General features: G+C 69.2%; 50 protein-coding genes and 4 pseudogenes (1 of these 54 only partly in view). 24 read left to right on the top strand and 30 right to left on the bottom strand.

Annotated features, from left to right (window positions below; all coding sequences use genetic code 11):
* Positions 1–302 precede the first annotated feature (302 nt).
* The 5 genes from AB0L95_RS36230 to AB0L95_RS36250 all read left to right on the top strand — a co-directional run bounded on the left by AB0L95_RS36230 (position 303) and on the right by AB0L95_RS36250 (position 7611).
* On the top strand, positions 303–992 hold the full coding sequence (locus AB0L95_RS36230; RefSeq protein ID WP_365169633.1) for a YoaK family protein: 690 nt from the start codon (positions 303–305) through the stop codon (positions 990–992).
* Positions 993–1091: 99 nt separating this feature from the next.
* Entirely contained in the window at positions 1092–3032 is a 1941-nt protein-coding gene (locus tag AB0L95_RS36235; protein ID WP_365169636.1) for an amidohydrolase, read from the top strand.
* 52 nt (positions 3033–3084) lie between these two features.
* Positions 3085–3579 (top strand): DoxX family protein, encoded by a 495-nt coding sequence (locus tag AB0L95_RS36240; RefSeq protein WP_365169640.1) that lies wholly within the window; start codon positions 3085–3087, stop codon positions 3577–3579.
* A gap of 298 nt (positions 3580–3877) precedes the next feature.
* Positions 3878–4222, top strand: a complete 345-nt coding sequence (locus tag AB0L95_RS36245) for a trypco2 family protein (protein WP_365169642.1) — start codon at positions 3878–3880, stop codon at positions 4220–4222.
* Between the two features lie 14 nt (positions 4223–4236).
* Positions 4237–7611 (top strand): NACHT domain-containing protein, encoded by a 3375-nt coding sequence (locus AB0L95_RS36250; RefSeq protein ID WP_365169645.1) that lies wholly within the window; start codon positions 4237–4239, stop codon positions 7609–7611.
* A 167-nt stretch (positions 7612–7778) separates the two neighbouring features.
* Here AB0L95_RS36250 and AB0L95_RS36255 read toward each other — a convergent pair whose 3' ends face one another.
* Positions 7779–8615 carry an aldo/keto reductase gene (locus tag AB0L95_RS36255; RefSeq protein ID WP_365169647.1) on the bottom strand — a complete coding sequence of 279 codons (837 nt, stop codon included), beginning with the start codon at positions 8613–8615 and terminating at the stop codon, positions 7779–7781.
* A gap of 103 nt (positions 8616–8718) precedes the next feature.
* Positions 8719–9327 carry a TetR/AcrR family transcriptional regulator gene (locus AB0L95_RS36260; RefSeq protein ID WP_365169649.1) on the bottom strand — a complete coding sequence of 203 codons (609 nt, stop codon included), beginning with the start codon at positions 9325–9327 and terminating at the stop codon, positions 8719–8721.
* 46 nt (positions 9328–9373) lie between these two features.
* On the opposite strand from AB0L95_RS36260, the gene AB0L95_RS36265 reads away from it, so the two are divergent.
* On the top strand, positions 9374–9838 hold the full coding sequence (locus AB0L95_RS36265; RefSeq protein ID WP_365169652.1) for an SRPBCC family protein: 465 nt from the start codon (positions 9374–9376) through the stop codon (positions 9836–9838).
* A 700-nt stretch (positions 9839–10538) separates the two neighbouring features.
* Here AB0L95_RS36265 and AB0L95_RS36270 read toward each other — a convergent pair.
* The 6 genes from AB0L95_RS36270 to glyA form a co-directional block, all read right to left on the bottom strand.
* Positions 10539–10694, bottom strand: a complete 156-nt coding sequence (locus AB0L95_RS36270; protein WP_365169655.1) for a DUF6131 family protein — start codon at positions 10692–10694, stop codon at positions 10539–10541.
* Positions 10695–11142: 448 nt separating this feature from the next.
* Positions 11143–11772: a sarcosine oxidase subunit gamma family protein gene (locus tag AB0L95_RS36275; RefSeq protein ID WP_365169658.1), complete on the bottom strand. Its 630-nt coding sequence runs from the start codon at positions 11770–11772 to the stop codon at positions 11143–11145.
* On the bottom strand, positions 11765–14659 hold the full coding sequence (locus tag AB0L95_RS36280; RefSeq protein ID WP_365169661.1) for a sarcosine oxidase subunit alpha family protein: 2895 nt from the start codon (positions 14657–14659) through the stop codon (positions 11765–11767). Before AB0L95_RS36280 ends, AB0L95_RS36275 begins: the two co-directional genes overlap by 8 nt.
* Positions 14656–14952 carry a sarcosine oxidase subunit delta gene (locus tag AB0L95_RS36285; RefSeq protein WP_365169664.1) on the bottom strand — a complete coding sequence of 99 codons (297 nt, stop codon included), beginning with the start codon at positions 14950–14952 and terminating at the stop codon, positions 14656–14658. The genes AB0L95_RS36280 and AB0L95_RS36285 overlap by 4 nt, the downstream gene beginning before the upstream one ends.
* Before the next feature lie 23 nt (positions 14953–14975).
* Positions 14976–16196, bottom strand: a complete 1221-nt coding sequence (locus AB0L95_RS36290) for a sarcosine oxidase subunit beta family protein (protein WP_365169667.1) — start codon at positions 16194–16196, stop codon at positions 14976–14978.
* Complete coding sequence (gene glyA, locus AB0L95_RS36295) at positions 16193–17509, bottom strand: serine hydroxymethyltransferase (protein WP_365169670.1); 1317 nt, start codon at positions 17507–17509, stop codon at positions 16193–16195. The genes AB0L95_RS36290 and glyA overlap by 4 nt, the downstream gene beginning before the upstream one ends.
* A gap of 99 nt (positions 17510–17608) precedes the next feature.
* Between glyA and AB0L95_RS36300 the strand changes: the two genes are divergently transcribed.
* A complete protein-coding gene (locus tag AB0L95_RS36300) occupies positions 17609–18274 on the top strand; it encodes a GntR family transcriptional regulator (protein ID WP_365169673.1) in 666 nt (221 codons plus the stop codon).
* 75 nt (positions 18275–18349) lie between these two features.
* Here AB0L95_RS36300 and AB0L95_RS36305 read toward each other — a convergent pair whose 3' ends face one another.
* From AB0L95_RS36305 to AB0L95_RS36330, 6 genes are all read right to left on the bottom strand, one after another.
* Entirely contained in the window at positions 18350–19135 is a 786-nt protein-coding gene (locus AB0L95_RS36305; protein ID WP_365169676.1) for an alpha/beta hydrolase, read from the bottom strand.
* A 289-nt stretch (positions 19136–19424) separates the two neighbouring features.
* Positions 19425–20339, bottom strand: coding sequence for an AraC family transcriptional regulator (locus tag AB0L95_RS36310; protein ID WP_365169679.1), 915 nt, complete (start codon positions 20337–20339; stop codon positions 19425–19427).
* 423 nt (positions 20340–20762) lie between these two features.
* Positions 20763–21236, bottom strand: coding sequence for a carboxymuconolactone decarboxylase family protein (locus AB0L95_RS36315; protein WP_365169682.1), 474 nt, complete (start codon positions 21234–21236; stop codon positions 20763–20765).
* 164 nt (positions 21237–21400) lie between these two features.
* Complete coding sequence (locus AB0L95_RS36320; RefSeq protein WP_365169685.1) at positions 21401–22021, bottom strand: DUF5134 domain-containing protein; 621 nt, start codon at positions 22019–22021, stop codon at positions 21401–21403.
* 69 nt (positions 22022–22090) lie between these two features.
* Positions 22091–22462, bottom strand: coding sequence for a cupin domain-containing protein (locus tag AB0L95_RS36325; RefSeq protein WP_365169687.1), 372 nt, complete (start codon positions 22460–22462; stop codon positions 22091–22093).
* 258 nt (positions 22463–22720) lie between these two features.
* On the bottom strand, positions 22721–23143 hold the full coding sequence (locus AB0L95_RS36330; RefSeq protein WP_365169690.1) for a helix-turn-helix domain-containing protein: 423 nt from the start codon (positions 23141–23143) through the stop codon (positions 22721–22723).
* Positions 23144–23230: 87 nt separating this feature from the next.
* Between AB0L95_RS36330 and AB0L95_RS36335 the strand changes: the two genes are divergently transcribed.
* Complete coding sequence (locus AB0L95_RS36335; protein WP_365169693.1) at positions 23231–24133, top strand: NAD(P)H-binding protein; 903 nt, start codon at positions 23231–23233, stop codon at positions 24131–24133.
* A gap of 287 nt (positions 24134–24420) precedes the next feature.
* On the opposite strand, the gene AB0L95_RS36340 is transcribed toward AB0L95_RS36335, so the two are convergent.
* Complete coding sequence (locus tag AB0L95_RS36340) at positions 24421–25440, bottom strand: aldo/keto reductase (RefSeq protein ID WP_365169696.1); 1020 nt, start codon at positions 25438–25440, stop codon at positions 24421–24423.
* 155 nt (positions 25441–25595) lie between these two features.
* Between AB0L95_RS36340 and AB0L95_RS36345 the strand changes: the two are divergent.
* Positions 25596–26200: pseudogene (locus tag AB0L95_RS36345) on the top strand (helix-turn-helix domain-containing protein).
* A 64-nt stretch (positions 26201–26264) separates the two neighbouring features.
* Here AB0L95_RS36345 and AB0L95_RS36350 read toward each other — a convergent pair.
* Positions 26265–26615 carry an NAD-dependent epimerase/dehydratase family protein gene (locus AB0L95_RS36350; protein ID WP_365169699.1) on the bottom strand — a complete coding sequence of 117 codons (351 nt, stop codon included), beginning with the start codon at positions 26613–26615 and terminating at the stop codon, positions 26265–26267.
* A 228-nt stretch (positions 26616–26843) separates the two neighbouring features.
* Entirely contained in the window at positions 26844–27464 is a 621-nt protein-coding gene (locus tag AB0L95_RS36355; protein WP_365169702.1) for a TetR/AcrR family transcriptional regulator, read from the bottom strand.
* Between the two features lie 170 nt (positions 27465–27634).
* On the opposite strand from AB0L95_RS36355, the gene AB0L95_RS36360 reads away from it, so the two are divergent.
* The 3 genes from AB0L95_RS36360 to AB0L95_RS36370 are packed head-to-tail and all read left to right on the top strand — an operon-like array spanning position 27635 to position 30392.
* On the top strand, positions 27635–28093 hold the full coding sequence (locus AB0L95_RS36360; RefSeq protein ID WP_365169705.1) for a cupin domain-containing protein: 459 nt from the start codon (positions 27635–27637) through the stop codon (positions 28091–28093).
* Positions 28094–28149: 56 nt separating this feature from the next.
* Positions 28150–28956 carry an alpha/beta hydrolase gene (locus AB0L95_RS36365; RefSeq protein WP_365169708.1) on the top strand — a complete coding sequence of 269 codons (807 nt, stop codon included), beginning with the start codon at positions 28150–28152 and terminating at the stop codon, positions 28954–28956.
* Positions 28957–28973: 17 nt separating this feature from the next.
* Positions 28974–30392, top strand: coding sequence for a DHA2 family efflux MFS transporter permease subunit (locus AB0L95_RS36370; protein ID WP_365169711.1), 1419 nt, complete (start codon positions 28974–28976; stop codon positions 30390–30392).
* Positions 30393–30526: 134 nt separating this feature from the next.
* Here the strand turns inward: AB0L95_RS36370 and AB0L95_RS36375 are convergent, their stop codons facing one another.
* Entirely contained in the window at positions 30527–31516 is a 990-nt protein-coding gene (locus tag AB0L95_RS36375) for a helix-turn-helix domain-containing protein (protein ID WP_365169714.1), read from the bottom strand.
* 531 nt (positions 31517–32047) lie between these two features.
* On the opposite strand from AB0L95_RS36375, the gene AB0L95_RS36380 reads away from it, so the two are divergent.
* The 3 genes from AB0L95_RS36380 to AB0L95_RS36390 all read left to right on the top strand — a co-directional run bounded on the left by AB0L95_RS36380 (position 32048) and on the right by AB0L95_RS36390 (position 33592).
* Entirely contained in the window at positions 32048–32194 is a 147-nt protein-coding gene (locus tag AB0L95_RS36380) for a hypothetical protein (protein WP_365169717.1), read from the top strand.
* A 103-nt stretch (positions 32195–32297) separates the two neighbouring features.
* Positions 32298–32624, top strand: coding sequence for an ester cyclase (locus AB0L95_RS36385; protein WP_365169720.1), 327 nt, complete (start codon positions 32298–32300; stop codon positions 32622–32624).
* Between the two features lie 191 nt (positions 32625–32815).
* Positions 32816–33592 carry an SDR family oxidoreductase gene (locus AB0L95_RS36390; RefSeq protein WP_365169723.1) on the top strand — a complete coding sequence of 259 codons (777 nt, stop codon included), beginning with the start codon at positions 32816–32818 and terminating at the stop codon, positions 33590–33592.
* Between the two features lie 292 nt (positions 33593–33884).
* On the opposite strand, the gene AB0L95_RS36395 is transcribed toward AB0L95_RS36390, so the two are convergent.
* The 8 genes and pseudogenes from AB0L95_RS36395 to AB0L95_RS36430 form a co-directional block, all read right to left on the bottom strand.
* Positions 33885–34322 carry a hypothetical protein gene (locus AB0L95_RS36395; protein ID WP_365169726.1) on the bottom strand — a complete coding sequence of 146 codons (438 nt, stop codon included), beginning with the start codon at positions 34320–34322 and terminating at the stop codon, positions 33885–33887.
* Positions 34323–34554: 232 nt separating this feature from the next.
* Positions 34555–35283 carry a glucose 1-dehydrogenase gene (locus tag AB0L95_RS36400; RefSeq protein WP_365169729.1) on the bottom strand — a complete coding sequence of 243 codons (729 nt, stop codon included), beginning with the start codon at positions 35281–35283 and terminating at the stop codon, positions 34555–34557.
* Between the two features lie 688 nt (positions 35284–35971).
* The gene (locus AB0L95_RS36405) at positions 35972–36232 is read right to left on the bottom strand and encodes a WhiB family transcriptional regulator (protein ID WP_365169799.1); all 261 of its coding nucleotides are present in this window, start codon (positions 36230–36232) and stop codon (positions 35972–35974) included.
* A 506-nt stretch (positions 36233–36738) separates the two neighbouring features.
* Positions 36739–37263: a hypothetical protein gene (locus AB0L95_RS36410; protein WP_365169732.1), complete on the bottom strand. Its 525-nt coding sequence runs from the start codon at positions 37261–37263 to the stop codon at positions 36739–36741.
* Between the two features lie 130 nt (positions 37264–37393).
* A complete protein-coding gene (locus AB0L95_RS36415) occupies positions 37394–38329 on the bottom strand; it encodes a sigma-70 family RNA polymerase sigma factor (RefSeq protein ID WP_365169735.1) in 936 nt (311 codons plus the stop codon).
* 118 nt (positions 38330–38447) lie between these two features.
* Positions 38448–38738: pseudogene (locus tag AB0L95_RS36420) on the bottom strand (hypothetical protein); the annotation flags it as partial.
* A 39-nt stretch (positions 38739–38777) separates the two neighbouring features.
* On the bottom strand, positions 38778–39152 hold the full coding sequence (locus AB0L95_RS36425; RefSeq protein ID WP_365169738.1) for a cupin domain-containing protein: 375 nt from the start codon (positions 39150–39152) through the stop codon (positions 38778–38780).
* 240 nt (positions 39153–39392) lie between these two features.
* Positions 39393–39968 (bottom strand): annotated as a pseudogene (locus tag AB0L95_RS36430) (alpha/beta hydrolase); the annotation flags it as partial.
* 365 nt (positions 39969–40333) lie between these two features.
* Between AB0L95_RS36430 and AB0L95_RS36435 the strand changes: the two are divergent.
* The 8 genes from AB0L95_RS36435 (at position 40334) to AB0L95_RS36470 (ending at position 52412) form a co-directional block, all read left to right on the top strand.
* A complete protein-coding gene (locus AB0L95_RS36435) occupies positions 40334–40942 on the top strand; it encodes a nitroreductase family protein (RefSeq protein ID WP_365169741.1) in 609 nt (202 codons plus the stop codon).
* Positions 40943–40961: 19 nt separating this feature from the next.
* Entirely contained in the window at positions 40962–41960 is a 999-nt protein-coding gene (locus AB0L95_RS36440; RefSeq protein WP_365169744.1) for a zinc-binding dehydrogenase, read from the top strand.
* A 389-nt stretch (positions 41961–42349) separates the two neighbouring features.
* Complete coding sequence (locus tag AB0L95_RS36445; RefSeq protein WP_365169747.1) at positions 42350–43450, top strand: LLM class flavin-dependent oxidoreductase; 1101 nt, start codon at positions 42350–42352, stop codon at positions 43448–43450.
* On the top strand, positions 43447–44847 hold the full coding sequence (locus AB0L95_RS36450; RefSeq protein WP_365169750.1) for an NtaA/DmoA family FMN-dependent monooxygenase: 1401 nt from the start codon (positions 43447–43449) through the stop codon (positions 44845–44847). Before AB0L95_RS36445 ends, AB0L95_RS36450 begins: the two co-directional genes overlap by 4 nt.
* 218 nt (positions 44848–45065) lie before the next feature.
* Positions 45066–46142, top strand: a complete 1077-nt coding sequence (locus AB0L95_RS36455; RefSeq protein WP_365169753.1) for an LLM class flavin-dependent oxidoreductase — start codon at positions 45066–45068, stop codon at positions 46140–46142.
* Positions 46143–46330: 188 nt separating this feature from the next.
* Positions 46331–47386: an LLM class flavin-dependent oxidoreductase gene (locus AB0L95_RS36460; protein ID WP_365169756.1), complete on the top strand. Its 1056-nt coding sequence runs from the start codon at positions 46331–46333 to the stop codon at positions 47384–47386.
* A 372-nt stretch (positions 47387–47758) separates the two neighbouring features.
* Positions 47759–50659: an AAA family ATPase gene (locus AB0L95_RS36465; RefSeq protein ID WP_365169759.1), complete on the top strand. Its 2901-nt coding sequence runs from the start codon at positions 47759–47761 to the stop codon at positions 50657–50659.
* A gap of 121 nt (positions 50660–50780) precedes the next feature.
* Positions 50781–52412 carry a S53 family peptidase gene (locus AB0L95_RS36470; RefSeq protein WP_365169762.1) on the top strand — a complete coding sequence of 544 codons (1632 nt, stop codon included), beginning with the start codon at positions 50781–50783 and terminating at the stop codon, positions 52410–52412.
* 340 nt (positions 52413–52752) lie between these two features.
* Here AB0L95_RS36470 and AB0L95_RS36475 read toward each other — a convergent pair whose 3' ends face one another.
* Positions 52753–53238, bottom strand: a complete 486-nt coding sequence (locus tag AB0L95_RS36475; protein ID WP_365169764.1) for a hypothetical protein — start codon at positions 53236–53238, stop codon at positions 52753–52755.
* A gap of 251 nt (positions 53239–53489) precedes the next feature.
* Between AB0L95_RS36475 and AB0L95_RS36480 the strand changes: the two are divergent.
* Positions 53490–53748 (top strand): annotated as a pseudogene (locus AB0L95_RS36480) (ATP-binding protein); the annotation flags it as partial.
* 49 nt (positions 53749–53797) lie between these two features.
* On the opposite strand, the gene AB0L95_RS36485 reads toward AB0L95_RS36480, so the two are convergent.
* The 3 genes from AB0L95_RS36485 to AB0L95_RS36495 form a co-directional block, all read right to left on the bottom strand.
* Positions 53798–54322, bottom strand: coding sequence for a DinB family protein (locus AB0L95_RS36485; protein ID WP_365169767.1), 525 nt, complete (start codon positions 54320–54322; stop codon positions 53798–53800).
* Positions 54323–54584: 262 nt separating this feature from the next.
* On the bottom strand, positions 54585–55217 hold the full coding sequence (locus AB0L95_RS36490; RefSeq protein WP_365169770.1) for a TetR/AcrR family transcriptional regulator: 633 nt from the start codon (positions 55215–55217) through the stop codon (positions 54585–54587).
* A gap of 37 nt (positions 55218–55254) precedes the next feature.
* Positions 55255–55902 carry the 3' portion of a zinc-binding dehydrogenase gene (locus AB0L95_RS36495; RefSeq protein ID WP_365169773.1) on the bottom strand. The gene runs 357 nt beyond the window's last position, so the window shows 648 of its 1005 coding nt (coding positions 358–1005); its start codon lies beyond the right edge, outside the window; its stop codon occupies positions 55255–55257.

The following is a 55902-nucleotide window of genomic DNA, read 5'->3' on the forward strand; positions in this document are numbered from 1 at the left end:
TCTACGCCCAGTCCGTCATCGGCGCCCACGCCGCGGGCTGACCCACCGACCTGGTCGCCGGCCCGAGACCGACTCGTCCGGGCCGGCACCAGCCCCCTGCCTTGGACCTTGATGTCCACAGCGTTCGACGGCTTCAGCGGCAGAGACGCCATCCACCGCCGGTGGACGCGGAACTGCGCGTGAAGGACGGTCCGTTGGGCGCCTGACCCCGGGGCGCTGCCGCGTTCAGGACCGACTGCGGCGGACGAGGTCTCCGGTGAGGCAGCCGGACCGAGCACGGGCCGTATCCCAAGGAGACGACAGTGACTACCCATCATCATCCGCCGGTTCAGCGAGCACCGGGCGGCCGTGAGCCGCTGCTGCCGGCCCTCATGACCGTGACGGCAGTGAGCGGCCTCATAGACGCCATCAGCTATCTGGGGCTGGGGCATGTCTTCACCGCGAACATGACCGGCAACGTGGTCATCATCGGCTTCGCCGCCGCCGGCGTCCCCGGCTTCTCGGTGCTCGGCTCGCTGGTGTCGCTGGCCGCTTTCCTTCTCGGCGCGCTGGTGGCCGGCCGTCTGGAAACCGTGATGCGCCGTCGCACCGCGCCACATTGGCTGCGACTGATCCTGATTCTTGAAACGGCCTTGCTGGCCACGGCTACCGTCGTCGCCTTCGCCGCGAGCCACGCGGTCGATGTGCTCATCGCCCTGATCGCCTTGGCCATGGGTCTGCGCAACGGGACGGTACGCAAACTCGCCGTGCCGGATGTGACCACGACGGTGCTGACGCTCACTCTGACCGGACTGGCATCCGACTCGACTCTGGCAGGCGGCACCAATCCGCGTGCCGGCCGCCGCCTGGCCTCGGTGTCGGGGATGCTGGCAGGCGCGTTCGCGGGAGCTCTGCTCGTGCGGCACACGGGGCTCGGCTGGCCTCTTCTGGCCGGCACGATCGGTACCGCTGCCGCCGTCGTTGCGGTACCGCGCGGCTCGTCCTCCAGCTGACTCAAAGCCCCGGCCACTCCCCGGCCTTGCCGTGAACCCGCGGCAGCCGATCCCTCCTCACACAGCTTCTGAGACCCCCACCCTCTGGAGATGATTTCCATGGCCACAATGCCTGTGGCTGGCCTTCCCGTCACCGCCGAGAACGCCCCCGAGGCCACGGTGCGCAATGTGCACCTGGGCATCGAATACCCCGCGGCCCACATCGCGGACGTGGTGGTGCGCAATGCCAAGATCCACACCGGTGACCCGCGCCGTCCGCAGGCGAGCGCGGTCGCGATCAAGGACGGCAAAGTCACGGTGGTCGGCGACGACGCCGACATACTGCACCTGATCGGCACGAACACCCGGGTCATCGACGCGCTGGGCCGGCGGGTGATCCCCGGCCTGAACGACTCCCACCTGCACGTCATCCGCGGCGGCCTGAACTACGTCCTGGAACTGCGCTGGGACGGCGTGCCCACCCTTCGGCAGGGCCTGGCCATGCTCCGCGAGCAGGCCGCCCGCACCCCCAAGGGCCAGTGGGTCCGCGTCGTCGGCGGCTTCTCCGCCGACCAGTTCGCCGAGAAGCGCCTGCCGACCATCTCCGAGCTCAACGCCGCAGCCCCGGACACTCCCGTCTTCGTACTGAACCTCTACCAGTCAGCGATCATGAACCGGGCCGCGGTCCAGGCAGCCGGCTTCACCAAGGACACCCCCGACCCCCGCGGCGGGCAGATCGTCCGCGGCCCGGGCGGTGAGCCCACCGGCATGCTGCTGGCCGCCCCCGGCGCCCTGATCCTCTACTCGACGCTGGCGAAGGCCCCCACCCTGCAAGGCCAGGACCTCAAGACCTCCACCCGTCACTACCTGCGCGAGCTCAACCGCTTCGGCCTGACCTCCGCGATCGACGCAGCCGGCGGATTCCAGAACTTCCCCGACAACTACGGCACCGTCATCGACCTGGCCAGGAACGGCCAGTTGTCGCTGCGCATCGCCTACCACCTCTTCCCCCAGACCGGCGGACAGGAAATCGCCGACCTCAAGCGCTGGATCGAGATGGTCCGCCCCGGCGACGGCGACGAATGGCTGCGCCTCAACGGCGCGGGCGAGAACCTGACCTGGGCCGCCGCCGACTTCGAGAACTTCACCCAGCCCCGCCCCGAACTCGGCGCATACGAGAACGAGTTCGAGCAGGCCGTGCGCCTGCTGATGGAAAACGGCTGGGGCTTCCGCCTGCACGCCACCTACGACGAGACGATCCGCCGCGACCTCGCCGTCTTCGAGAAACTCACCGCCGAGGGCCTCTTCCCCGCCGGCAACCGCTGGCTGTTCGACCACGCCGAAACCGTCTCCCACGACAGCCTCGACCGCATCGCCGCCCTCGGCGGCGCCCTGTCGGTACAGAACCGGATGTCCTTCCAGGGCGAGGCATTCGTACGCCGCTACGGCCCCGGAGCCGCCGCTGAGGCGCCGCCGATCCGCGCCATGCTGGACCGCGGTCTGACCGTCGGCGCCGGCACCGACGCCACCCGGGTCTCCTCCTACAACCCCTGGGTCGCACTGCACTGGCTGGTCGCCGGCCGCACCGTCGGCGACCTGACGATCTATCCGCCGAACAACCGCGTCAGCCGCGAAACCGCCCTGGAGATGTACACCCAGGCCGGTGCCAAGCTCACCGGCGAACAGGACGTCAAGGGCATCCTGGCCCCCGGCTACTACGGCGACCTGGCCATCCTCTCCGACGACTTCTTCACCGTCCCGGAGCAGGACATCCCGCACATCGAGTCGCTGCTCACCGTCGTCGGTGGCCGGATCGTCTACGCCATCGGCGAGTACGAGGGCCTGGACGAGCCGATCCCAGCGGTCAGCCCCGCCTGGAGCCCGGTGGCGCACTTCGGCGGCTACCAGGCCACCGTCAAGCCCAGCATCTCCGGCACCCGCCAGGCCGAACTGCTCGGCCAGGCCGTCGCCGAGTCCGAACAGCACCGCCAGTGGCGCGCCGCCCGCGGCTTCGCCCCCGAAACCGCTCCCGAGATCTTCGACGCCTGCTTCGTGCTGTGACGCACGGAGACTCACCACCCCCTCACCACCTACCCCCGCATGAGGAAGTGCGATGAACACCGGATTGCTCATCCTGAGGCTGGCCGTGGGCCTGCTGCTCGCCGGGCATGGAATCCAGAAGGTCAGCCACCGCCTCGGCGGCCACGGGATAGCGGGCGGAGCGGCAGAGTTCCGAGCGGACGGCTTCCGCGGCGGCCGCCTCACCGCGGCCGCCGCGGGCCTCGGGCAGATCACCGCGGGCCTGCTGCTGTGCGCAGGCGCGCTCACCCCCTTGGCGGCCACCATCGCCGCGGGAGTCATGACGGTCGCAGCCACCGTCAAGTGGCACAACGGGCTGTGGGTACAACACGACGGCTACGAATACCCCCTGGTCCTCGTGGTCGTCCCCGCAGCACTCTCGCTCACCGGACCCGGCCGCTGGTCGGCCGACCAGGCCCTCGGGCTCCTGCCCTGGGCGCCGTGGTGGGCAGCCGCGGCCACCGGCCTCGGCATCTCCAGCGGACTGTTGACCCGTGCCCTCCTCGGACGGCCGGACCTTCACCTCTGAGTGATCAGAAACGTCTGCGCTGTCACGAAGTTGAGATGGCCAAAGCTCGTCGACCGGTCACCGCGGCCGCTCTGGCCCGGCGTGTCGCGTGCGTCACCTGCCTGGAATTGACCGGCCAGGGCGAGGAGACAGCGCAGGCCGTCTCTCAGACGGGGCGACCCGGACCCGGAGCGTTCGGCCGTGCACTTCACCGGCCGCACCACCGATGGCCTGCGCACCATCGCGCGCACCTCCTCCCCCTTGACGCCGAGTCCCGAATTCATGGCGCGGGCAGGCGCGTTGGCATAGCGTTGACCAGGTGAATGACGACTTCACCGGGATCGACGGGATCGAGCTGGCGGACGCGGTCCAAGCGGTACGCGATGAGCTGCTCACCGCCGCAGCATGCGGAACCGGCGGTGAACTGTCCTTCGAGGTAGGGGACATCCATCTGGAGTTCACGGTCGAACTGCGCCGTGACGTGCGTGTGAAGTCCGGTGTGCGCGCGTGGGTGATCTCGGCCGACGCCGATGCCGGCCGGTCCAAGGCGCACACCCACAGGGTCAGCTTCACACTCCGGCCCAAGAACGCGCGTACGGGAGGTGGCTGGGAGGTCGGCAACGACGCCCCGGCTGACACGTCGGCCTTCGGCCGCACCGAGTAGGCGGGGGACGCGCCGTGTCCGGTCCGCGCAAGGAGCGCATCGCCGCCGTCCTGGGTGCCTCTCGCCAGGGCAGCGGATATCTCCTCGGTCCACGGCTGGTCCTCACCGCCGCCCATGTCATTGTGGGCAGCGACAGCGTTCATGCCATCGTCCCCGAGGGCCGTGGACGGATCCCCTGCCGGCCGGTCTGGGAGGGAACCCACGAGAACTGCGATGTGGCACTGCTACTGGCCGCCGATGACCTGGTCGCACCCGAAACCGCCGCTGGCTGGGGGCCGGTCCGCTGGGGGCAGACCAGCGATCTGAAACCGCGCCCCGACTGCCAGGCGATCGGTTTCCCCGCTGTTCAACGCAGTGGGGCAGGACAGCTCGACAGCGAGCAGCTGGTCGGTACGCTCAAGCCGGGGTCGAGCATGGTGCGTGGCGGTTACGTGCTCGACCTCGTCCATACGCCGCCGGCGCCCCGGCAGGACGGTAGCTCCCCGTGGGCGGGGATGTCCGGGGCAGCTCTCTTCGACGGGGAGCTGCTGGTGGGTGTGGTGACCACCGACCCCGACGGCTGGCAGCACGGTCGTCTCACTGCCGTCCCGGCGACCGCGATCCACATCGTCGCCGGTTTCTACGACGCGTACTTCGATCACCTCGGAGAGCTTCCCACCTTGGAAGACGCGGGACGGAGTCGCGCACCACGCGTCGGTTTCGAATCCGACTACCGTGCGTACGTGGAGCGGAACTACGGCGAACTCCGCATCTTCGGGCTCGACTTCAGCAGGAGTGACCATGCGCAATGGCCGCTCGACACCGCCTACCTGAGCCTGGAGCTGTCCCACCAGAGCAGCCAGGAGCGCGCCGACTTCCTGGAAACCGTCCCCAGGCACGAGGTGTCCAGCGGCCGTCAGCGCGTCGAGTCCGCCCTGTCCGGAAGGCGCCGGGTGCTGCTGCGCGGTCTGGCCGGATCCGGGAAGACCACCCTCATCCAGTGGCTGGCCATCACCGCGGCCCGGGACGACTTCAGCTATCGGCTCGGCCATCTCGACGATTGCGTGCCCTTTGTCCTGCCGCTGCGCACACTGATCAGGCAGGGGGCTCTGCCCAGTCCCGGCAATTTCCTGGCTGCCACCGGCACTCCGCTCAGCCCGCCGCCCGACTGGGCGGAGGAGGTGATGCGCTCCGGCCGTGCGCTGCTTCTCATCGACGGTGTGGATGAGATCCCCGAACGTGACCGGGACCGGACCCAGGAATGGCTCACCGGACTGTTTGCCGCGTACCCGGACTGCAACTGCGTCATCACCACCCGCCCCGCCGCCGTGAGCGAGGGCTGGCTGACGCGCCGGGACTTCACCGAGCTGAATCTGCTGCCCATGAACCAGCAGGATGTCGAGGCATTCGTAGGGCGCTGGCATCTGGCCGCCTTCGGAGAGAGCGCCGGGGCCGCGCCGGAGCGTGACCGGTACAGAGAGCGCCTGCTGGACACCCTGCGACGTAAGAGGGACCTGGCCCGTCTCGCCACCAATCCGCTGATGTGCGCGATGATCTGCGCGTTGCACCGCGATCGCCGTACCTATCTGCCGGAGAGCCGGATGGAGTTGTACGGCGCGGCGCTCACCATGCTGCTTGTCCGCCGCGACAAGGAACGCGATGTGGGCGTACCGGAGGGCTTCGACATTCCGGAGGACGCTCAGCGGCAGCTCCTCCAGGAGCTCGCCTGGTGGTTGATCCGCAACGGCCAGACCGAGGCGGAGCAGGACAAGGTGGTCAGGCTGATCGAGCGGCTACTGCCCGCGATGCCCGGTGTGGCCCCGCCGGACCGGGCACGGGATGTCCTGCGCCACCTCCTGCGCCGCAGCGGTCTGCTGCGTGAACCCACCCCGCAGACCGTTGACTTCGTCCACCGCACGTTCCAGGACTATCTCGGAGCGAAGGCGGCGGTCGAGGCCCAGGACCTCCCGCAGGTCGCGGAACATGCCGCCGACCCCCAGTGGGAGGACGTGGTCCGGATGGCCGTGGGCCACGGCCGCCCCGAGGAACGGGCCATGTTGATCGGCGGCCTGCTGGAGCGGGGAGACGCCGCGCCGGACGACGAGGTCCGTACTCGGCTCCACATGCTTGCCGCCGCCAGCCTGGAACACGCCACCATGCTGGCGCCGGCGGTGCGGCGCGAGGCGGAGGAGCGAGCGGCCTTGCTGCTCCCGCCACGGGACTCCGAGGCGGCGGAGAAGCTGGCCAGCGCGGGGCCGGTCGTGCTCGATCTCCTTCCGGGGCCGGATCAGCTGGACGACAGGGAGGCGGCGGCCACTGTGGAGACGGCCGCCCGAATCGGCGGCGAGCATGCCTTCCAGATCCTGCGGCAGTTCCGAGACCATCCTGATGCTCTTGTGCGGAAAAAGGTGGTTGACGCCTGGAGTTCATTCGACGACCAGCGGTTCGTCGACGAGATCCTGTCCGAGATGGAACTGACCGGTGCGCACCTCACCGTGAGCACGGTTTCCCAGCTGTCCGCACTCGGTCGGATCGGTCGAGTCATGACACTGGAGATCAACGGCTCCTTCGGGGAGGATCTCATGGTGCCGGGGCTGATCGCCACCGAGCCCACCGAGCTGCATCTGGTGAGCAATGACTCCTTCCGCGATCTCCGCTTTCTGGTCAGTGGTGCGCCACGCCTGCGCTCACTGGGACTCCAGGACTGCGGCAGCCTCAAGGACTACTCACACATCTCCGACGTGAACATTGAGCATCTGCAGTTGGAGAAGATGCCGGTAGGGCCGGACATGAGTCCCCTCGCCGAACTGCGGGGACTGACTTCGATCGCCGTCAACAGCCGCCAGCCCTGGGGGAGGCTGACGAACCTGCCCCTGCCTCCCCATCTGCGGGGCCTCACCCTGGGGCCGTCGACTCTGAGCGCGCCGGCACTCGACGGCATCGAACGCTGGCCGCGGCTCACAAGACTTCATCTCGCCGCTGATGTCAGTACCCCCTTTGCCGCAGCCGAGTTGAGGAAACTGGTTGCGGTGCCCGAACTCGTCGACCTTGACATAGATCTTGCCCAGCTGTCCGGCCTTGCGGACGTTCGTCTGCCGCCGCTTCCGCAGATCCGGTCACTGCGCCTGAGAGCGGAAGTCCAGAACCGCATTGATTTCGACGAACTGCGGGACGTGTTTCCCAACCTCACAACACTGAGTGCTCAGTTGGAGCACCGCTCTTTCACGACGCTGGAGGCGGACGTGTCGGCTTTGCGAGCCGTCCCCCAGTCTTCTGTCACGATCAACGCGTCCGGGACGGTCCGTCTGACCGGAGAGACGGAACTGCCGAGCGAGAGTCGAGTCCGCATTCACAGCAGGACGGCTCCCCTCACGAAGAAGTCCCGCTTCCGCCTCTGGAAGTCCCTCTGACCCTGCACCGCGTCTGCCTTCCCGGCACCCCGCAAGAGATCTTCTCGAACCTGGACATCCCGCCACAACGCCGGAGCACTGACCTGTCCCTGGCTTGCCGCGGTCAGACGCTCGCGTGGGTCGCCCGAAGCGGTGCGGGACGCGTTGGGGAGCGGTCGCCCCGGGGTTCAACGCAGTGGAGAATTTCGCCGAGCATCGCCGGCAGGGGCCCAGGCGGCACCCTCGCCCGGCTTGTCGAGGACAGCCAACTCCTCCTCGGTCAGGCGCAGGGCTCCCGCGGCGATGTTCTCCACGAGGTGTGCCGGGTTCGTGGTGCCGGGAACGGCCAGCACGTGCGGACCGCGGTGGAGCGTCCAGGCGAGCCGTACCTGGGCCGGTGTCGCATGGTGGGCGCGGGCCACGGCGTGGACGCGCGCGTCGTCCTCATGGACTGCGGCTGCCTCGCGCCGCAGGCCGGAGACGGCTAAGTACGGGACGAAAGCGATGCCCTGTTCCCGGCACAGGTCCACCAGCCCGCTCTCATCGGCGCGGCGCCAGTCCAGTCCGTAGGCGTTCTGCACACAGACCACGGGCACGATCGTCAAGGCTTCGGTCACGTGCTCTGGGCGGACGTTCGAGAGTCCGAGGTGCTGGGTCAGGCCCGCTTGGCGCAGTTCGACGAGGGCGCCGAAGTGCTCGGTGATCGAGGCCGTACCGGGGTCGCGGCGCAGGCGCACCACGTCCAGGTGGTCCCGTCCGAGCTGGCGCAGGTTCTCCTCGACCTGGCCGCGCAGCTGGTCGGGGCGAGCCATGGTGAGCCACTCGCCGGCGGGATCGCGCGTGGGGCCGACCTTGGTCACCACGACCAGGTCGCCGTACCAGGACGAGAGGGCGCGGTTGACGAGCTCGTTCGCGGACCGCAGCGGCGAGAAGTGGAAGGCGGCCGTGATCACGGCGCTGGGGCCCTCCTGGACAGAGTCGTTCACCCAGGCTGAGAGGCTCCGCGAGAATGGCGTGCTCGTCATGGACGGCACCTTGGTGCCCAAGCCGGCGTCAGCTCGTGTGGCGGGGCGCGGCACACAGTGATACGTCGTTGGGCCCAGTCGTGTGTCCTGATCAGCGACTCCGTCACTCCGAGCCGTAGTACAGCCGGAGGAACTCCTCCATCGCCGCGTCGACGCCGGCGCGGTCACCGGTGGCGAGCAGGTCGAGCAGCAGGCCGCGGACGGTGGCGAGTCCCAGCCTGGCTCGGTTGTGGGCCGTGGCAGGGTCCGCCCCCGCCGCGACCTCAGCGGCGGCGAGCGGTTCCAGCCAGTCCGTCACGAGCCCTTCGAGAATCGGGACGGCCTCGGGGCGGCCCCGCAACGCGTGCCCGCAGATCTCGAAGAAGAGCCGCTCCTGACCGGCCAGCCGAGGGTCCGTCAGCTGCTGCCACAGTCGCCGCGCGACGTCAGCGGGTGAGAGACCGGGCTCCGTGCGGAGAAGAGACAGCAGGCCGCGCTGGCGTCGCTCCGACGTCCGGACGATCTCGACAAGCAGCTGTTCCTTGGAACCGAAGTAGTGGATCAGCATGCGGTGGCTGACGCCGATCGCGGCGCCCAGGCGACGCAGGCTCAGGTCCACGATGCCGTGAGCCGCGACGTGGTCGACAGCCGCGTCGATTAGTTGTGCGCGCCGGTCCCCGTCCGGGACGTGCCCGGCCTCGCCCTCGGGACGCGAGTCGTCCGTATGTATCACGCCGCGAGTGTACCAATTGGTACATGACCCATGTACCGTGTGGTACATGCGATCTGTCACCGTGTCGATCGATGTTCCGTACACGCCCGAGCAGGTCTACGACTTCCTCGATGTCATGGCTCACCACGAGGAGTTCACCAACCACTACCTGACCGACTGGCGCTACAGCGGCCCCAGCCGCGGCATAGGATCGTGCGCCACGGTCACCGCCGCGCTGGGTGGCATAAAGACCGACGTCACCATCGAGGTCGTCGAGGCCGACGCGCCGCGGCGCATCGTCGAACGCAACATCAGCGCGACCGGCCGGCGCCAGGCCCACGGCACGTACACCATCGAACCGCTGCAAAGCGGCGGGAGCCAGGTTTCGTTCACGTACGCCTGGGTACGCGCCCCTCTCGCCGACCGCCTGCTGGCACCCGTCGTCCGAGCCACGATGCGGCGCGCCAACCGCACCGTCATGGGGCGGCTGGCCACCGAGTTGGCTCGTCACGTGTCGGCTGCCGGATCCTGATGTCGACCACTGTCGGCTGCTCTGCTGGGCACAGGCCCCGACGCCGACGGCGAACCTGCCCACACCCGGGCTGAGGCTGAAGCCCGACGGAGCTGCACGCAGATGTCGGCGGCGGCCTGTGCGTGGACGTCTACGATCACATGGGTCACTGCGTGCAGAATGCTGGCCGACCCTAGCTGTGCCATGTGGGGCTGCTCCGCGAGCCGGCGCGCAACTTCCGTTGTGGGATCGTTCGCCCCGTGCCGTACGGTCAGCGAAGGACGGGCCGAGGAAGATCATCACTTCGCCGGTTTCCACATCCGCGGTCTGCCCGACGAACCACAGTGTCTTCACCCCGAGTGCCAGCATGTCGCCGTGGCGCTCCTGCTTCGGTCGCTGGTGGGCCTGGACCACGTCCTCGATGGCCGGAGGATGCAGCTTCAGGTACTTGCCCAGCCGCTGCAGCTCCCCCTGGCGGGGTTCGTCCACGCGGATCCAGGCGAACTCATCCGGCTTCAGCAGAGTCAGGGGGTTGCCGCCGGCTCCGCTCGCCCGCCGTGCTCCGCGCCTGATCCCGCGCCACTGGCCCCCGCCGGTTGGCGCACGCCCCGGGTGGGGTTCGCACATATCGACGGCGTGCCCGATCCCGTAGGCGGCCAGACGCAGGGCAGCGCTGGTACGGCAGCTCACGGAGGACAGCGCAGAGCCGCGTGGAGGCAGATCACCAGTAGTGTCGGTGGCCGGCGACTGCGTGCCCCAGGGAGCCCATGATCCACAAGACCGCGCCGACGGCCGCCAGAATGATCCCGATCGTCCACAGGATCGATATCCCGGTGACGAATCCGACGACAAGCAGGATGATGCCAAGGAGGAACATGATCGCCTCCGGTGCAGTAGTACTGCTTTCACTATGGACCGCAGCGCCCGGTTAGGGAAGTGCTGACATTTGCTACCCCCGCTCGAAGGCGTGACCGTGGGGCGAATGTGGTCTGACGCCAGTGGACAGTCCCTTCGGCGACGAAGACCAGGGCTGAAAGCGGTCCACCGCGCCTGCCCTGAACGCGCCCGTTCGGGGTACTCGCGCGCCCGTCGGACGGTAGGACGCGGGACGCAGAGCAAAGCCCGGCCTGCGGGAACTCAGAGGAACGGAGGTGCCTGGCGTCTCGGGCAGGGGCCGTCGACCGCACCGGCCGGTGTCCGTCGAGGTACTTCCACCCAATAGCGATGTGGGCAGGGCGTCGATTCCTCAGCTCCAGGTCACGGCCGGGTCGTACGCCGCGGTGCGGTGGTGCCGCACTGCGGCGGTCTGCTCATGCTGAGCCCTGTCAGGGCGTCTCCGGGCCCCGGTACTCGCTCATCGCGTCGATGAGCCAGCGTGCCAGGTAGTCGGCGAACGAGGAGCGTGGCAGCAGCCGGTATGTCGGCGAGTCGTCGGTCTGCCAGAGCAGCACCGCAACGGGTCCCACCGTGGTCGAGACTTGCCGGCCGGGGCCGAAGGCCCGGGGATGCAGGTCCAGCGGGCAGCCCTTCTCCAGCACCTGCCGGGCGGCCGGACCGCTCAGTTCAAGCGTGGCGCGCTGGGCCGAGACGTCCACGACCGAGCCCGGTGCTGCTCCGAGTGCCTGCCGCAACTCGGCGGCCACAGCGGTTCCGTCGGCCTGGGACAGTACGAGCCACTCGTCCGGGCCGAGCCAGAAGAGCGTGTGGGCGGCGGACGCGGTGGTCTGGCCGCACCGGCGAGGGAGCGGCGCCCCCAGGGTCTTCTCGATGCCGTCGGCCCCTTCGGAGGCGGGGTCGACGCGCAGGTTCACCATGGTGGCGAACGGCCGCTCGGTCAGCGTGACGCCGCGGGCGCCCGTGACTGCGGCGGCGCGCATGCGCTCCTCCAGATGTGCCAGAGGGCTGGTGCGCAGGGCCACGGGGCCGGTGCCTGCCTCGATCGTCGGCTCAGCCATCGCGCTTGGTCCCTTCCGGGTCGTAGAGGACGAAGTCGGTTACCTCGACGGGCACCAGGTCATCGCCCACCGGGGCGAGCAGGGTCTCGCCGATCCTTGCCCGTCCGTCGGCGACGAGGGCGAGGGCGAAGGGGCGGCCGAGGGCCGGGCTGTGGTAGCTGGAGGTGACGTGGCCGAGCATCGGCACCGGCCCGGCTTGGGGGGTGAGAGGTACGTCCGGCGCGACGAGCTGGGTGCCCTCGCGCAGTCGGGTCCTGCGATCGGTCGGGAGCAGGCCGACCAACTGCTTGCGGTCGGTGCGGGCGGTGTCGGCGCGGGAGTGGGACCGCTTGCCGATGAAGTCCTTCTGCTTCGAGACCACCCACGACATGCCCGCGTCCTGGGGGGTGACGGTGCCGTCGGTGTCCTGGCCGACGATGATGTAGCCCTTCTCGGCTCGCAGGACGTGCATGGTCTCGGTGCCGTACGGGGTGATGTCGTACGGCTGTCCTGCCTCGTACGCCTGCTCCCAGACGGCCAGGCCGTACCACGCGGAGACGTTGATCTCGTAGGCGAGTTCGCCGGAGAAGGAGATCCGGCAGATGCGGGCCGGGATACCGGAGGCCAGGGTGGTCTCGCGGAAGGCCATGAAGGGGAACGCCTCGGCGGACAGGTCGACGTCGGGCGCGAGTTGGGCGACAACCTGGCGCGACCGGGGGCCCGCGACCGCGATCGTCGCCCACTGTTCGGTCACCGAGGTGCAGTGGACGTCGAGGTCGGGCCACTCGGTCTGCAGCCACTCCTCCAGCCAGTCCAGGACCGCTGCGGCGCCGCCGGTCGTGGTGGTCATGAAGTAGCGGTTCTCGTCGAGGCGCAGCGTCACACCGTCGTCGAAGATCATGCCGTCGGGCTTGCACATCACGCCGTAGCGGGCGAGGCCGGGCTTGAGCTTCTTGAAGGCGTTCGTGTAGATGCGGTTGAGGAACTCCCCCGCGTCCGAGCCCCAGATCTCGATCTTGCCGAGGGTGGAGGCGTCCATGAACGCCACCCCCTCGCGGGCAGCTCGGCACTCGCGGGCCACGGCCGTGTCCATGTCCTCACCGGGCCGGGGGTAGTACCGCGGGCGCTTCCACTGCCCGACGTCCTCGAACACCGCCCCTTGAACGACGTGCCAGCTGTGGAGGGAGGTCGTACGCTCCGGGTCGAACAGGTCGCCGCGCTCGCGCCCGGCCAGAGCGGCGAAAGCGACCGGCGTGTACGGCGCCCGGTAGGCCGTGGTGCCGATCTCTCCGGGAGGCGCGCCCCCACCGAGGGCCTGGGCGATCACGCCGATCGCGTTGACGCCGGACGTCTTGCCCTGGTCGTTCGCCGTGCCGAGCGAGGTGTAGCGCTTGACATGCTCGACACCGCGCAGGCCGGCGCCGATGGAGCGCCGGACGTCGGCGACGGTGACGTCGCGCTGCAGGTCGACGAAGTGCGTGTCCCAGCCGCCGGGTTCATCGTCGGGGTCGGGTACCAGCCACAGTGCTCGCATCGGGCCGGCTCCGGACCGTGCGGCTTCGGACGGCGAGACGGCAACCGGGAACCCGGCATCCGTCGCCGCTCTCGCACCGGCCCGCGCCCCATCGACCCGACAGCCGCCGAGGTCGTATGTCCCGGCCGCCGCACCCACGATCTGCTGGTCCCGAACGGCGCGGTCGGGAACGAAGGCGACCAGGTCCTCGTCCCAGCGCAGTCGGCCCTGGCGCTGGCTGTGCAGGTGCACGACCGGGCTCCATCCGCCCGACACGGCGAGCAGGTCGCAGCCGAACGACTGTGGTTCACCGGCGAGTTGACCGTTCTCGTCGAGGGCCTGGACCGTGGCGCCGGTGAGCCGGCCGCCGCCCGCGGTGTCAACCACCGTGCTGCCCGTCAGCACCCGCGCCCCGGTCGCCATGGCGACCTCGGCGGCCCGGTGGGACAGTTCGGGGCGCGCGTCCACGACGGCGACGACGTCGATCCCGGCGGCGTGCAGATCGGCGACCGTGTCGTAGGCGCTGTCGTTGGTCGTACTCACCACGGCCCGAGAGCCCGGAGCCACGGCGTACCGGTTGAGGTACGAGCGCACGGCCGCCGCCAGCATCACTCCGGGACGGTCGTTCCCGGCGAAGACCAGGGGACGCTCGTGCGCGCCGGTGGCCAGGACGACCTGACGAGCCCGAATGTGCCACAGTCGCCGGCGCGAGACGCCTTCGGACGGGTCGGGAGCGTCGGCACCGAGATGGTCGGTACGCCGCTGCAGGGCCAGCACATAGTTGTCGTCGTACGACCCGAACGCGGTGGTGCGTTGCAGTAGGACGACCTCGGAGGCGGCCTCGAGTTCCGCGCGCACGTCGGCGACCCACTCCAGGGCGGTCTGCGAGCCGACCCTCTCGGTGCGCCCGGAGAGCAGCGAACCGCCCGGCTCGGGCTGGTCGTCGACGAGGATCACACGGGCACCGGAGCGGGCGGCAGTGGCGGCGGCCGCGAGCCCGGCCGGTCCGGCGCCGACGATCAGGACGTCTGTGTGGACGTACTTCTTGTCGTAGACGGCGGGATCGGGGGCCGGGTCGAGCCGGCCCATGCCGGACAGGGTCGTCGCGGTCAGGCCGTCGTACAGCTCCACGGTCGTCGCCGGCAGCATGCCCTCCGAGCACGGGCCGTCGAGTTGCAACAGCGCGTTGGGCTCCTCGACCCCCGCGGCGACGATGCCGCGCGGGCGGCCGCGGTAGAGCGACGGGGCCACCTCGACGAGCCCGTTCGCCAGCATCGCCGAGGCGACGGTGTCTCCGGGGTGACCGGTCAGTTCCCGCCCGTCGACGGTGAACCGCAGCGCGGTGCCGCGGTCGATGCGGCCTCCTTGCCGGAGCCTGAAGTGCTGGTCGGTCATCGGTTCCCTCCGGCCTCGGGCAGTTGGGGGCGGGGTTCGTCGAGCCGGTAGGCGGCGAGCACCTCGTTGGTGAGGGTGTCGCGCAGGACGTTGAACCAGCGGCGGCAGCCGGTGCTGTGTACCCATCGCTCGGCGAAGGGACCCTTGGGGTTGTCTCGGTAGAAGACGTACTCGGCCCACTGCTCGTCGGTGAGGCCCTCCGGGTTCTCGGGGTAGGGGACGTGGGCCTGTCCGCCGTAGTGGTACTCGGTCTCGTCCCGTGGACCGCACCATGGGCAGGTGATCAGCAGCACGGTGTCCTTCTCTCCGGAGGCTTTCAGTGGGCCACGGCTGCTGCGCCGTGTTCGTCGATCAGTGCGCCCGTCGCGAAGCGGTCGAGGGCGAAGGGGGCGTTCAGCGGATGCGGTTCGCCCGTGGCGATGGTGTGCGCGAAGGTCCAGCCGGCGGCCGGCGTGGCCTTGAAGCCGCCGGTGCCCCAGCCGCAGTTGACGTAGAGGTTCTCGACGGGAGTGGCGCCGATGATCGGGGAGGCGTCCGGGGTGACGTCGACGATGCCGCCCCAGGTCCGCAGCACGTGCGCGCGGGCGAAGACGGGAAACAGCTCGACGGCGGCGGCCATCTGCTGCTCGATCACGTGGAAGGAGCCGCGCTGTCCGTAGCCGTTGTAGGCGTCGATGCCCGCGCCCATCACCAGCTCGCCCTTGTGCGCCTGGGAGACGTATACGTGTACGTGGTTCGACATCACCACGGTGGGGTGCACCGGCTCGTGCAGCTCGGAGACCAGTGCCTGGAGCGGATGGGACTGCACCGGCAGCCGGAAGCCGGCCAGTTGGGCCAGCACGCTGCTGTGCCCGGCGGCCGCGAGGCCGACGCGGCCGGCCAGGACGCGGCCCCGGTTGGTGTCCACGCCCACGACGCGGTCGCCGTCCTTGAGGAAGCCGGTGACCTCGCAGCCCTGGATCAGATCCACGCCCAGTTCGTCGGCCCGGCGAGCGAGCGCCCAGGCGACGTGGTCGTGCTTGGCGATGCCCGCTCGCGGCTGGAAGGTGCCGCCGAGGACCGGATAGCGGGTGCGAGGCGAGACGTTGAGGATGGGGCAGACCTTGGCGACTTCGTCCGGTTCCAGCCACTGTGCGTCGACTCCGTTGAGGCGGTTGGCGTTGACGCGGCGCACTCCCTCACGCACGTCCTGAAGGGTGTGCGCGAGGTTCAGGACGCCGCGCTGGCTGAACAGGAAGTCGTAGTCCAGCTCTTGCGGGAGCCCTTCCCAGAGTTTGAGGGCGTGCTCATAGATCGCCGCGCTCTGGTCCCACAGGTAGTTGGAACGGATGATGGTGGTGTTGCGTGCCATGTTGCCGCCGGCCAGCCAGCCTTTCTCCAGGACGGCGACGTTGGTGATGCCATGGTTCCTGGCGAGGTAGTAGGCGGTGGCGAGGCCGTGGCCTCCCGCGCCGACGATGACGACGTCGTACGACGAGCGCGGCTCGGGATTGCGCCAGAGGAAGTCCGGGTGCTCCGGCAGCGGCGTGGTCGTCATTCCGCGCCTCCGTTCAGGTGGGGATACAGGGGGAACGCGGCGGCGAGCTTCTCGACCCGGCCGCGCAGCAGGTCGGCACGCTCGTCAACGAACTGCTCGTCCTGCAGTGCCTGGGCGACGATGTCGGCGACCTCCCGGAACTCCGCCGCGCCGAAGCCCCGGGTGGCCAGGGCCGGAGTTCCGATCCGCAGCCCTGAGGAGACCATGGGCGGGCGGGGGTCGAACGGCACCGCGTTGCGGTTGACGGTGATGCCGATGCGATGCAGCCGGTCCTCGGCCTGCTTCCCGTCGAGCGCGGAGTTACGAAGGTCGACGAGGACCAGGTGGACCTCGGTGCCACCGGTCAGCACCGTGATCCCGGCCTCCGCCACATCGTCGGCCAGCAGCCGTCCGGCGAGGATGCGGGCGCCGTCCAGGGTGCGCTGCTGGCGCTCCTTGAACTCCTCGCTCGCCGCCACCTTGAAGGCCACCGCCTTCGCCGCGATGACATGCTCCAGCGGGCCGCCCTGCTGGCCCGGGAACACCGCGGAGTTGATCTTCTTGGCCAGATCGGCACGGCTGAGGACCACACCGCCGCGCGGGCCGCCGAGGGTCTTGTGCGTGGTGGTCGTGACGACGTCGGCGTACGGCACCGGGCTGGGATGGAGGCCCGCGGCCACCAGCCCGGCGAAGTGGGCCATGTCCACCATCAGATAGGCGCCCGCCTCGTCGGCGATCCGCCGGAACGCGGCGAAGTCCAGTCGGCGGGGGTACGCCGACCAACCCGCGACGATCATCTTGGGGCGGTGGGCGAGTGCGAGCTGTTCGACCTCGTCCATGTCGATGCGCATGTCGGACTCGCGCACGTGGTACGGCACGACGTTGTAGAGCTTGCCGGAGTAGTTGATGCGCATGCCGTGCGTCAGGTGACCGCCGTGCGCCAGGTCGAGGCCGAGGATCGTGTCGCCGGGCTTCAGCAGCGCGAACATCGCGGCCGCGTTGGCCTGGGCGCCCGAGTGCGGCTGCACGTTCGCGGCCTCGGCGCCGAACAGTGCCTTCACCCGGGTGATGGCCAACTGCTCGATGACATCGACGTGTTCGCAGCCGCCGTAGTAGCGGCGGCCCGGGTAGCCCTCGGCGTACTTGTTGGTCAGTACCGAGCCCTGGGCCTCCATCACGGCGGCTGGAGCGAAGTTCTCCGAGGCGATCATCTCGAGCGTGGACTGCTGGCGGTGCAACTCGGCGTCCACGGCGGTGGCGACGTCCGGATCGAGTTCGTCGAGCGGGAGGGAGAGGGAGAAGGCGGGCGTGGTGAGCGGCGGGTTCGTTGCCATCTGTGCACCATCCTGGGAGCCATCTAATGCTCAACTGATATATCAGTCGGATCCTGCGGTACGGTATGGGAGCTTGCTGGACAGGTCAAGGGGGCTTTCATGGAGCAGGCGGCGACCGACCTCACGGGCGAGGAGCTGTCCCTCGCGGAGCGCGCCTACCGCGCCATTCGCGACCGGCTCGTCATGCTCGAGATCCGTCCCGGTGCGCCGATCAACGAGGAGCAGCTGGCGCAGTCCCTCGGCGTCGGACGCACGCCGGTGCGCGAGGCCCTCAAGCGGCTCCAGTACGAGCGCCTGATCACGACCTACCCCCGACGCGGAACCTTCGCCACCGACGTCAACATCACCGACCTGGCCCACATCTCCGAGGTGCGCCAGGAGCTCGAGCCCCTCGCCGCCGCCCAGGCCGCCCGGCGCGCCACGCCCACGGACCGGACGACCCTGACAGCGCTACGGCGGCAGCTGAAGGCCGCGGATCCCCGTCGGCAGGACGCCGCCGGCCTTATGCACCTGGACCTTCAGGTCCACCGCGCCATCTACGCCGCCACGCACAACCCGTATCTGGAAGACACTCTCGTTCGCCACGACAACCTCGCCACCCGCATCTGGTGCCTGTTCGTCGACCGTCTCTCCGACATGGCCGGTCATGTCGGAGAGCACGGACCGCTGATCGAGGCGATCGTCGTCGGCGACCCAGAGAAGGCTGCCCGGCTCGCTCGTAGCCATGTCGAGGGCTTCGAACAGGCCATTCGCGAGGCCATCTGAAGACGCGGTCCGAGTGGACGACTTCGCAGGTTCCTCTGGGGGCCGGCCGTCCGGGGCGTCGGTCAGCCGCTGGCATCAGGCGTGCCGGCGCAGGAACTGCGCAAGCTGCGGGTTCACCTGGCCAGGGTGGGTGAGGTTGGGGGTGTGGCCCGCGCCAGGCACTGTCAGAAGCTCGTCGGCGCCGGGAATCTTGCTCTGCAGCATCGCACCCAGCGCATGCGGGATGGGCTGGTCGGCCTCACCGTGCACCACGAACGTGGGCACGGTGATCTCACCCAGCCGGTCGGTGATGTCATCCACCCCCGTCAGCACGGTGACGGCATCGGCCAGCCGCTCGCGAGGCTGCGCCTTCCATCTCGCCAGCCACTCGTCATGGATCTCGGGCTTGCCCAGCAGCATGCCCAGCAGCACCGGTGCAACCGCCTCCGGCCCCGCAACCCGGAGACCCTCGGACATGCCCCGCATCTGCTCCAGCGCCTCCGGCGGCCAGGCAACGGATGCGGTGTCCACCAGCACCAGAGCGTTCACCCGCTCCGGAGCGCGCAGCGCGGCACGCATCGACAGGAAACCGCCCTGGGAATGGCCCACCAGCGTCGCCCGCTGAGCACCAAACGCGTCCAGCAGACCGATCAGGTCGTCAGCCGAGTCCCAGTAGCTGTAGATCCGGCCGTCATCCTCCGTCGCCCCGTGCAGACGCTCGTCCCATGTCACACACCGGAACTCACTGGACAGCGCCTCGACCTGCGGCGCCCACATGTCGTGATCCATGAGGTTGCCGTGGCTGAACACCACGACCGGGTCCTCACCACCACTGTCCTCGAAATACAGGCGCGCACCGTTCACCGTCGTCGCGTACGGCATGGTCATTCTCCTCCACTGCTGAAAGCGGCACCGCCTTGCGGCTCCTCCACACACCGCCTGGCTAAGGGCCAGCTGACATGCTTCAACAGTCACATGTCACAGCACACAGAACGAGGTACGACGATGACACCGCATGGTGAGAATTGGACTCCCCACGGACCGGCACACAGTGCGTTTCCGTACTGCGGTCTGCCTGTACCAGGAGTCGCTCGGCGCCTCCGCGGAGAGTCCTCGCCGTAGGGCCCGAACCGACCGGTGCGGTGTGCGGGGCCGCCCCGCAATCCGGCATTTACCGTGGGCCCGGTGTTCCGCCGCGGGCCGCACTCCGGAAGGCGATCGGGGCCTGACCGGTGCGCTGTTGGAAGAACTTGCCGAAGTTGGTGGCGCTGGAGAAGCCGAGCCGCGCGGCGATCCGGGTGGCGGGCTGGTCGCTGTGTGCGAGCAGTCGCTTCGCTTCCAGAACGACCCGGCGGTCGATGTATTCCTTCGCCCCGACACCAGCGGCGGCCAGAGTGGCGCGCGACAGGGTGCGAGGCGAGTAGCCGAGGGCCTGGGCGTAATCGTCCAGTCGGCGCGTGCGAGCGAAGTCGCGCTCGACCGCGTCCCGGAAGCGCACGTAGGTCTCGCCGGGCTCCTGGGCAGGGCTGCCGACGGGAGAGGTGAGGTGAGTGAGGCGCAGGACGAGGACGGCCAGCAGATGGCGCAGCACCGAGAGATGAACCTCCAGGGATTGCTGTCTCTGAGACCGGAACTCTGCCTCCAGATGCCCGGCAGCCTCGCGCAGGGCGTCGCTGTCCTCGGCCACCGGGATCTGGGCGACCGGTGCGTAGGGATCGTCCACGCGAGCGACGGCCGCCGTGGCCCGATCCAGGAAGCCGGGCTGGAACAGGATCAGCGTCCCCTCAGCCTGGCTCAGCTCGCCCCATTGATGCACCTGGCCGGGTCTGACCCACAGCCACGCTCCGGGCTTCAGGGCGTAACCAGTGAAGTCGACGGTGTGCCACAGGGAGCCGCTGGTGAGGGTGATCAGATGGTGGAAGTCCGGCCGCTGGGGGCGCATCAGACCGCTCTTGCCCATGCGGACACGGGCACGCTCGGCGAGCTCGGCCAGGGACATCACCTCCACTCCGGCGGGGGTGCCGGCCGGAGTCGAGAACCCGACCTGGGTGATCTCGCGCGAGGGCACGTGTCCGTTTCCTACCATGATTGATCCACGGTATACCCGACGGAGAGTTGATCTCCCTTCGTACATCGAGAGGGCGGACCTCAGGGGGACGACGCACCGGTGACGGAAAGAGGCAAGGGTGCCGACGACCGGAACATCGCCGGCGCTGACCTCAGGTTGGAGTGCGCTCGATGACGTTGCTGGTCTCGCGGGACCACTGCAGTGACCTCCCGGCCCTCTACGAGGGCCGGGCACCACTCGACGCCGCCTGAGCCGGCCGCAGGGTGATCACGGCTGCCGTCGCGACGCCATCGTCTGGCGCACGAGCGCATCCAGGGGGTCCGCCAATGTCGGCGAACCCCCTGGATGACATGTGCCGCGCCGCGAAGAAACAGGCAAAGCCGCCTCACGGATCAGTCGAGTCGGCCCGGGCCAGGACCGACCGGGCCGGCCAACCCTGGCTCAGCCGAACTGGCCCACCTGATAGTTGCCGGCCGGCTCCCTGACAATGATGTTGATCCGGTTGTAGCTGTTGATGATCGCGATGAGGGACGTCAGCGCAACGAGTTGGTCCTCGTCGAAGTGCTTGGCGGCGTTGGCCCAGGCCTCGTCGGTGACCCCACCGGCCGCGTCCGCGACGCGGGTACCCTGCTCGGTCAGTTCCAGCGCGGCGCGCTCGGCCTCCGTGAAGAGCGTCGCCTCCCTCCAGGCGGCGATCAGGTTGAGCCGCACCGAGGTCTCCCCGGTGTGGGCCGCCTCCTTGGTGTGCATGTCGGTGCAGAAACCGCAGCCGTTGATCTGGCTGGCACGGATCTCCACCAGATGCTGAATGGTGGCCGGCAACGTCGAGTCCGCCAATGCCTTGCTGGCCGAGTAGAGGTGCTTCACCACCTTGGCCCCGAGGGGATTGCCGTAGTAGTTGAGGCGCGAATCCATGGGATCTCCTACAATAACCGAGTCGCAGTGACACACCCTTGACCGGGCAGCCCGACAAGGTGTGACACCGAAAGCTCTGTGATGTGGGTTACCGCGGCAATGTCATCGCGCGCGTCACGATCCGCGACCCGATGACGCCGCATGTCGAGATCCGCGGACGGCAGTCAGCAGTGCATGACCAGCATGATGGCTGTGCCCAGGGCCATCGATCCGTGCCAGAAGTGGTTGCAGGGCCCGCACATGCTGGTGGAGACGTGCACGGTGCCCGAAGCTCCGCGCAGCGTGGGCATGTCGCGGGTCAGCGAACGAAGAGCGCACGCGAGGAGGTACAGCGCCAGTACTCCGGTGACCAGGTCGCCGCCCTTCGCCCCCGTGGAGTGACCGAGATGCGCGGTGTGATGCGCCGCCGAAGTGCCTTCCGCCAAGATCTCGTGCCCTGGGCCCGCCGTGAGGTACGTCATCCAGGCCATCGCGGCCATACCGGCCGCGTGTGGCAACCTCCGTGCGATGTCGACCAGTCCGGACTCCTGAGAACGTCTGAACGCGGTCAGCGGGAACCACAGTGTGGCGGCGGCGAAGAAGACTGTCTGCGGCAGCTCCGGCAGCATGTGCCCCCAGGTCCACGGCATTACCCTCATGGCCAGGGCCATGACCGTGTCCAGGAGGTGGTCCACTCGGCTGCGCCACCCGGAACTCCGTGCCAAAACGCCGTGGTGCAGCCCGTGCGCGCCCGCGGCCGCGAACAGCGTCGTCAGCATCCAGTGCACGACGTCAGCGGCGCTCATGCCTCTTCGCCCCCTCCCCCGGAGCGGACGAGCCCCGTTGCCATCCCGCTCCTACGAGCCGGGGGCAGGTCAATCCGTGGGCCGTGGGGCGCGCAGGTAGGCCCGCTTCTCCAGTTCCTCCTTGTCGACCAACGTGAGCATCGGCTGGCCCGGCGCGCACATCATGGTCACGACGAAGCGGGTGCGCGCGTCAGCCAGCGCGTTGCCGTCCTGGTAATGGATCACGTCACCGCCCGGCTCCCAGAAGGTGCCGCCGGCCTCGATCACGCGCTCGGGCTCGCCCTCCAGCTCGAAACGGACCGCGCCCTCGACGACGTACCCGAACGCCGGGCCCGAATGGCGGTGAGGCGGAGTTCCCGGATCTCCGGGCTCCCACTCGACCTCAATGGTCATCGCCGAGGCACCCTCGGGAACGGAGATCGGTGCGGCGTCCTGCAGCATCTTCGCCGCCGTCTTCCACCCCTCCGACCGTGGCTGCTCGACAGTCCCGTGAACTGCGTCATTTTTCGGCATCGTGTTGCACCTCCATGAGTCGAGCTCCTTGTCAGTGATGACCAAGTGCGCGGCGAATCCGTGACATCAGGGACGGCATCGGTGTCATCACATCCGGCGCGCATCGGACCTAGTTGTTGCTGACCATGAGGTTGTGTACAGCGCATCACTGGCAACACGCTCGACGTGAGGCAACGCCGGTCCCCGTTACCGGATGTCGTGGTCAGGGTGGGCCTGGTCGTACTGGTGCCGTGCCTCGGCGATAACGGCGCGATGGGCGAGGGACCAGTCGGCGAGTGCTTTGACCAGGTGGGTCAGGCTGGCCCCGGTCTCGGTCAGGCGGTAGTCGACCTGGGCTGGGACGGTCGGATACACGGTGCGCAGGACGAGTCCGTCGCGTTCCAGCCTGCGCACGGTGAGGGTGAGCATGCGTTGGGAGATGCCGTCGATAGCGCGTTGCAGTTCCCGGAAGCGGCGTGGCCCACCGGCGAGTTCGATGATCACGAAGACCGACCACTTGTCCCCGATGCGGTCCAGGACGTCGCGGATCCCGCAGTCCGGGTGCTCTTCGTGCCCGCAGGGGTCGAGGTCGGCGGGTGCGGTGGTTACCTCGGTGTGCGTGGGTGACATCGAACTGCCGCCTTGTGGCCGGTACTTGGGCGGATAAGGATCAAGCGTAGTTACCGAAGAGAACCACGACGGAAGACTGTGACTGACATGATCCTGGTGACCGGTGCGAACGGGCAGCTCGACTCAGCCACACTCGCGGCACTGCATTCCCGCGGTGCGTTCGCGACGGGCGGCAGCCGCGCCCCGAGCGACGGGATGCGGCGGCTCGATTTCGACGACCCCGCCGGCATCGACCTCACCGGTGTATCGACCCTGGTGTTGATCTCTGCCGGCTATGCCGAGGACGACCAGGTCATCGGGCGGCACGCGGCCGTCCTGGACGCTGCCGTGCGAGACGGCGTCCGGCATGTCGTCTACACGAGCCTGACCGGTGCCGGTGACCACCTTGCTTTCGCCCTGGCGCACCGTGCGACCGAACAGCTCGTGCGTGCCTGCGGCCTGCCGTGGACGATCCTGCGCAACGGCCTGTATGCCGAACTCTTCGGCGGTCTGCTGATGTGGGCCGACCATGGGGTGGAGGTCGCATTCGGCGACGGCGCCCTGGCCGCGGTCCCCCGTGCGGACCTCGCCGATGCTGCGGCGATCATCGCAGCGGATCCGGCACACCACAACGGGCGCACCTACGACCTGACCGGCACGCCGATCACCGCAGCGCAGGTCGCCGACCGGCTCGGCGTCCCGCACCGGACCATCGGCGTCGGCGAGTACCGAGGCAGGCCCCTCGACGAGATGCCTGAATTGCTGCCCTTCCAGCCGCCCATGCTCGTCTCGATCGCGACAGGCATCCGGCACGGCGAGAGGTACAACCGGATCCTGGCCGAGGGGTTGCTCTACGCCTGTACCTGGCTGTCCGAAGACCAACGCCGCGAAGCGCTTGCGGTCTGGAACATCCACTACAACTACCATCGGCCCCATGGCACAACCGAAGGTCAACCGCCGGCATCCCGGCTACGCGATGGGGTAACTAACGTCCTGGCCTCCTACAGCTAGGTGTGTTGTCCGGGGACGTTTGCGACATCTACCGCCGACCGCAGGAGGCCCTCGTGTCCCACCGTGAGCAGCCGAAGCCGTGCGAGAAGACGACGACGGGCAAATCGCCGCCGGTCGTGGGCGCGGACACGGACCTGGAGGTCCTCACCACGGCCGGTGGCGGACAGGACGCGGACACGATCGCAGCGAGCGCACTCGCGGTCCTCTGCGGGTTCGTGATGTTCGAGTCGGACATGGAGGTACTTCCGTTCGGTTTCCGTACGTGGTTGGCGGGGTGGGCCCGGCGGTCAGCGACGCCGCAGCGCCGGGTCCAGCAGGGCGGGAGGAGTGTCGTTCTTCTCGTGCGCGGCCAGATCGACACCGGGGGCGACGATGGCGTCGATGGCGTCGAGCACGTCGTCGGAGAGCGCGGTGTCGGCGGCGGCGAGCTGCGAGTGCAGGTGGTCCAGCGTGCGGGGCCCGATGAGCGCGCTGGTCACAGCGGGATGCGCGGTCGCGAAGCCGAGCGCGAGCTGAATCATGGTCAGGCCGGCCTCGTGGGCGACCTCGGCCAACTGCTCGACGGCATCGAGCCTGGCCCGGTTGGAGGGGATGGCGGTGTCGAAGCGTTGCGGCATGAACGTCGAGCGACTGGTGCTGATGTCCCGGCCCTCGCGGATCGCACCCGACAGCCAGCCCGAGGCCAACGGGCTCCACACCAGCACACCGAGCCCGTACTGCTCGGTCACGGGCAGCACGTGGGTCTCGATACCGCGCTGCAGGATCGAATAGCTGGGCTGTTCGGTGATGTAACGGCCCAAGTGGTGCTCGCGGGCGGACCACTGGGCTTGCACGATGCGGTACGCCGGGAAGGTCGAGGAACCGAAGTAACGGATCTTTCCCGCACGCTGCAGGTCGGTCAACGCCGACAGCGTCTCCTCATCGCTGGTACTCGGGTCCCACCGGTGGATCTGGTACAGGTCGACGTGATCGACACCGAGACGGCGCAGGCTGTTGTCCAGCTCGGTGACCAGCCAGCGGCGCGAACTGCCGCGATGGTTGCGCTCGTCGCCCATCGGCAGGCTCGCCTTCGTGGCCAGCACGATGTCGTCGCGGCGGCCGACGATGGACTTGCCGACCAGCTCTTCGGACTCGCCGCCGCTGTACGCGTCGGCGGTGTCGATGACGTTGATCCCTTCCTCGAGAGCGGCGTCGACGATAGCGGTGACCTCGTCCTGGGTGGTGCGTCCGATCTTGCCGAAGTTCATCGCGCCGAGCGCGAGGGAGCTGACCTGCACACCGGTGCGGCCCAAGGTGCGGTACTGCATGCCTGTGTACCTCCATTGCGGGTGAAAGCGTGGTGGCGATGCATGGCTTGGCTGTCGGGCCCCTGCTCTGACATCACGAGTAAACGGAACCACGTTCCGGAACGATACGGAACATGGTTCCGCTTGACAAGCGCGGCAGCGGAGGGAGCGGCGCGGTGAACGACACCGACGAGGACGCGTGGCGCGCAGTCCAGTCCACGCGGAAGGACGCCCGGCGCAACAAGGAGACTTTGCTCGACGCGGCCGCTGCGGTCTTCGTCACGTCAGGCGTGGAAGCGCCGGTACGTGACATCGCGGCCAAGGCCGGCGTCGGGCTGGGCACGATCTACCGCCACTTCCCGACTCGAGCAGATCTCATCGTCGCCGTCCACCGGCACCAGGCCGATGCCTGCCCTCGAGCCCCGCTCTGCCGGCGACCAGCCCGACGCCTCACGCCGCCCTCGGACGGCGGGTCGACCTTTTCGTCGATTTCTTGGTCACCAAGCACGGACTCGCAGCCGCGCCGCAGACCGACAACGCCGGCTTCGAAACGCTGCACGCTTACTTCCTCGACCGCCTCCTGCCGGTGTGCACCCAGCTCCTCGACGCGGCCGCCGCCCTCGGTGAGATCCGCTCCGACCCCAACGCCTACCAACTCATGCGCGGCATCGGAAACCTCTGCACAGGCGCCGACAAGGACTCCCCCTACGACGCACGTCGGCTGGTGGAGCTCCTCGTCGCAGGACTACGCAACCGCGCTGACTGTGGCACCCGTGAATGACAGCGCCCTCGCATGAACGGCCATCTGCGCGAGTTTTGCGAGAGACCCGGTTGGCGGTAGAACGTCACGACTGCCCGAACTGCGATGCGCCGGTCGGCAGCGCCTGCCAGACCCGGGGCGGCAAGACCGCCGCAGCACCGTCCTGCATGGCCTCCGCCGCGGCGCGGTCGACATCCGCGGTGCCCTCGGAGCAGTCCGCCCCGAGGTGGATCATCCCGTAGGCCTGGCGAGCTGCCCCCCACAGGACGCCGGTGTCGGTGAGCGCGCCCGCGAGGGGGGTTGCGCCCAGGTCCGACGGGGTGCGCGCCGTGTGCTCGCCGCGCGCCGGCGCCGTCACTTCGATTCCGTGCCGAATCAGCGCCTCAACGGTGGAGCGGCCGATGCAGCCCGAGCCGCCTGCGACAAGGACCCTCATCGACCTCACGGTCCATATCCCATAGCAGTGGGAGATCCGCTGCTCCCTCCGCCCTCGCGCCGTGCCGCGTCCAGCAGGCCGGTCGGCCGGTCCCTGTGTACCCACGCCGCAAATCAGCACCTGCTACGGCGTCTGCGGCCTGATCCCGCCGAACTGGGCACACCACGCTGTTCTGCTGAAGCCCGGTGACCCGACTCAAGAACGTCACCGACACGTTCGGCACATCTCTCAAGCGGCTGTTATCTGGCTCGCGGGGACCGCCGCCTCGGTCAGCGTGGTCGCTGTCCGTACGGCGCTGCTGATGGCGGCGTCGGGGTCGAGCCTGCACAGGTCGGTGAGGGTGAACAGGGCCTCCGCACTGACGACCACCGCGAGGTCGCGCTTGAGCTGGGCGAAGGCGTCCGGATCCGTCGCCGCCAGGGTGTCCTGCAAGGGCAGGAGCGCGTGGTCGATGAGGCCGAAGCGGATGCCGGGTCTCGTAGTCGCCGTCTCGGGTCGGGTGACGGTGGCGGCGATCATCGCGCGCACCGAGCCCTGCCGGGTGAGGATGCCGCGGAGCAGGAACTCACAGGCGAAGGCGACGCGTTCGACGGGGTCGCGGGATTCCTCGACCGGCCGGAGCGCGTCGGCGGGGGCGGGCCAGGCGCCGGCCAGCGCCTCGCCGATCAGTGACGGCAGGTCGGGGAAGTAGCGGTAGGCGGTGGCCTCGGAGACCAGAGCCGCACGAGCGATGGCGGGCATGGTCACTTCGGCGCCCGTGCCGATGAGCTCGCGGGCGGCCTCGACGATCGCCGTGCGCGTGCGCTTCTTCTGGTTGCTGCGGCCGGTGTCCGTCGATGTCGTCGCCATGGGTACGTCACGCCTCCTCTTTCCTGCTCATCCCTACGGGTCCGTCATCCCCATGATACCGGTGCCCTCTCTTTGTGAGAGTGTACTTGCATGACGAGGGCGATCCATCTACTCTCCTGAGAGCGCACTCTCACAAAGAGGGTTGCGAAGGGGAGCGGGAGGGGAAAGCAATGAACGAGGTTTCCGTGGTCGGCCCGGACGGCGGCGAGACGATCCGCCTCGGCTCGACCCAGATGCGCATCCTGGAGGACGGAAGCACCACCGGACACCGGATCGGGGTCGGCGAGATCACCCTCGCTCCGCACACCCAGGGCCCGCCGCAGCATCGGCACGCCCAGCACGACGAGGGCTTCTACGTGGTCTCCGGCACTGTGCACTTCACCGTCGGGGAGACCACCCACGTCGCCCCGGCCGGGTCGCTCGCGATGATCCCGCCCGGCGCCCCGCACACCTTCGCCAACCTCGGCGACGAGCCGGCGGTGATGCTCAACACCTTCACGCCCGATCTGTACGTGCAGTATTTCCGCGATCTGCGGGACATGATCGCCGGCGGCCAGGAGCTGGACCCCGAGTCAACGGTCAAGATCATGAGCCGCTACGCCACCGTTCCCGCCACCCACTTCGCCTGACCGCCGGGGCTCCGGCCTCGCGACCCCCTTATCTCCCCCACCACTTGAGGACATCCATGACCAGCACCGTCCACACCCTCTCCCTCCCTTCCGGCGATCTCGACCTCACCATCGACGACCAGGGCCAGGGCCACCCCTTCCTGCTGCTGCACGGCGGCGGCGGTCCGCAGACAGTGGCACCATTCGCCGGGCTGCTCGCCGACCAGCGGCCTGCCAGGGTCATCGCCCCCGTCCACCCCGGCTTCGGCGGCACCACCCGGCCCGACTGGCTGACCGACGTCCCCGGCCTTGCCCGGGTCTACGCGCGGCTGCTGGAGGACCTCGGCCTCACGAACGTCGCAGTCGTCGGCAACTCCATAGGCGGCTGGATCGCCGCCGAACTGGCCCTGCTCGCCAGCGACCGCATCAGCAGCGTGACCCTCGCCAACGCCGCCGGCATCCACGTGCCCGGCCACCCCATCGCCGACATCTCCTCGATCACCCCCGCCGAACTCTCGCGGCTCGCCTTCCATGACCCTGCGAAGTTCGCCGTCGACCCGGCCACCCTCCCCGAGGCGGCCCGCGCGGTCATGGCGGCGAACCGCGCCACCCTGCAGGTCTACGCCGGGCCGCACGACATGGCCGACCCCGGCCTGCGCGAGCGGCTGGCCAAGGTCACGCACCCGGTCCTCGTCGTGTGGGGCGAAAGCGACCAGGTCATCGACGTCGACTACGGACGCGCCTACGCGACAGCGATCCCGCTGGCCCGGTTCGAACTCCTGCACCGGACCGGACACATGCCCCAGCTCGAGACTCCTGAGCAACTCCTCTCCGTGGTCTGGGACTTCGCCGACGCCTACGCCACCAGCCGGCCCAACCACTAGTCCGCAAGGAGCCGTCGGTGCCCGAACTCGCCTTCGGACGGCGACCGCTGGTGCCGGCCGTCTGTTCCCTGAGCGTTCTGCTGGTCAGCCTCGACACCACCGTCCTCAACGTCGCCCTGCCGTCGATACGGCAGGACCTGAACTCCTCAGTTTCCGGGCTGCAGTGGACGCTGGACGCGTACACCATCGTGCTGGCCTCGCTGCTGACCCTGGCCGGCTCCACAGCCGACCGGGTCGGGCGGCGACGGATCTTCCAGCTCGGCCTGGTGCTGTTCACCGGCGCCTCGGCGCTGTGCAGCCTGGCACCGACCACGGGGTGGCTCGTGACCTTCCGCATGGTGCAGGCCGTCGGCGGCTCCATGCTCACCCCAGTCGCCATGGCCATCCTCACCAACACGTTCCCGGAGCCCCGGGAGCGGGCGCGGGCGATCGGGGTGTGGGGCGGTGTCGTCGGGGTCAGCATGGCGGTCGGGCCGGTTCTCGGCGGCCTGCTGGTGCAGTCGGCCGGGTGGCGGTCGGTGTTCTGGCTCAACGTACCGATCGGCTCGGTGGCCCTGGTCCTCACCGCGCTGTACGTCCCGGAGTCCCGCGCGACCCGGGCGCGCCGACCGGACCCGGTGGGACAACTACTGGTGATGGCCCTGCTCGGCGCGTTGACGTACGCCCTCATCGAGGCCCCCGGGGAGGGCTGGACCGCGCCGCTGATCGTGGCCTGCCTGATCACCGCGGCGGGCGCCCTGGTCGGGCTCGTACCGTACGAGAATCGCCGCACCGAACCACTGATCGACCCGCGGCTCTTCCGCAGCGCGTCCTTCAGCGGGGCCACCCTGACCGCGGTCTTCGCGTTCGCCGCACTCGGCGGTTTCCTGTTCGCCAACGCCATCTATCTGCAGGGAGAGTTGGGGCTGAGCCCGCTGGAGGCCGGGCTGCGGATGATACCGATGGCGGTGCTGTCCCTGGTGTGCCCGCCGCTGTCCGGGCGGATCGTGGGCAGCCGCGGCCCGCGCGTCCCGCTGCTGCTCGCGGGGGCGGGCATCACCGCCAGCGGTGGGCTGGCCGTGCTCGTCACCCGCTCACCACACCCCTCATACGTTTTGCTGGCCCTGACCTACGCACTGTTCGGCCTGGGTTTCGGCTTCGTCAACGCGCCGATCACCGCCACGGCGGTGGCCGGTCTGCCGCGCGACCAGGCGGGAGTGGCCGCCTCACTCGCCGCGACCAGCCGACAGGTCGGCTCCTCGATCGGCATCGCGGTGATCGGCGCCGCGGTCGCCGCCGGAGCGCGGCCGGCAGCCTGGTGGATCATCGCCGGCTGCGGCTGGGCCGTCCTGGCCCTGAGCACCACGACCGCCACCCGCCGGCCCCCCGTCAGCGCCGGACCTACGCACGCCCACACCACCTCCGAGCAGCCCCACCTCAGACCGGACGCGAGCTGACCGAGTGTGATCCCGCCGCCGGGCCTAGAGCGTGGTCGACCCCGCGGCCGACGCAGCGTGGAGATTCGAGCGGCGGCTCGCCGAGGGGGTGCCTGCTCGGCGCTCGTTGCTTGTGCGTCGGTGCAGTTCGCCGCTCAGTTCCCCACCGGCATGGTCGAGCGGGCGTACTCAATAGGCGTCCGGCCGTAGTGCTTCTTGAAGGCCCGGATGAAGTGGCTGCTGTCCGCGAACTGCCAGTGGGCGGCGAGCTCGGAGACGCTCAGCCGGCCGGAGGGCGCGGTGAGGGCGAGTCGGGCCTCTTCCAGCCGTCGCCGGCGGATGTAGGCGCTCACCGACTCTCCTGCCGCGGCGAACGCCCGCTGCAGGTTGCGTACGGAGACGTTGAGTTCACGGGCCAGCATCGTCCCGGACAGCTCGGGGTCGGCAAGGTGGCTGTCCGCGAGGTCCTTTGCGGCCTGTGCGAGCGCGGGAGCCAACCGGGGTTCCGCGTCGTCGACCCGCTGCCTCGCCACCGCCTTGGCCAGCTCGATGAGTGTGCTGTGGGCGGCATGCACTCCCGCCGACCCGAGGTCGGCGACAGTTTCGTAGATCATGTTCGAGTGGGCCACCAGCAGGCGCACCTCGGCCGAGACCGCCGACCCGGTGATGCTCTGCCGTTCCCCGAGCAGTGGTTTGAGCATGGCGGCCGGCAGGACGAGGACCTTCGCCGTCGTGTCCGGGGGTGTCTCGAAGTGAAGGGGCCGTCCGATGTGGCGGAGCAGGAACTGCCCGGCCGACACGGTCTGTTCGCTGCGGGCGAGCTGCGCCCTCAACGTCCAGGAGCCGCGCTGCACGACGTACATCCGTACCTGGTCCTCGACGCCGTTGAGGGGCCCCTCGGTCCGGATGGGCGACGCGCCGTGGAGATCGGTGATAGCCACGTCCCCCACCTTGGTGGCGCGGCTCTTGACCCGGAAATCACGGGTCGTGGCCGGGCTGAAGGTCGGCAGCGGGAAGCCGTCGCCGATCTCCGTCTCCCAGCCGCTGCGGAAGAGGTCGAACGGTCGCGGCGCGGTGTCCGGGAGTGCGCAATCCCCGGAGGACGCCCCGCCTGACCCGTCGGCGTTACCTCCCGTGCTGTTCATCGACGGTCACCCCTCCGCGTTCGTCGCTCCGGCGCCGCCTGGCGCAGATGTTCTGTCCGGATGGCGCCGAGGTTCAAGCCTGTGCTGTGCCGATCTTCCTAGGCTTCGAAGGCAGGGACAACCCCCAGTCAGGCCCGGGGTAAACGCAGGAGGAGACGCTTGTGCGCCAACACAATTCCGCCCCGGCGGCCGTCATCACGGGGTGCCGGTACCAGCATCGGAGCCGCGACCGCGCTCCGGCTCGCTGTCGACAGGTACACCCTGGTGCTCGTCGGACACACTGAGCCGCCCCTCCAACAGATCACCCAGGAGGGCCCGGAGGGTGCGGAGATGCATCCCTGAGCTGCGGACGTCCGGGGCGCTCGGCTACCTGACCAAGGCCGCCACCGGCGCCCCCGACGGCCTCTTTCGCCGGACGCCCCGAGCGCCCGCGAGGCCGATGTCCTGAGCCTGATCGCCGCGGGCCACGCCAACCGCGAGACCGCCTGACTGCTCGGCGAGAGCTAAGAAAGCGACCTCACAGGAGGAGCCATGTTCATCGCCCACTACCTGGTCGGCTGGCTGGGTGTCTCGACCGGGATGGTCATAGCCTCCCTGCTGCTCCTGCGTAGGGGCGGCAAGGCCCTCCGGGGCCGCCGCATGCAGCGGTCCGGCATCGAGGCGTCCCGCTCCGAATAGGGGCCAAGGCGAAACCGCAGCGGCCGCCGGCATGCCCGTTACGGGAAGACAGACCTGGTCGGCACACGACCTGTCGGAACCATACCGAGAGAGGCGGTACGGCATGAACGAGCAAGCATCGAATACAGAGCGCATGCCGTTCTTCGTCGAGCAGGTGCAGGAGAAGGGGCGGCTCGGGCTGATTGACGAGCTCGTGCGTTCCGATTTCCGAAATCACACGGCGGAGCCGGGACAGAGGGCGGACCGGGAGGGGGTGCGTGAGACCGTGGTGGCCATGCACGAGGCGTTCTCGGGACTGCGCGTCGAGGTCCTGCACTGCGTCTGCGACGGAGACCTGGTGGCCACCCACAAGGTGTTCCGAGGGCGGCACACGGGCGCGTGGTTCGGTGTCCCGCCCTCAGGCAACCCGGTCGAGTTCAGAGTGGGTTAAGGCGCTCTCCGTCGGAGACGCGAACACACGCGCCCATGGCGCACTGGGAGTCCGCCTCTGAGTGGCTGACACCACGCACATGGCGCGCCGGGGGGCTGAGGGCCGACCGCTATTCGCGAACGTTCGAATCTATTCGCCCGCTGAAACGCGGCTGACAACACCACTTGGTACACGAGGAGTTGAAGTTTTCGATGGCTGAGGAAAAGTTCACGGGCAAGGTCGTCATTGTCACCGGCGGTGGATCGGGCATAGGCGCGGCTACCGCTCACCGCTTCGCCGCCGAGGGCGCCACGGTGGTGATCATCGGCCGGACGCAGGCGAAGCTGGACACAGTGGTGTCCGAGGCGCCAGCGGGCTCGACACTGACCGCCCGGGTCGGCGACGTCTCGAACGAGGAGGAGATCACAAGGCTGGTGGACACCGTGGCCCATGACCACGGCCGGTTGGACACTTTGGTCAACAATGCTGCGACGTGCGAGCCGCTGGGCTCCGTATCCGACATCGATACGACGGGCTGGCGACGCGTCATGGCCACCGATCTCGACGGAGTCTTCTTCGCCTCCAGGGCCGCACTTCCGCATCTGCGTGCCGTGGGCGGCAGCATCGTCAATGTCGGATCCGCATCCGGGCTCGGCGGTGATTGGGGCCTGGCCGCCTACGACGCCGCCAAGGGCGCGGTGACCAACCTGACCAGCGCGATGGCGCTCGACCACGGCGCGGAAGGCGTGCGGGTGAACGCCGTCCATCCCAGCATGATCTCCACCGACATGACTGCGGGATTCCTGCAGAACGATGAGATCGTCGCCGCCGCGCTCAACCGGGTACCGATGCAACGCTTCGGCGAGCCTGCCGAGGCGGCTTCCGTCATCACGTTTCTGGCCAGTCAGGCCGCGAGTTTCGTGAACGGGGCTCACATCCGCGTCGACGGTGGCCTCGGCGCCTCGAACGGCAATCCTCACATCGCGTAACACCGCGACCTGCGAGGCCGATCACCGCAGTCGTCGGCGCAGGCGCCGGGCAGGGCTGATCCCACGTCCCGGGCGAAGGTGAGCATGTAGTCGTCGATGAGGCGCGGCAGGTGCGCTGTCGGCGATGGAGGATGCGCTGATTGCGGGAATCGGTGTGCGAGTCGAGTGAGTCACGGAGTCGTTCGGGCAGCTCGTGGTGGGACCGGGTCAGCGTCTGCCCTTCGATCCGATACGCGGAGCTTCCCCGCTGCCGCAGCACGGGGCCAGAACTGCTCCATCCCAGTAATCCGATTCAGCCGATTTCATCCAGAGCGCTCATGTAGTCGCGTAGCCAATCGGTGTGGCCGCCGATGCCCCAATCGTCGTGGTCGAGTTCGTTGATCGTCACCCAGACTCGACGAAGGTTCTCGGGAGTGCGCTCGCTGTTCTCGATCCTCATGATGATCTCGGTGAAGTCGCGGATGATGCCCTGCTTGTCCTGGACGCCGAGGCGTCCGCTCAGGATACGCACCTCGATGAAGTAAAACGGCTTCTCGTGATCCGGGCTGCCGCCGCTGTAGTCGGCGTCGGCAGCGACCTCGTAGACCCAGCCCTTCATAATCTTGCGGGCCGCAGGCATCTCGGGCACCTTTTCCCAGAACATGAGCGCGTCTGTCAGGCGGGCCATGGCCTCATGGCGCTGCTCGGTGGTGAGTGCGCCTTCTCGCACGGTCATGTTGATAAACGGCATGACAGCCTCCTCAGACATCGTGCAGTACCTTCAGCAGGCCCTGGTCGCGCCAGCGCTGGACGCTACTTTGTGAATTGGGTGGCGCGCTCGGTGAGGATCTCCTCAACGGTCCGTTGCTCGCGGCCGAGCAGTTCCTTCAAGGTGGTGGTGACCGCTTGGAGCGCGCCGACGTCGTGTGCGAGAGTCCCGAAGCGGCGAGATGGTCCTCGATCCCGGCGTGCTGCCGTCCCGATCAGATTTGCGCTCTGCCGCCATCAACGAACAGTTCGATTCCCGTGACGAAGCTGGAGTCATCTGACGCCAGAAAAAGCGCCGCCTTGGCAACTTCGTCGGGCTTCCCCATGCGGCCCATCGGAATAGTGGACGCAATCTTCGCGATGGCGTCTTGAGGTTGCATCGCAATAAGTGGCGTTTCGATCGGGCCAGGGCTGAGGACGTTGGAGCGGATACGGCGATCCTTCAGTTCCACGGTCCACCCTCGAACGAAACTCCGGATGGCGGCCTTGCTCGCGCCGTAGACCGAGAACGCTGGAGTCCCCTTGACGCTCGCAACGGAGCCCGTGAGAATGATAGACGCGCCTTCGTTCAATAGCGGTAGGGCCTTTTGTACCGTGAAGAACGCCCCCTTCACATTGATGTTGAAAATCTTGTCGAAATGCTTTTCCGCGGCGTCTTCCAGCGAAGCGAACTCACCTAGACCGGCGTTGGCAATAACGATATCGATCCGCCCCATCGCCTTGACGGTCTCGTAGAGGCGATCCAGGTCGGCCAGTTCGGCGACGTCACCCTGAACGCCGGATACGGTGCCTCCGATCTCCTTCACGGCGTCATCTAGTTGTTTCTGGCGGCGGCCGGTGATGAAGACATAGGCACCCTCTTCGACGAAGAGCTTTGCTGTTGCCAGCCCGATCCCCGCGGTGCCGCCGGTGATGACCGCCACTTTTCCCTGCAACTTACCCATGGTCAATACTCCCGATAGTTGTACATGCAGTTGATCGGAGGGCCCGGTTTATCCCGGGTGTCGCACATCCCAGTTTCGGAGAGTTCAGCTGGAGCCGCTGCAGCCGCGCCCAATAGCGAATAGAATCACCAATCCGAGATTCCGTACCAAGTCCTGGTACCCGGTCATAAGATCGCGTTACACGCTTTATGGGGGCATTTCTGCACTCACCGACTGCATGGACGCCCGTGGACGGTCTCTACAACCTGTGCCAGCTGGGACCTCAGCATTGGACGGCCTCCGCCCATCGCCGGGCGAGGTACTCGGGCCGGAGATCCCGCACCACCCGTCCAGACCGTGGGCTTCCACAACCTCGCGGTGGCCGGCCTCCAGGCGCCCCACGAGCGCACCCGGTGTCGGACGCCTGCTCTGGGACTCGGAGTTCGAAGCCGAGATCCAAACGCTACGTCACTGGGGGCACACTCACACGGAGATTGGCACGACCCCGACCGAAGCGGCGCTCCAACCCTCGGACCAGCCACCGCTCCTCCCCTACCGCGGACCGCGTATGTGGCAGAAGGGGGTGTTGGCCCTGGCCTGCATCGTCCTCGGCTACGAGATCCTCCTGTCAGTTCTGGTCGGAGCTCTGTTCCTCACCGCCGCTCAGTGCGAAGTCCTCAGTGACCACGACCCAAAAAGGTCGTTCCGTTCACGACGGCGAGGCCGGTCCCGGACAGGAGGTCGTCCCGCGCCGTCGTAGCGCACGGCGTTCGCCTTCCGTCGTTCCACCCCAGATCCCTTCCACCTGTCCCGTCCGCACGGCCCAGCCGAGGCACTGCTCCACGACAGGACAACGGCCGCACACGGCCTTGGCCTCATCGATCTGTCGAAGCGTCAGTCCACTGTTTGATATGGGGAAGAACAGATCGGGGTCTGCACGTAGGCATTCCGCCCGCTCTCGCCAATGCATGGCATGGTCACCTCGTTCGGCAGTGATGGGAAAGAAGTGCGGAGTCTTCATATAAGACGGAGCAACCGGCGCATGTGTGACAAGCGGCCGGATTCCGCGTCGAACACGCTGATGGCACGCCGCTGAACAACGGCGCGGGCGGCGCGTCGGGCGATGTCACAAGGTCCGCGAGTTCCCGGTCTGACGGATTGAGCCGACGTCGACGGCGTTGATACGTGCGGGACCGTGCGAGAGGGAGGATGCCGTATGGACCGGGCGGATGCGGTGCCGATCGCGGAGTTGTGGGAGGAGCGTCGGTTTCTGCTGGATGTCACCTACTGGATGCTGGGCAGCCTGGTCGCGGCGGAGAGTGTCGTCCATGAGACATACCGACGGTGGTACGAGCTGTCCGATGCGGGACGGCGGCAGATCGCCGTTCCCCGGTCATGGCTGGCGAGGACCGCGGGCCGGATCCGTCTGGGCCGGCTCACGCTGCCCGGCCGGGGGGCGGCCGGGCACGAGGAGGACTACCGGACGCGGCCGACGGACGTGGCGGAGGAGGCCGGCCGGGTCGTGCTGAATGCGCTGAAGTCGCTGTCGCCGGCTGAACGGGCGGCGTTCGTGCTCGGCGCCTTCGGGACGGCCCCGGCACGGTCGCCGACATCATGGGCCGCGCGGAGCCGGAAGTCGCCGAGCTCACCGACCGGGCCAGGCAGTGGCCGCGAGTGCGGCGTGCGCAGCCCACGACACCGCGACAGCACGATGTCGTCGCCCGTGCGGTGTTCCGGGCATGCGTCGCCCAGGACGGTGAACTGCTCGCGTCGCTGTTGTGGTCGGACGTCACGGCGTACTTCGACGGTCGCGGCAAGGTGCGGGCACTGACCAGGCCGACGCACGGAAGTCGGCCAGTCGCCGACAGTCTGCTGACACTCCTGGCCCGCCGCCCACGCACCGGCCTGACCACCCGCTCCGTCAACGGTCGTACCGGCCTGGTCGCCCGCTACGACCACCAGGTCGCCGCCGTCATCAGCCTCGACGTCATCGACGAGCACGTCGCCCAGGTCTGGGTCCCTTCAACCCCGACAAGCTGCGTTCCTGGAATCAGCTCCACACAGACGGCGGCCCGGGCTCGGACTGGAGCCGGGGCCTGTGACTGCGGCGGAAATCGTCACACTGTTGCAGTCACACACCGCCCGGCACAGGGCCGGAGGCAGTCGCGAAGCGGGAACGCGAGTCGAGGAACGCGGCGATCTTGCTCGGACTCATCACCCACATCATCTGGTAGATGCCATCCTTCGAGGCGGCTACGGTCATGAAAGCGAGGGGGCGGCCATCCTGGCTGATCACCGCTCCCGTGCCGCCGTTGGCGTCGACCAGCCTGCCCTCCGCTCCCCGCCAGTACCGCCCAAAGGCCGAGAGCCTGGCCACACGGGCACGACCCAGCACCGGTACGCGAGCGCAGCCCCGCACGCCGTTGCCATCGGCCACACTCACGCAATCAGGGGTGAGAAGGGCCTCCAGCGCCGCCACATCCCCCGTTTGAGCTGCTGAGACGAAGGCATCGAGGAGACGTCGGTGCTCGGCCGCGTCCACGCTCTCCCTCTGCTCGTCCAGCAGATGCCGGCGAGCACGGCTCACGATCTTCCGCACATTGACGAGGCTGAGTTCGAGGATTCCGGCGATCTCGGCGTAGGAATAGTCGAACGCCTCGCGCAGGACGTATGCGGCGCGCTCGGTGGGGGTCAGCTTCTCCAGCACCAGCAGCAGAGCCAGCTCCAGGGCCTCCGCGCGCTGCGCGCCCACCTCCGGGTCGGAGCTCGTGTCGATGGGCTCCGGCAGCCAGGGTCCGACGTAGGTCTCCCGACGCACGCGCGCCGACTGCGCGACATTGATCGCCAAGCGGGTCGTGGTGCTCGACAGGAAGGCCGCCGGGTTGGCCACCACCGAGCGGTCGGTCCTCTGCCAACGCAGCCACACCTCCTGGACCACGTCCTCGGCCTCGACCACGCTGCCGAGCATGCGGTAGGCGATCCCGAAGAGACGCCTCCGGTGCTGCACGAAGACAGAAACAGCCTCGTCAAGGTCGTGGCGTGTCGTGGGGGACTGTTCGAGGTACATGATCCTTTGGCCTCCGTTGCTTCGCTGCGTCTACTCCATTGACCGGGACCGCCTCTTGTCCGTGACAGAACGGGGACCACAGCGTCGCCGAAACCTGGAAGCTACAGACCGATGGTGCTCATACGGCCGTCTCCTCACCCGCCCGGCCGGCGCTGAGGCCCTGCGCCTCGCCGCTCGTGACGAAGGCGTCCCGCGGGTGCTGTACAGAGGCCAGGGAGACCAGATCCCGGCCGAACAGGGCAGCGGTGAGCCAGGCGCCCAGAACGCGGATCTTGCGCTCCGAGGTCTCGCTGTCGGTGCCCACGCGAAGATCGGAGCGGGCCATGATCAGGCCACGCTCGTCGACCGGCCGATCCATGCGGTTGTGCACGACCGGGTTCGAGGCGTTGCCGGCGGTCCACACGATCAGCGCGGGACCCCGGCTCCGCCCCCCTCTCCGGCCCGCGACTCAGTCAGCGGAAGGCCGCGGGGCACGCAGGTGCGCCCGTTGCTCCAGCTCCTCCTCGTCGACCAGCGTCAGCATCGGCTGGCCCGGTGCACACAGCATCGTCACCACGAACCTGGTCGGAGCATCCGACAGAGCATTGCCGTTCTGATAGTGGATCACGTCACCGCCCGGCTCGAACAACGGCTCGCCCGCCTTGATCACACGCTCCGGCTCCCCCTCGAGCTCGAACCGCACCGCACCCTCGATCACGTAGCCGAAACACGGCCCCGAGTGCCGATGCGGAGGAGTCCCGGGGTGACCGGGAGGCCACTCGACCACAACGGTCATCCCCGAGGCACCCTCCGGAATGAACGGCGGCGTCACATCCGCCAGCATCCTGGGCCCGACCCCGTCCGAGCCCCCGTGGCCGTGGGCTCCGCCCACTGAATCCCTCTCCAACACCGTGGCACACCTCCGTCACCGTGCCCGGAACACACGACCATGTCCGGACGCACACAACCTGCTTCACAGTGAAGACAGGGCACGCCCCACATCTGTGACACCCCATGCGCAGTGTCAGCCCGGGTCGGCGGCAGCGGCGCCCGGCCGGCGAGCGGGACGCCGTAACCGCTCATGTCAGGCCGACGCCGTGACCGCCCGGCCGAAGTGCCGACCGAAGAACCGCACCGCGCTGTCGGCCTCGAACCTGGGCAGCTCCTTGTGCCTGCCCGCGTTGGCGTGCAACGTCTTCTCCTTCGAGGCGAAGGCGTCGAACAGCGCGAGACCGGCCTCGCGCGGGATGTGCTCGTCGTCCCACTGCATGTCGAACTCGATCGGGATGGTGATCTGCTTCGCCGTCTCCGCCAAAGCATCGGGCCAGTGGAGACCGAGGACCGCGGCGGTGATCCTGGAATCAGCCGCCACGAACGGCACCCCGATCGCGGTGCCCATGTTCAGACCGAAATAGCCGACCGGACCGTCGGCGCCGATCTCCGGCAGTTCCTGGAGGGCATCCAGGGTCGCCTGCCACTCGGGCACGGCGCGCTCCGCCAGGTGGGCGTTGTAGCGGACGACGATCGGGCCTTCCGGCTCGCCCGCCTCCCTCGCCTTGAACAGAGCGGCAATCTCCTGCTCGTCGTACGCCGTGCGCGGCCGATCGCCGTGACCGGGCGCATCGACGACGGCGACGTGCAAACCGCAGCCGGTGACGAGGCGTTGTGGCCCTCACGGCACACCCAGCCATCCCTCGGTGAGTGGACATGGAGGCCGCACGCACACATGCCGAGATGGAGAACGGTGATCACTGGCGCAGTTCGTGACGGGTGTGCTTTGCTGATTGCATGACCGTGCTCGTCAGCCGCCGCCACGTCGACTACGTGCGCGTCACGACCACGGCCTGTTCCGCCGGGCGCTGACGCCGCGCTCCCCGGCATCCTGCCACCGCCCCGCGGTCCTGCGGGCCCCGCACCTGCCACCGTCGTCCTGATCGAGACAGAACAGGGCTGTGGCTTCGCCGTCCATGAGCTGACGGCATGACAGGCCTCGCGCACTTCACCCGTCGATGAAAGGCACCGAGCATGTCTCCTCCCACCTCGGACACCGCCGTGGCCGTCCATCCGCTGCTCGCCGATCGCTGGAGTCCTCGCTCGTTCGACGCGACCCACACGATCAGCGACGAGCAGTTCCTCTCACTGCTGGAGGCGGCCCGCTGGGCTCCCTCCGCCCGCAACACACAGCCGTGGCGCTTCCTGGTCGGCCGGCGCGACGAAACGGCGTACCGGCGGATCCTCTCCACTCTGGTCCCTGGCAACCGGCTCTGGGCGGCGCACAGTTCGTTGCTGATCGCGGCGGTGGCCGAGGAGCGCCTCGCGGACGGCACGCCACGTCACGGCGCCGCATACGACACCGGTCTCGCGGTGGCCCAACTGGTCGTACAGGCACACGCCCTGGGGCTGCACGCCCACCAGATGGGCGGCTTTGACCCCGCACAGCTGCGTACGTCACTGGGCATCCCGGAGGGCTACCAGCCGCTTTCCGTCACCGCGGTGGGGGCCCTGGCCCCGGCGGATCTGCTGCCCCGGGAACTGCGCGACCGCGAGACCGCCTCCCGCGGGCGACGTCCCCTGGCGGAGAGCTTCTTCGCGGCGGGTTGGGGCACTCCGCTTCCGGTCCGGCACAACGGTTGAGAGGGAAGGGGAGCGCCACATGCGGGCATACGGATTCAAGTCGAACGGCGGCACCGAGGTCCTGGAGGAGATCCGGGTGCCCACACCCGCGCCCGGTCCGGGCCAGGTGTTGATCGAGGTCGCATACGCCGGGGTGAACTTCGCGGAGGTGCAGCACCGGCGGGGTGAGTTCGGCGAGCCCGACGGTCCCGGCGGCTACGACGTTCCGGGGCTGGAGGTCTCGGGAACCGTCGTCGCGCTCGGCAGCGGGGCGCCTGGGCCGCCGGTCGGCGAGCAGGTCGCCGCCTACCTGCCGGCTTTCGGAGGCTATGCCGAGTTCGCCGTGGCCGACGCGGACTTCGTCCGGCCGGTGCGCGGCCTCCCGTTGGCATCCGCGGCGGGAGTGCCCTGCGTGTATCCGACGGCCTACGGGGTGCTGGCGGACGCGGGACGGATCCGCGACGGCGAGACCGTCTTGATCCACGCCGCAGCCGGCGGAGTAGGCTCGGCCGCGGCGCGAATCGCACGTACGCTCGGCGCGAGCCGAGTCTTCGGCACCGTGGGATCCCTGGAGAAAGCAGAGCAGGCCGCCGCCCTGGGCTACGACGCGCTGTTCATCCGTGAAGGCTTCGCGGACGCGGTCCAGGAGGCCACCGCGGGTCGCGGGGTGGACCTGGTGCTGGATCCGGTCGGCGGACCGGTGCGGCGGGCGAGTCTCCAGGCACTTTCCCCTTTCGGTCGGGTCGTCGTCTACGGGGACCTCGGACGCCACGCGGACTGGACCGCCGACGTGTGGGACCTGTGGAAGAACAGCCGCGCCATCGCCGGATACAACATCGGTGACGTAGCCCGCCGCTCCGCTGCCACGATCGGCGACCACCTGTCCAGGGCCCTGTCCGCACTCGCCTCCGGAGCGCTTCCCCACGACCGTCCCGCCGTCGTCCCGTGGGCGGAGGTCGCGCAGGTCCACGGACGCTTCGAGGCCGGAGACACCGACGGGAAGACGGTGCTCGACATCGCAGGACGAGGCGCCGTGTGAGCGACATCGGCCGTCGCACCGGACAACCGGCGACCATCCCCTGCACATCGGTGGCGCCGATCGCCAACCGGACGTCCTGTAGCCACCGCCCGGCTGTACCTCGGCAGGTGTGGGCCGCATCGAATGCCCTTGACACTCGCAGGGGCGGACGACGTACGTTGAACTCGCAAGTCCCGGACGGGTGGAGGCCTTCGATGCACGTACCTGGCGCGGCGCCGCACGGTGCGTGCACTGGTGCGCGGCTGATCACCCGGCGGCATGTCGACTACTGCCGCACCTCGTCCGCCGTCTGTCCTTCCGTACACGTCTGACCCTGCCGGCCCGGTCCCGCCGGCCGTCGTGTCGCAGCCTTGTGGCCGCGAGTCCTCGTGTTCTCGGAAGGAACGCCCATGTCCGGCCCCGCTCTGCACCTCGCCGTCGAGATCGACGGCGAGGGCGCCCACCCCGCGGCCTGGCGCCGCGCCGCCCACTCCCCCGACCAGTTGCTCACCCCCCGGCGTGTGGCCCGGGTCGCCGCCGTCGCCGAGAACGCCGGCTTCACCCTGATCACCCTGGATGACGGCGTGCTGCCGCCCGGAGCCCCACCGGACCCCGTGGGCCGTATCGGCGCGGTGGAACGTGCGGCCTTCGTCGCGGCGTCCACGAGCACCATCGGGATCGCCCCCGTCATTCCGGTCACCTACGCCGAACCCTTCCACGTCTCCAGCCAGTTGGCGTCCCTGGACCACATCTCCGTCGGCCGCGCCGGATGGGTGGTGACGGAGGAGAACCGTCCTGATGCGGCCCGCGTCTGGGGGCGCCCCCTGGTCGCCGACGCCACCGCGCGGGCCAGGGAGTCCCGCGACGGCGTGGAGGTGGTGCGCGCCCTGTGGGACTCCTGGGAGGACGACGCGGTCATCCGGTCCGTGGCCACCAGCCGCTACCTCGACCGCGAACGACTCCACTTCATCGACTTCACCGGGGAGACCTACGCCGTCAAGGGACCGGCGATCGTGCCGCGCCCGCCCCAGGGGCAGCTCGTCGTCCTGGGCCGACCGGACCGGGTTCCCGCCGCGCAGCTCGACGTCGCTCTCGTCGAGGGCCGCGACCTCACGGCAGTCACCACGGCCGCCGCTGCCGCCGGTACGCCCCGTGTCTTCGCGGAGGTCGAGGTCGCACTGGACACCCCGGACGCCACGGCCGAGCAGCGCGTCGCCGACCTGGAACGGCACGCGCCGTGGACCGACCGGGGGAGGCTGCGCCACATCGGCACCGCCGAACAACTGGTCGCGGTGCTTCTGGAGTTGAGCGGCTCCGTGGACGGCGTACGGCTGCATCCGCTGGTGCTGGACGAGGACCTGCCCGTCCTGGCCCGCCTCGTCCTCCCCGCCCTCGTCGAGCGGCGCCTCCTCGCCCGCCCGCTGCCCGGCACGTCCCTTCGTTCGACCCTGGGGCTGGGACGCCCCGCCAACCGCTTCGCCGCCGCGGCCGCCCTGGAGGAAACCCGATGACCCGCACCGACCCCCTCGACGTCCCCCGGCCGCACGCCCAACTCCACTTCGGGGTGTTCTTCCAGGGCGTCAATCACTGGACCATCTGGTCCGCCCCCGAGAGCGGCTCCCAGATCGACCCCACGTCCTTCCGCCGTGTCGTCCAGACCGCCGAACGAGGCCTGTTCGACGCGTTCTTCCTCGGCGAGGGACTCCGGCTGCGCGAGGTCGACGGCCGAATCCACGATCTCGACGTGGCCGGGCGGCCGGACGCCATCACCCAGCTCGCCGCGCTGGCCGCCGTCACGCGCCGGATCGGCCTGGTCAGCACCTCCAACTCCACCTTCAACGAGCCCTCCGATCTCGCCCGCCGCCTCTCCGGACTCGACCTGCTGTCCGAGGGCCGTGCCGGCTGGAACGTCGTGACCACGGACAACGCCTGGACCGGTGCGAACTTCCGTCGGGGCGGCTACCTCGACCACGCCGACCGCTACCGGCGCGCCGAGGAGTTCCTCACGGTGGCCCGTGCCCTGTGGGACGGCTGGGAGGACGGAGCCGTCGCCCACTCCGCGGGCGCGCCCGCCTGGTCGGCACCCGGCGCCGTACGGCAAGTCCGCCATCGTGGGCCGCAGTTCGACGTCGACCTCGCGCCGACCCTGCCGCGCAGTGCCCAGGGCCACCCCGTCATCTTCCAGGCCGGGGACTCCGGCGAGGGACGCGACTTCGCCGCCCGCAACGCCGACGTCATCTTCTCCGCACACGGCAACGCTTTCGACGACGCGGTGGCCTTCGCCGAGGACATCCGGCGTCGGCTGCGGGCGGTCGGGCGGCCCGACGACGACCTGCGCATCCTGCCCGGCACGGAGATCATCCTCGGCGCGACCGAGGAAGAGGCCCTGGACAAGAAGCGCTGGATCCGGCTGCAACAGGTCACCCCCGCCACGGCGTTGGGGACCGCCGGGCTGCTGTGGGGCATCGACCTGTCCGACCGCGACGCCGACGGGCCGCTGCCGAAGGAGGATCCGGTCGTCGCCGAGAACGACGGCTCCTTCGGTGCCCGGCGTATCGCCGACCCGCATGCGGTCGTGGCCGAATGGCGTGCGAAGGCAGAGGCGCACGGATGGTCGTTGCGCGAGACCGTCATCGCGCTCGGCCCGCAGCGCGGGCACGTCGGCACTCCGTCCGGCCTGGCCGACAAGTTCGCTCACTTCGTGCGGCACGGCGCGATCGACGGCTTCAACGTCACGCCGTACCTGATCCCGGACGGACTCGACGACATCGTCGACCTCCTCGTCCCGGAACTTCAGGAACGCGGCGTGTACCGCACCGAATACACCGGTACCACGCTGCGCGAGCACCTCGGGCTGCGCGAACCCCTCACCCACCGGTCCGCGCCCGAACGCCGGCAGGCGGGCTGACCGCCGAGGACCAACAGCGGATCGGATCCGCCCATGGCGAGCACGGCACGCGGCGTGGTCCAGGACCTGGGCCCCGAGGTGTGGTCAGCCCGGATCGCCCGGATCGCGGCCCGCCCCGTCCGCCCACCGTGCGCCTTCCGACGCCCCACTCCCCCACTCCCCCAGCCGGCCCGCGCCGAGCGTCGGGCCGGCACCGCCAAGCAGCGATGGGAAGCACGATGAGCCTGGAATTTCTCTGGTACATCCCCAACACCGTCGAGCCGGGCCACCGCGGCGACGACACCACCACCGGCTGGGGGTCCATCGAGTACTCGACCGACCTCGCCCGCGCCGCGGAGAAACACGGCTGGGGCGGCGCCCTGTTGGGCACGGGATGGGGGCGCCCGGACACGTTCACCGTCGCCACGGCGCTGGCGTCCCGGACCACGACGTTCAAACCGTTGATCGCGGTTCGGCCCGGCTACTGGCATCCGGCCAACTTCGCGGGCGCGGCCGCGACGCTGGACCAACTCAGCCGCGGACGCGTCCTGGTGAACATCGTCAGCGGGCTGGACAACCCGGCCGCGTACGGGGACACGAGTACAGACCCGGCCCGGCGGTACGCCCGTACGCAGGAGTTTCTGCATCTGGTGCGGCGGTTGTGGACCGAGGATGACGTCACCTTCCACGGCGAGCACTACCAGGTCACCGCCTCCACGGTCGCGCCGCGCCCGTACACCACCGGCGAGCGGGCACATCCGACGCTCTACTTCGGTGGCGCGTCCGAGGCCGCCGAACGGGTGTCGGCCGCCGAGGCCGACGTCCAGCTCTTCTGGGGCGAGCCGCTGGACGGGCTCGCCGAACGCATCGATCGGCTCAGGACGTTGAGCCGACAGGTGGACCGGCGGCACAAGCCGCTGGAGTTCGGGCTGCGGATCACGACAGTAGTGCGTGACACCACCGAGGATGCATGGCGCGCGGCCGAGCAGAAGGTCGCGAAGATGGCGGCCGACGCGGGCGAAGGCGCCACCTGGACGGGAAACCGCGGCACGGCCGTGGGACAGCGGCGGCTCGTCGAACTCGCCGAGCGCGGGGAAGTGCTCGACACCTGCCTGTACACCACCCCGGGCAGGTTCGGCGGTGCCGGAGCGGCGACCACCTGGCTGGTCGGCTCCGCCGACGATGTCTCCACCGCGCTGGAGAACTACCGCAAGCTCGGCATCACGCACTTCGTTCTGTCCGACACCCCGTACCAGCAGGAGATCGGCCGTATCGGCGACCAACTGCTCGCCAGACTGCGCGAGCCGTCCGCGTGACGGGCGCAGTCTGGTGGGGCTCCAGGTAAGAGTCCGGCGGGGTCACCGACGATCTCCCCAAGCGCGGGTATCTGTTCTTGCCCTCTCCCGGTGCCGCCGGCCTGCACGGCCGACCCCCGCAGCAGCCGGCCCGCCGTCTCCGCCCAGGCCCACCACCGAGACGACCACGACCTGAGGACACACACCGCATGAGCAGTCCCGAGATCACCTCACTGGCCTTTCTCACCCCGGGCAACTTCGACGACGACGACCCGTACACCGGCCTGGAAGAGACGCTGCAGCTGTTCGAGTACGGCGAACGGCTGGGCTTCGACGGCGCCTGGATCCGGCAACGCCATCTGGAGCACGGTGTCGGTTCGGCCGCGGTTTTCCTCGCCGCGGCCGGCCAGCGCACCGAACGGGTCGAGCTGGGGACCGCGGTCATCCCGATCGGATACGAGAGCCCGTTCCGCCTGGCCGAGGACCTGTCGCTGGCCGACGTACTGTCCCGCGGCCGCCTTCAGGTCGGCCTCAGCACCGGCATGCCGCACGCCGAGCTGCTCGGCGATCTTGTGTACGACGGGGACTGGCGCAGCTTCGACCTGTCGTACGGCAGGATCGCCCGCCTCGTCGACAACCTGCGCGGCGACCGTCTCGGGGGCCCGGACACCGTGATCCACTCGCCCGGCAACACCCAGCGGCCGCGGCTGCAACCCCACAACCCCGGCCTGGTGGACCGGATCTGGTACGGCGGAGGCAGCCTGCGCTCGATCCGCTGGGCCGCCGAGAACGGGTTGAACCTGCTGTCCGGCAACATCGTCTCCGGCGAGAACACCGACGATTTCACCACGGCCCAGTTGAACCTGCTCTCCGAGTACCGACGGATCCTCCCCGCCGACCGGCGGACGAGGGTGGCGCCGGGGCGGGTGATCGTGCCGTTCGACAGCGCCGACGCGGCCACCCGGGCCCGCTACCGGGACTACGAGGTCAGTCGGCGCGAGCGCACCCTGAAACCCCGGACCATGACAGCGGTGGACCCGAAGCGGATCCTGTTCGCCCCGGACGTGGTCGGGACCGCGGAGCAGATCCTGGAGCAACTGGCCGCGGATCCCGTGCTCTCGGCGGTGTCGGAGCTTCGCCTGGAGCTGCCGTACGAGTTCCGGCGGGAGGAGTACGAGCAGATCCTGCACGATGTCCGGCACTTGATCGCGCCGGAGCTGGGCTGGCGGCCCGACACCGCGCAGTTGCACGGGGCCGGCCAATGAACCTGCGGCTGGAAATCCTCACCTGTGAACCGTTCACCGACGGTCATCACTTCGCCGATGCCGAGGCGTACGGGCCCGTCGCGTGACCTCGGCCTTGTTCCGCACGGTCCCGGTACGCGGTGCCGGTTCCGGCCACGCGCGGCCCCGCTCCGGCCGACGGCCAGAGAGGGACATGGTCAACAGGACGCGTGACAGCCGTCATTGACAAGCGGAACCATGCGAGTTGTCATGAACACATGATCCACCGTCCTGGGACCTGCCGCGCTGGCCGTACCGATGGTTCCGCCCTCGGTGCCGGGTGCAACCCGTCACTGGACGGATCACGCACGAAGACCGCGGGTGCCACCCCAGGGCTAAGGATGGGCGACTGCAATGGGAGCACGGTCACTGACCGGGCGCCGCGCGCTGCTCGACGCCGCCCGGGCCGAACTGACGGCCCGTCCCGGAGTGCTCTTCCACGGCCCCACGGGGATCGGCAAGTCCACGCTCGCAGCAGCCCTCATGGCGTCCTTGGGGGCGCATGCCCCGACGGTCGGCACTGTGCTGCACTGCTCGCCCGCAGAGGAGGACGCCCGGCTCCCGTTCGTCGGGCTCATCGACCTGTTCGCCGAGGTGCCGGAGAGCCTCCTGGAGACTCTCGCGCCCGAGCCGCGAGCGGCGCTGAGGGCAGCCCTGCTGCACGGCCCGGAACCGGCAGACGGCCGCAGCCGTCTCGCGGTGCGCGTCGCCGTCCTCGACGTGCTGCGGGCCCTGGCCGCCACCGGCCCCGTCGTGCTGGTCCTCGACGACCTGCAGTGGCTCGATGAGCTCACCGCCGAGGCGCTCGCCTTCGCCGTACGCCGCCTGGGCGGCCTGAACGTACGGGTGGTGGCCGCCGAGCGGGTGGCGGACGGTGAACAGCCCGAGCGGCTGCGTTGCTGCCCGCCGGGCACCACCGAACTTCCGGTGCCGCCGCTGACGGACGACGAGGTGGCCGATCTCGTGTCCGCCGGCATCGGCGCCGACCTGCCGCCGGAGATGCTGCGTGCGATCCAGGACACCGCCGCCGGCAACCCGCTGTACGCACTGGAGTTGGGGCGAGCGGCCCTGCGGAGTCCGGCATCCGTCGCCTTCGGTCCGACGCTGCCGGTGCCCCGAAGACTGCGCACTTTGGTGCTGGACCAGGCACGCACGCTGCCGGAGAAGGTGCGGCGCACTCTGCTGGTCACGAGCGCCGCCGCCCGCCCCAGCCTCACCCTGCTGCGTGCCGCCGGGCTCCCCGAACCCGCCGCGGACCTGGCGGAGGCCGAACGGCTCGGCGTCGCGACGACCGACGCCTGCGGAACCATACGATTCCGGCATCCGCTGCTCCGGGCCGCCGTCTACGCCGACGCCCCGGCGAACAGCCGCCGGGAGGCACATGCGCTGCTGGCCCGCGCGATCACCGAGCCTGTCGAGCAAGCCCGCCATCTCGCTCACGCCCGCCCGCACGAGGACGAGGACACCGCCCGCACCCTGATGGCCGCGGCGGAGTGCGCGCGCCGCGACGGCGCGCTCGGCACCGCTTGCGAACTGGCCGGGCTCGCCGCCCGCCGCACGCCCGGCGACCGCTCCGCGGACCGGGCCGACCGGCTGCTGGCTGCGGCCGAGTACGCGTGCGACGCCGGACGACTGGAGGAGGCGGGTGACGCCGCCGAGACCGTCCTCGCCGAATCGGGGTCGGCACGCCGGCGGGTGCGGGCCCGGCTGGTCCTGCTGCGCAACGCCGGGCAAGCGCTGGAGGGTGCCCATACACTGATCCAAAAGGGCCTCCGGGACGCCGACGGCGATCCGGAGGCCGAGGCGTGGCTGCACCACTGGGCGGCCGTACGCGGCCTGCTGTGCGGGGAGTTGGAGGAGGCGGCCCGGCATGCCGGGCGCGCTGCCCGGCAGGCGGCCGTGGCAGGTGACACGGAGACCCGGATCGGGGCACTCGCCACTCTCGCCCGGGTGCGGTCCCTGGGCGGCGAACCGGTCGCGGCGGACGTCGCGCTGGAGGAAGCGCTCACCCTGGCGGGGGGCGCCGACGGCGGTCCGCAGAGTTGGCGGCTGATCCGGATGCGGGCGATCCTCGCCCTGGATTCAGACAGGGTGACCGAGGCCGGGGAGCAAGTCGTCGAACTCCTTGCTGATATCGGTGAGTTCGCCGGGGTCGAGGAGGTCATGGCGACCCTGGTGTCACTGACCCGGATCCAGGTGCGGGCGGGACACTGCCGCGAGGCACTGCACACCGCGGCGCGCTGCTCGCGTGCCCAGGCCCAGGCGGCTCCCGCACTGTACGCGGCCGCGCTGGCGGCTACCGCTGGCGGCACCGCCGAGGAGGCCCGGCAGCTGGCCGAGCAGGCGGTACGCGCCTCCGAAGCCGACGGCGACCGGCTCTTCCTGCTGCGCGCGCTGGCCGTGCTCGGGCAGGCCGAACTGCTCGCGGGCGACCCACAGGGGGCGGCGTCGGCGGTCGAGGCGTTGCAGCGCGCCAGAGAGCTCGGGGCTGCCATGTGCGCCGCCGACCCACCCTTGCTGCACTGGTACGGCGACCTGGCCGAAGCCCTGATCCTCCTCGGGGAGACGGACGAGGCCGGGGCAGTCGTCCGTGAGGCCTACGCCCGTGTGACCGGCCATACGCCCGGCAGCGTGCTGGCGGCTCTGGAGCGGGCGGAGGGGCTGCGGGAGGCGGGGACCGGCCGGGCGAAGGAGGGGGCGGCGCGGCTGCGTGCCGCCGTGGACCGTCTGCGCCAACTCCCCTTGCCTATGGACCTGGTGCGCACCCTGATCGCGCTCGGCGCGGTCGAGCGCCGCTCGCGCCGCAGGAGCGCGGCGCGAGCGGTTCTCGGCGAGGCGCTGGAGACCGCCACACGCATCGGCGCCGCTCCGCTGGCAGCGCGGGCCCGCGACGAGCTGTCCCGGCTGGACGCCGGAGACCGGAGCGGTGAGGCGGGCGCGGGCGGGCCCGAACTCACGCCCACGGAGGCCAGGATCGCCGAGTTGGTCGGGGGCGGGGCCACCAACCGGGAAGTCGCCGCGAAGCTGTTCATCAGCGTCAAGACGGTGGAAGGGGCCCTGTCGCGGATCTACCGCAAGGTCGGGGTCCGCTCGCGCACCGCGCTCGCCCACGCGATGGCGGTCGCCCTCATCACCTCCGGGGCAGCGATTGCCGACTCCGGCGACGGCGGCCAAGTGAAGCTATCGGAGCCTGGCGTGATGATGAGTCAGCCCAGCCGTACCCAGACCCGCCGTGCTGACGACACACGCCGTTGACGTGACATCGGCTGTTAACAGGTAAAGCAAGGGTTCCCCCGCTTATGGGGGTGGGGCCGATCTTCCTACGGTGAAGCCGTTCCGCCTCAGGAACAACTCCCCCACTCCCCGGAGGACTTCAGTGAAGTCACGTCTGAAACTGCTCGGTCTGGTCGCCGCCCCGGCCCTGGTCACCGCGGTCGTCCCCGCCGCGTATGCCGCGAACGCCTCGCAGCCGCACGCGACCCGTGCCGCCCTCGCCGGCGATGTCCTGCCGGGCCTGAGGCAGACCGCGGCCCGCGCCGGAGGCGTCGCGGCCGGAAAGCGGATATCGGTGGCGGTCAGTCTGACGCCCAGAGGTGGCTCAGCACTTGACACCTTCGTCGCCAAGGTCAGCGACCCGCGGTCGAGTTCCTACGGCCACTACCTGACGAAGCGCCAGTTCGCGGCCCGTTTCGGCCGGACCGACGCCGAGGTCAAGCAGTTGAAGGACTACCTGCACTCCCAGGGCCTGACCGTCGGGACCGTTCACTCGGGCAACCTGCTGGTCGACGCCAGCGGCACCGCCGCCCAGCTGGAGAAGGCCTTCGGTACCAAGCTGTCGACCTGGAAGGACGCCAAGACGGGGCGCTCCTTCTACGCCAACGACAGCGCGCCGACGCTGCCGACCACCATCGCCTCTCTCGTCAGCGACGTGGCGGGCCTCAACAACCGCGTCCAGCTGCACCACCAGGCCACGCCGTCCACCGTCCACCCGCACAACGGCCCGGGCGGCGGGTACACCCCCGCCCAGCTCAAGGGCGGCTACAACGTCTCCGGTACGTACACCGGCAGCGGCCAGAAGATCGCGCTGCTCGAGTTCGACGGCTTCCAGCAGTCCAACATCACTGCGTACGACAACCACTACAGCCTGGGCTCGCCCACCCCGACCGTGCAGAAGGTGGACGGCGGCTCGGGCTCGCTCGGCGACGGCCAGGTCGAGGTCGAGCTGGACATCGAGGTCCTGCACGCCATCGCCCCCAAGGCGAACGTCACCGTCTTCGGGGGCCCCAACTCCGACGCGGGCGAGGTCGACACCTACCAGGCCATCGTCGACAGCGGCATCCCGACCACCTCGATCAGCTGGGGTGCCGCCGAGAGCGCCCGCACCACCTCCAACATCAACGCGGTCGACGCCGTCTTCAAGGCGGGCGCCTCCGAGGGACTCGGCTTCTACGCGGCCTCCGGCGACGACGGCTCCGACGACGCGGGCGACGGCGGCACCTCCGTCGACTACCCGGCCAGCGACCCGTACGTCACCGGTGTCGGCGGCACCAAGCTGACCGTCACGTCGTCCAACGCCTGGAGCAGCGAGGTGGCCTGGTCCGGAGGCGGTGGCGGCAAGTCCTCCGTCTTCAAGATCCCCAGCTGGCAGACCGCGGTGCAGAAGAGTGCCGGCGGCGGCTACCGCCAGGTGCCGGACGTCTCGGCCCACGCCAACCCCAGCCCCGGGGTCTCGATCTACTCGCAAGGCTCCTGGAGCTCGGTCGGCGGCACCAGCGCCGCCGCGCCCGAGTGGGCGGCGTTTGCCGCGCTGTACAACCAGCAGGCCGCTGCGGCCGGCAAGGCCAACCTCGGCTTCGCCAACCCCGCCCTCTACTCGGCGAGCGGCACCGGCTTCCACGACATCACCAGCGGCAGCAACGGCGCCTACTCCGCGGCCACCGGCTGGGACTTCACCACCGGCTGGGGCTCGTACAACGCCGCGACACTGGCGAGCAAGCTGCTCGGCTGACGACCGGCGGCTGACGACCGACCGACAAAGCGCGGGCCGGGAGTGATCTCCGGCCCGCGCCGCGCCACGCCGTCAAGACCTCCGACTGCTCGATGGTTCCGGCCCGGAAGGCGGAACAGGGGGTTCGTGGACGAGGCGCGGACGGAATCTTGGAGCATCGCCGCAGGTGACGTCCGGGACAGGCGAGGGCCCGCACCAACGCCAGGCGAGCCCACCCCCTACGAACCGTCACGCCGTGGGGGCACCCACGAACGCCTGTAAGACCAGTCGGCCTACTGAGGGGCACCGACCTGGCCACCTGCCGCCCGCCTGGCCGGCGGCGGGGGCGACGGGTCGCCTCCTACTTGTCGAGGCCGTCGAGTTGGCGATGGAGGAGATTCTGTGCCCCGCTGCGATCGGGGGTCGCGGCGGTGAAGTAGTGGATGTAGACGAACAAGTCGTGGCGGACGCTGATCAGTTTGACACCGGCGTTGCCGAGGTTGTCGAGGGTTCTGATGACGGATCCGGTGGCGTGGTCCGCCGGGTCCGCGAAGGTCTGCTGGTGCGGCTTGCTGCTGGTCTGCCAGGTGTGTGCCATGGACTTGTACATGCTCTCGGCGCCGCCGGGTGCGGCGAACCGAACGAGGAAGATGTCGGTCTGGCTTCCATCGGTACTGATCCAGCCCTGCCGCGCGGCCGCGACGAAGCGTCGGCGTACGAGCACGGCCTTCTCCCGCGAGACGTTGTCCGCGGCGAAGAGCCCGTGGGCGAAGCCGTCCAAGTCCAGCGCGCCGTTGCGGTCGGTCCAGGCATGCGCGCCTGCCGGTACCGGCAGGATGGTGGCCATGAGCTGTGCTCCCGCACCAGACGCAGGTGCGCCCAGGATCGAGGAGGGGGTTGCGGGGGCCGACGGAGATGAAGCCGCCGAGCCCGTGGCCGCCGGCGAAGGCTGGGAGCGTGGCGTTGAGCAGCCGGCCAGCACTGCCGTCAGGAAGGTTGCGGCGAGGAGCTCGGCGTGTCGTCTCGGTATGTGCACGCCGGGATCATGGCCGATCCACGATCTTGCGTCCAGTCTCTTTCCGAGTGCTGCCGGACCACGAGCTCGGCTACAGGGAACTGGACCGGCGGGGCGCTGAACTGTTGTTCCAGATAGTGACCGAACGCGAGGAGAAGAACAGCGTCGCCATCGCTTCCAACGAGTCCTTCAGCGGCTGGACGAAGACCTTCATCGATCCCCGGGCTCTGCGCGGTCATTGTCGACCGCCTCACCTTCAACGGCGCCATCATCCAGACCGGCACCGAGTCCTACCGCCTCGCCCACACCAATGACCTGGCCGAGCAGACCGCCGCCGACTGAGAGCCGGAGTCGGATGCTTGCGCGGTGCTTCCGACCGCGCAAGCACGTCTCATGCGCCGGTAGCTCCGTCGATCTGCTCGCGGATGAGATCGGCATCACCGTTGTGACGTGCGTATTCCTCGATCATGTGCACCATGATCCAGCGAAGGGAGACCCCCTGATCGCGGACGTGACCCGCTTGCTGTTCGGACAGGCGGCCGGAGTCGTCCAGCGATGCGTCAGCGATCAGCTCACGGCCTCGGGCGACCTCCGCTTGCCACGCAGCCATCGCCTCGTCGAGCCCTCGTTCCGGCTGGAGCGCAAAGCCGAGGTTGCTCTCCCCGAAGACTGGCGGAACATCCTGACCTACGAAAACACGCTGGAACCAGTTGCGTTCCACCTCAGCCGCGTGCTGAACGAGACCGAGCAGCGTCATCGACGAGGGTGACGCTGCAGCAAGCCGTAATTGATCATCTTTGAGCCCCGAACACTTAACGGCGAGAGTCGCACGGTGAAAGTCCAGCCATGCCTCCAGCATGGCGCGCTCGTGAGCATGCGCGGGCGGGATAGGCCGTCCATCCGGTGTCGTGTCCATCGGCACACCATGGCAGCAACGGCCTTGTAACTCGACCGTCTTCGCCGACGACGAACACGCATCTCGCCCATCTCCCAAGGCGAGCCAGTGACATCAAGACTCACTGACATTGATCTTGCTGAGCCACGCGAGGTGACTCCCGGAACCACCTCCAGATGACTCCCCGACGAAGTGACACAGCCACCCGGCCGAGGCCCGTGCAGCCCTGGAGGCCGGCCCACCGTGCGCGGGCGACGGCCGCCTGGTGACACCGCAGCGGTAATCAGGCCTCAGACGGGGACGTGGAACCCGGGGCGCCGCCGTCCGTAGGGACGCGGGGAAGCAGCGCCAAGGTCTGCTCCGCGGCCCCTTTGACGACTTCCGGAGTGGCTCCTGCCTTGCCCAGGGCTTCAAGGCCCCGCAGCACGGCGAGGAGGAGGCTGGCCAGGCCGTCCGCGTCAGCATCGGCATTGATCGAGTGCTCGGCCTGGGCCTGCGCGATGCAGTCTCGCAGGGTGCTGTGCAGCCCGCGAACAACGTCGGCGATGCGCTCGGCGACGGCCTGGTCGACGGACGACAGTTCTGCTGCGGTCTTGGCCATCATGCAGCCGCGCCGGTCCACGTCCCCGGTGATCTCTTCGGCGACATTGTGTACGTGCCGCTCCAGCTTGGGCAGGGCCGGTCCGGGGCCGCCCAGAGCCGTGCGCCAGGTTTCCAGCACGTCGCTGGTGTAGTTGTCGAGAGCCCGCAGGAACAGCGCGTGCTTGTCCCCGAAGGCTTTGTACAGACTTCCTCGACCCAGGCCCGTTGCGGCGCTGAGGTCGTCCACGGAGGTGCCGCTGTAGCCGACAGACCAGAACTGGTCGCGGGCAGCCCGCACAACCTCTTCTTCGTCAAACTGTCGAGGCCGAGCCATGGGACAACTGTACGTCGCGTACAGACGGGGACGGCTGTCAGGGGCGGATGAGGACTGCGCCGACCTTGCCGGGGCGTACCGCGTGCTCCACAGCGCTGGTCAGTTCGTCGAGGCTGTATGTGGCGGCCACGTCGAACTGATCCGTGAGCGCCAGCGCGATCTGCATAGCGGTGGCGATGTCGGACGCCCGTCTCTCGGCGGAGGCATCGGACAGCCACCGGCCGAGGGTCGCGCCCTGAAGCGTCAGCCCCTGGTGCAACAGCGTCGCGGCGTGCACCGACATCGGCTCCTCGGCGAGCTCCCCGTATATGACCGCCTTCCCGCCCGGCGTCAACAAGTCCAGGAGGCCGTCTACGAGCTTGCCTCCGATCGGGTCGAAGATCACGCTCACGGGACGGCCGCCGGCTGCCCTGCGGACCTCGTCGGCCCAGCCCGAATGCTCCGTCGCCACGACCGGCACGTCCGGGAACCGCTTGCGCAGCTCGGCCGCGCCACGGTCGCTGCGGACGACATTGACGAGCGGCAGGTTGTGGAACTGGCACACGCCCGTCACCAGTCGCCCGACCGACGATCCGGCGGCGGTCTGTACCAGAATGCCGTTGTATCCGAAGGCCGGGTGCTCCTCTGCTGCGCGACGCAGCATCACCGCGGTGAGCGAGTTCACCATCATCTGCGCGGCGACCTC

The organism is Streptomyces sp. NPDC052036 (genome assembly GCF_040680495.1).
GTDB lineage: Bacteria > Actinomycetota > Actinomycetes > Streptomycetales > Streptomycetaceae > Streptomyces.

Excerpts from the sequence above, each read along its gene's own strand:
- AB0L95_RS36320 (WP_365169685.1), bottom strand. The coding sequence starts at position 22,021 with ATGAGCGCCGCTGACGTCGTGCACTGGATGCTGACGACGCTGTTCGCG.
- AB0L95_RS36385 (WP_365169720.1), top strand. The coding sequence starts at position 32,298 with ATGAACGAGCAAGCATCGAATACAGAGCGCATGCCGTTCTTCGTCGAG.
- AB0L95_RS36395 (WP_365169726.1), bottom strand. The coding sequence starts at position 34,322 with ATGCCGTTTATCAACATGACCGTGCGAGAAGGCGCACTCACCACCGAG.
- AB0L95_RS36300 (WP_365169673.1), top strand. The coding sequence starts at position 17,609 with ATGGAGCAGGCGGCGACCGACCTCACGGGCGAGGAGCTGTCCCTCGCG.
- AB0L95_RS36405 (WP_365169799.1), bottom strand. The coding sequence starts at position 36,232 with ATGCATTGGCGAGAGCGGGCGGAATGCCTACGTGCAGACCCCGATCTG.
- AB0L95_RS36435 (WP_365169741.1), top strand. The coding sequence starts at position 40,334 with ATGTCTCCTCCCACCTCGGACACCGCCGTGGCCGTCCATCCGCTGCTC.
- AB0L95_RS36380 (WP_365169717.1), top strand. The coding sequence starts at position 32,048 with ATGTTCATCGCCCACTACCTGGTCGGCTGGCTGGGTGTCTCGACCGGG.
- AB0L95_RS36265 (WP_365169652.1), top strand. The coding sequence starts at position 9,374 with ATGCGATCTGTCACCGTGTCGATCGATGTTCCGTACACGCCCGAGCAG.
- AB0L95_RS36375 (WP_365169714.1), bottom strand. The coding sequence starts at position 31,516 with ATGAACAGCACGGGAGGTAACGCCGACGGGTCAGGCGGGGCGTCCTCC.
- AB0L95_RS36255 (WP_365169647.1), bottom strand. The coding sequence starts at position 8,615 with ATGACGAGCACGCCATTCTCGCGGAGCCTCTCAGCCTGGGTGAACGAC.
- AB0L95_RS36415 (WP_365169735.1), bottom strand. The coding sequence starts at position 38,329 with ATGTACCTCGAACAGTCCCCCACGACACGCCACGACCTTGACGAGGCT.
- AB0L95_RS36350 (WP_365169699.1), bottom strand. The coding sequence starts at position 26,615 with ATGAGGGTCCTTGTCGCAGGCGGCTCGGGCTGCATCGGCCGCTCCACC.
- AB0L95_RS36335 (WP_365169693.1), top strand. The coding sequence starts at position 23,231 with ATGATCCTGGTGACCGGTGCGAACGGGCAGCTCGACTCAGCCACACTC.
- AB0L95_RS36235 (WP_365169636.1), top strand. The coding sequence starts at position 1,092 with ATGGCCACAATGCCTGTGGCTGGCCTTCCCGTCACCGCCGAGAACGCC.
- AB0L95_RS36240 (WP_365169640.1), top strand. The coding sequence starts at position 3,085 with ATGAACACCGGATTGCTCATCCTGAGGCTGGCCGTGGGCCTGCTGCTC.
- AB0L95_RS36365 (WP_365169708.1), top strand. The coding sequence starts at position 28,150 with ATGACCAGCACCGTCCACACCCTCTCCCTCCCTTCCGGCGATCTCGAC.
- AB0L95_RS36440 (WP_365169744.1), top strand. The coding sequence starts at position 40,962 with ATGCGGGCATACGGATTCAAGTCGAACGGCGGCACCGAGGTCCTGGAG.
- AB0L95_RS36355 (WP_365169702.1), bottom strand. The coding sequence starts at position 27,464 with ATGGCGACGACATCGACGGACACCGGCCGCAGCAACCAGAAGAAGCGC.
- AB0L95_RS36325 (WP_365169687.1), bottom strand. The coding sequence starts at position 22,462 with ATGCTGCAGGACGCCGCACCGATCTCCGTTCCCGAGGGTGCCTCGGCG.
- AB0L95_RS36390 (WP_365169723.1), top strand. The coding sequence starts at position 32,816 with ATGGCTGAGGAAAAGTTCACGGGCAAGGTCGTCATTGTCACCGGCGGT.
- AB0L95_RS36360 (WP_365169705.1), top strand. The coding sequence starts at position 27,635 with ATGAACGAGGTTTCCGTGGTCGGCCCGGACGGCGGCGAGACGATCCGC.
- AB0L95_RS36460 (WP_365169756.1), top strand. The coding sequence starts at position 46,331 with ATGAGCAGTCCCGAGATCACCTCACTGGCCTTTCTCACCCCGGGCAAC.
- AB0L95_RS36445 (WP_365169747.1), top strand. The coding sequence starts at position 42,350 with ATGTCCGGCCCCGCTCTGCACCTCGCCGTCGAGATCGACGGCGAGGGC.
- AB0L95_RS36280 (WP_365169661.1), bottom strand. The coding sequence starts at position 14,659 with ATGACCGACCAGCACTTCAGGCTCCGGCAAGGAGGCCGCATCGACCGC.
- AB0L95_RS36455 (WP_365169753.1), top strand. The coding sequence starts at position 45,066 with ATGAGCCTGGAATTTCTCTGGTACATCCCCAACACCGTCGAGCCGGGC.
- AB0L95_RS36400 (WP_365169729.1), bottom strand. The coding sequence starts at position 35,283 with ATGGGTAAGTTGCAGGGAAAAGTGGCGGTCATCACCGGCGGCACCGCG.
- AB0L95_RS36310 (WP_365169679.1), bottom strand. The coding sequence starts at position 20,339 with ATGGTAGGAAACGGACACGTGCCCTCGCGCGAGATCACCCAGGTCGGG.
- AB0L95_RS36475 (WP_365169764.1), bottom strand. The coding sequence starts at position 53,238 with ATGGCCACCATCCTGCCGGTACCGGCAGGCGCGCATGCCTGGACCGAC.
- AB0L95_RS36465 (WP_365169759.1), top strand. The coding sequence starts at position 47,759 with ATGGGAGCACGGTCACTGACCGGGCGCCGCGCGCTGCTCGACGCCGCC.
- glyA (WP_365169670.1), bottom strand. The coding sequence starts at position 17,509 with ATGGCAACGAACCCGCCGCTCACCACGCCCGCCTTCTCCCTCTCCCTC.
- AB0L95_RS36290 (WP_365169667.1), bottom strand. The coding sequence starts at position 16,196 with ATGACGACCACGCCGCTGCCGGAGCACCCGGACTTCCTCTGGCGCAAT.
- AB0L95_RS36490 (WP_365169770.1), bottom strand. The coding sequence starts at position 55,217 with ATGGCTCGGCCTCGACAGTTTGACGAAGAAGAGGTTGTGCGGGCTGCC.
- AB0L95_RS36425 (WP_365169738.1), bottom strand. The coding sequence starts at position 39,152 with ATGCTGGCGGATGTGACGCCGCCGTTCATTCCGGAGGGTGCCTCGGGG.
- AB0L95_RS36270 (WP_365169655.1), bottom strand. The coding sequence starts at position 10,694 with ATGTTCCTCCTTGGCATCATCCTGCTTGTCGTCGGATTCGTCACCGGG.
- AB0L95_RS36485 (WP_365169767.1), bottom strand. The coding sequence starts at position 54,322 with ATGGACACGACACCGGATGGACGGCCTATCCCGCCCGCGCATGCTCAC.
- AB0L95_RS36450 (WP_365169750.1), top strand. The coding sequence starts at position 43,447 with ATGACCCGCACCGACCCCCTCGACGTCCCCCGGCCGCACGCCCAACTC.
- AB0L95_RS36340 (WP_365169696.1), bottom strand. The coding sequence starts at position 25,440 with ATGCAGTACCGCACCTTGGGCCGCACCGGTGTGCAGGTCAGCTCCCTC.
- AB0L95_RS36305 (WP_365169676.1), bottom strand. The coding sequence starts at position 19,135 with ATGCCGTACGCGACGACGGTGAACGGTGCGCGCCTGTATTTCGAGGAC.
- AB0L95_RS36275 (WP_365169658.1), bottom strand. The coding sequence starts at position 11,772 with ATGGCTGAGCCGACGATCGAGGCAGGCACCGGCCCCGTGGCCCTGCGC.
- AB0L95_RS36315 (WP_365169682.1), bottom strand. The coding sequence starts at position 21,236 with ATGGATTCGCGCCTCAACTACTACGGCAATCCCCTCGGGGCCAAGGTG.
- AB0L95_RS36330 (WP_365169690.1), bottom strand. The coding sequence starts at position 23,143 with ATGTCACCCACGCACACCGAGGTAACCACCGCACCCGCCGACCTCGAC.